The organism is Gemmatimonadota bacterium, from assembly GCA_009841265.1.
GTDB lineage: Bacteria > JAAXHH01 > JAAXHH01 > JAAXHH01 > JAAXHH01 > JAAXHH01.
Map to the genome: position 1 here is coordinate 115,343 of VXMB01000007.1, position 57,671 is coordinate 173,013.

The 57,671-nt window shown below is 61.4% G+C and carries 54 protein-coding genes (2 of these 54 running past the window's edge); 25 read left to right on the forward strand and 29 right to left on the reverse strand.

Annotated elements, in window-relative coordinates:
* From F4X08_02200 to F4X08_02235, 8 genes are all read left to right on the forward strand, one after another.
* Window positions 1–773, forward strand: partial view of an MMPL family transporter gene (locus F4X08_02200; protein MYD24606.1) — the 3' end only. 1,513 nt of this gene lie to the left of the window's left edge; only the last 773 of its 2,286 coding nucleotides appear in the window; the start codon falls outside the window, past its left edge; the stop codon is at window positions 771–773.
* Between the two features lie 80 nt (window positions 774–853).
* The gene (locus F4X08_02205) at window positions 854–1,651 is read left to right on the forward strand and encodes an outer membrane lipoprotein-sorting protein (protein MYD24607.1); all 798 of its coding nucleotides are present in this window, start codon (window positions 854–856) and stop codon (window positions 1,649–1,651) included.
* Window positions 1,651–2,985 (forward strand): hypothetical protein, encoded by a 1,335-nt coding sequence (locus F4X08_02210; GenBank protein ID MYD24608.1) that lies wholly within the window; start codon window positions 1,651–1,653, stop codon window positions 2,983–2,985. The genes F4X08_02205 and F4X08_02210 overlap by 1 nt, the downstream gene beginning before the upstream one ends.
* Before the next feature lie 23 nt (window positions 2,986–3,008).
* A complete protein-coding gene (locus F4X08_02215; GenBank protein MYD24609.1) occupies window positions 3,009–3,902 on the forward strand; it encodes a hypothetical protein in 894 nt (297 codons plus the stop codon).
* Between the two features lie 67 nt (window positions 3,903–3,969).
* The gene (locus F4X08_02220; GenBank protein MYD24610.1) at window positions 3,970–5,514 is read left to right on the forward strand and encodes an acyl-CoA carboxylase subunit beta; all 1,545 of its coding nucleotides are present in this window, start codon (window positions 3,970–3,972) and stop codon (window positions 5,512–5,514) included.
* Window positions 5,515–5,522: 8 nt separating this feature from the next.
* Window positions 5,523–7,046 carry an acetyl-CoA carboxylase biotin carboxylase subunit gene (gene accC, locus F4X08_02225; protein MYD24611.1) on the forward strand — a complete coding sequence of 508 codons (1,524 nt, stop codon included), beginning with the start codon at window positions 5,523–5,525 and terminating at the stop codon, window positions 7,044–7,046.
* A gap of 52 nt (window positions 7,047–7,098) precedes the next feature.
* Window positions 7,099–7,605 (forward strand): hypothetical protein, encoded by a 507-nt coding sequence (locus F4X08_02230; protein ID MYD24612.1) that lies wholly within the window; start codon window positions 7,099–7,101, stop codon window positions 7,603–7,605.
* A 12-nt stretch (window positions 7,606–7,617) separates the two neighbouring features.
* The gene (locus F4X08_02235; GenBank protein MYD24613.1) at window positions 7,618–8,481 is read left to right on the forward strand and encodes a TIM barrel protein; all 864 of its coding nucleotides are present in this window, start codon (window positions 7,618–7,620) and stop codon (window positions 8,479–8,481) included.
* Between the two features lie 22 nt (window positions 8,482–8,503).
* Here the strand turns inward: F4X08_02235 and F4X08_02240 are convergent, their stop codons facing one another.
* Window positions 8,504–10,237, reverse strand: coding sequence for a proline--tRNA ligase (locus F4X08_02240; GenBank protein MYD24614.1), 1,734 nt, complete (start codon window positions 10,235–10,237; stop codon window positions 8,504–8,506).
* A gap of 143 nt (window positions 10,238–10,380) precedes the next feature.
* On the opposite strand from F4X08_02240, the gene F4X08_02245 reads away from it, so the two are divergent.
* The 7 genes from F4X08_02245 (at window position 10,381) to F4X08_02275 (ending at window position 18,710) form a co-directional block, all read left to right on the forward strand.
* Window positions 10,381–12,324 carry a S9 family peptidase gene (locus F4X08_02245; GenBank protein ID MYD24615.1) on the forward strand — a complete coding sequence of 648 codons (1,944 nt, stop codon included), beginning with the start codon at window positions 10,381–10,383 and terminating at the stop codon, window positions 12,322–12,324.
* Window positions 12,324–12,752 (forward strand): YjbQ family protein, encoded by a 429-nt coding sequence (locus F4X08_02250; GenBank protein ID MYD24616.1) that lies wholly within the window; start codon window positions 12,324–12,326, stop codon window positions 12,750–12,752. The genes F4X08_02245 and F4X08_02250 overlap by 1 nt, the downstream gene beginning before the upstream one ends.
* Window positions 12,753–12,762: 10 nt before the next feature.
* On the forward strand, window positions 12,763–14,532 hold the full coding sequence (gene argS / locus F4X08_02255; GenBank protein ID MYD24617.1) for an arginine--tRNA ligase: 1,770 nt from the start codon (window positions 12,763–12,765) through the stop codon (window positions 14,530–14,532).
* 36 nt (window positions 14,533–14,568) lie between these two features.
* Window positions 14,569–15,894: a sulfatase gene (locus F4X08_02260; GenBank protein MYD24618.1), complete on the forward strand. Its 1,326-nt coding sequence runs from the start codon at window positions 14,569–14,571 to the stop codon at window positions 15,892–15,894.
* A 3-nt stretch (window positions 15,895–15,897) separates the two neighbouring features.
* On the forward strand, window positions 15,898–16,995 hold the full coding sequence (locus F4X08_02265; protein ID MYD24619.1) for a hypothetical protein: 1,098 nt from the start codon (window positions 15,898–15,900) through the stop codon (window positions 16,993–16,995).
* A 114-nt stretch (window positions 16,996–17,109) separates the two neighbouring features.
* A complete protein-coding gene (locus F4X08_02270) occupies window positions 17,110–18,111 on the forward strand; it encodes a site-specific DNA-methyltransferase (protein MYD24620.1) in 1,002 nt (333 codons plus the stop codon).
* Window positions 18,108–18,710: a hypothetical protein gene (locus F4X08_02275; protein ID MYD24621.1), complete on the forward strand. Its 603-nt coding sequence runs from the start codon at window positions 18,108–18,110 to the stop codon at window positions 18,708–18,710. The genes F4X08_02270 and F4X08_02275 overlap by 4 nt, the downstream gene beginning before the upstream one ends.
* A 161-nt stretch (window positions 18,711–18,871) precedes the next feature.
* Here the strand turns inward: F4X08_02275 and F4X08_02280 are convergent, their stop codons facing one another.
* The 6 genes from F4X08_02280 to F4X08_02305 form a co-directional block, all read right to left on the reverse strand.
* Entirely contained in the window at window positions 18,872–19,258 is a 387-nt protein-coding gene (locus F4X08_02280) for a MerC domain-containing protein (protein ID MYD24622.1), read from the reverse strand.
* 102 nt (window positions 19,259–19,360) lie between these two features.
* Entirely contained in the window at window positions 19,361–20,809 is a 1,449-nt protein-coding gene (locus F4X08_02285) for a DUF3526 domain-containing protein (protein ID MYD24623.1), read from the reverse strand.
* Window positions 20,810–20,811: 2 nt separating this feature from the next.
* Window positions 20,812–22,221, reverse strand: coding sequence for an ABC transporter permease subunit (locus F4X08_02290; GenBank protein MYD24624.1), 1,410 nt, complete (start codon window positions 22,219–22,221; stop codon window positions 20,812–20,814).
* A 9-nt stretch (window positions 22,222–22,230) separates the two neighbouring features.
* The gene (locus tag F4X08_02295; GenBank protein MYD24625.1) at window positions 22,231–22,935 is read right to left on the reverse strand and encodes an ABC transporter ATP-binding protein; all 705 of its coding nucleotides are present in this window, start codon (window positions 22,933–22,935) and stop codon (window positions 22,231–22,233) included.
* Window positions 22,936–23,613: 678 nt separating this feature from the next.
* Window positions 23,614–24,636 carry a glycosyltransferase family 9 protein gene (locus tag F4X08_02300; protein MYD24626.1) on the reverse strand — a complete coding sequence of 341 codons (1,023 nt, stop codon included), beginning with the start codon at window positions 24,634–24,636 and terminating at the stop codon, window positions 23,614–23,616.
* Window positions 24,633–25,586 carry an ornithine cyclodeaminase family protein gene (locus tag F4X08_02305; protein ID MYD24627.1) on the reverse strand — a complete coding sequence of 318 codons (954 nt, stop codon included), beginning with the start codon at window positions 25,584–25,586 and terminating at the stop codon, window positions 24,633–24,635. Before F4X08_02305 ends, F4X08_02300 begins: the two co-directional genes overlap by 4 nt.
* A 401-nt stretch (window positions 25,587–25,987) precedes the next feature.
* Between F4X08_02305 and glnA the strand changes: the two genes are divergently transcribed.
* Window positions 25,988–27,337 carry a type I glutamate--ammonia ligase gene (gene glnA, locus F4X08_02310; GenBank protein MYD24628.1) on the forward strand — a complete coding sequence of 450 codons (1,350 nt, stop codon included), beginning with the start codon at window positions 25,988–25,990 and terminating at the stop codon, window positions 27,335–27,337.
* Between the two features lie 3 nt (window positions 27,338–27,340).
* Here glnA and F4X08_02315 read toward each other — a convergent pair whose 3' ends face one another.
* Both F4X08_02315 and F4X08_02320 read right to left on the reverse strand, forming a co-directional pair.
* Window positions 27,341–27,748, reverse strand: coding sequence for a hypothetical protein (locus tag F4X08_02315; GenBank protein ID MYD24629.1), 408 nt, complete (start codon window positions 27,746–27,748; stop codon window positions 27,341–27,343).
* Entirely contained in the window at window positions 27,745–28,911 is a 1,167-nt protein-coding gene (locus tag F4X08_02320) for a histidine decarboxylase (protein ID MYD24630.1), read from the reverse strand. The genes F4X08_02315 and F4X08_02320 overlap by 4 nt, the downstream gene beginning before the upstream one ends.
* Window positions 28,912–29,020: 109 nt before the next feature.
* Between F4X08_02320 and F4X08_02325 the strand changes: the two genes are divergently transcribed.
* Complete coding sequence (locus tag F4X08_02325) at window positions 29,021–30,286, forward strand: DUF1624 domain-containing protein (GenBank protein MYD24631.1); 1,266 nt, start codon at window positions 29,021–29,023, stop codon at window positions 30,284–30,286.
* 49 nt (window positions 30,287–30,335) lie between these two features.
* On the opposite strand, the gene F4X08_02330 is transcribed toward F4X08_02325, so the two are convergent.
* The 16 genes from F4X08_02330 to F4X08_02405 form a co-directional block, all read right to left on the reverse strand.
* On the reverse strand, window positions 30,336–30,527 hold the full coding sequence (locus F4X08_02330; GenBank protein ID MYD24632.1) for a hypothetical protein: 192 nt from the start codon (window positions 30,525–30,527) through the stop codon (window positions 30,336–30,338).
* Between the two features lie 103 nt (window positions 30,528–30,630).
* Window positions 30,631–30,942 (reverse strand): hypothetical protein, encoded by a 312-nt coding sequence (locus F4X08_02335; protein ID MYD24633.1) that lies wholly within the window; start codon window positions 30,940–30,942, stop codon window positions 30,631–30,633.
* 336 nt (window positions 30,943–31,278) lie between these two features.
* Window positions 31,279–32,172, reverse strand: coding sequence for a trypsin-like peptidase domain-containing protein (locus tag F4X08_02340; GenBank protein ID MYD24634.1), 894 nt, complete (start codon window positions 32,170–32,172; stop codon window positions 31,279–31,281).
* 236 nt (window positions 32,173–32,408) lie between these two features.
* Window positions 32,409–32,918 carry a hypothetical protein gene (locus tag F4X08_02345; protein MYD24635.1) on the reverse strand — a complete coding sequence of 170 codons (510 nt, stop codon included), beginning with the start codon at window positions 32,916–32,918 and terminating at the stop codon, window positions 32,409–32,411.
* Between the two features lie 330 nt (window positions 32,919–33,248).
* Window positions 33,249–33,626, reverse strand: a complete 378-nt coding sequence (locus F4X08_02350) for an oxidase (GenBank protein MYD24636.1) — start codon at window positions 33,624–33,626, stop codon at window positions 33,249–33,251.
* Between the two features lie 10 nt (window positions 33,627–33,636).
* Window positions 33,637–34,269, reverse strand: coding sequence for a cytochrome c oxidase subunit 3 family protein (locus F4X08_02355; protein MYD24637.1), 633 nt, complete (start codon window positions 34,267–34,269; stop codon window positions 33,637–33,639).
* Window positions 34,270–34,345: 76 nt separating this feature from the next.
* Window positions 34,346–36,019, reverse strand: a complete 1,674-nt coding sequence (locus tag F4X08_02360) for a cytochrome c oxidase subunit I (protein ID MYD24638.1) — start codon at window positions 36,017–36,019, stop codon at window positions 34,346–34,348.
* Entirely contained in the window at window positions 36,016–36,963 is a 948-nt protein-coding gene (coxB, locus tag F4X08_02365) for a cytochrome c oxidase subunit II (GenBank protein ID MYD24639.1), read from the reverse strand. The genes F4X08_02360 and coxB overlap by 4 nt, the downstream gene beginning before the upstream one ends.
* A 39-nt stretch (window positions 36,964–37,002) precedes the next feature.
* The gene (locus tag F4X08_02370; GenBank protein ID MYD24640.1) at window positions 37,003–37,914 is read right to left on the reverse strand and encodes an SCO family protein; all 912 of its coding nucleotides are present in this window, start codon (window positions 37,912–37,914) and stop codon (window positions 37,003–37,005) included.
* A gap of 4 nt (window positions 37,915–37,918) precedes the next feature.
* Window positions 37,919–38,344, reverse strand: a complete 426-nt coding sequence (locus tag F4X08_02375; protein MYD24641.1) for a hypothetical protein — start codon at window positions 38,342–38,344, stop codon at window positions 37,919–37,921.
* 42 nt (window positions 38,345–38,386) lie between these two features.
* A complete protein-coding gene (locus F4X08_02380) occupies window positions 38,387–39,598 on the reverse strand; it encodes a hypothetical protein (GenBank protein ID MYD24642.1) in 1,212 nt (403 codons plus the stop codon).
* The gene (locus F4X08_02385) at window positions 39,595–40,182 is read right to left on the reverse strand and encodes a cytochrome c (protein MYD24643.1); all 588 of its coding nucleotides are present in this window, start codon (window positions 40,180–40,182) and stop codon (window positions 39,595–39,597) included. The genes F4X08_02380 and F4X08_02385 overlap by 4 nt, the downstream gene beginning before the upstream one ends.
* Before the next feature lie 4 nt (window positions 40,183–40,186).
* Window positions 40,187–40,735: a DUF3341 domain-containing protein gene (locus F4X08_02390; GenBank protein ID MYD24644.1), complete on the reverse strand. Its 549-nt coding sequence runs from the start codon at window positions 40,733–40,735 to the stop codon at window positions 40,187–40,189.
* A gap of 2 nt (window positions 40,736–40,737) precedes the next feature.
* Window positions 40,738–42,132, reverse strand: a complete 1,395-nt coding sequence (locus tag F4X08_02395; GenBank protein ID MYD24645.1) for a hydrogenase — start codon at window positions 42,130–42,132, stop codon at window positions 40,738–40,740.
* 13 nt (window positions 42,133–42,145) lie between these two features.
* On the reverse strand, window positions 42,146–45,166 hold the full coding sequence (locus tag F4X08_02400; GenBank protein MYD24646.1) for a 4Fe-4S dicluster domain-containing protein: 3,021 nt from the start codon (window positions 45,164–45,166) through the stop codon (window positions 42,146–42,148).
* Window positions 45,167–45,208: 42 nt separating this feature from the next.
* Entirely contained in the window at window positions 45,209–45,877 is a 669-nt protein-coding gene (locus F4X08_02405) for a cytochrome c3 family protein (GenBank protein ID MYD24647.1), read from the reverse strand.
* A 380-nt stretch (window positions 45,878–46,257) separates the two neighbouring features.
* Between F4X08_02405 and F4X08_02410 the strand changes: the two genes are divergently transcribed.
* Entirely contained in the window at window positions 46,258–46,659 is a 402-nt protein-coding gene (locus tag F4X08_02410; GenBank protein ID MYD24648.1) for a ferredoxin:thioredoxin reductase, read from the forward strand.
* An 84-nt stretch (window positions 46,660–46,743) separates the two neighbouring features.
* Here the strand turns inward: F4X08_02410 and F4X08_02415 are convergent, their stop codons facing one another.
* Complete coding sequence (locus tag F4X08_02415; GenBank protein ID MYD24649.1) at window positions 46,744–47,709, reverse strand: hypothetical protein; 966 nt, start codon at window positions 47,707–47,709, stop codon at window positions 46,744–46,746.
* 277 nt (window positions 47,710–47,986) lie between these two features.
* Here F4X08_02415 and F4X08_02420 point away from each other — a divergent pair, with 277 nt between their 5' ends.
* From F4X08_02420 to F4X08_02430, 3 genes are all read left to right on the forward strand, one after another.
* Window positions 47,987–48,853, forward strand: coding sequence for a class I SAM-dependent methyltransferase (locus tag F4X08_02420; protein MYD24650.1), 867 nt, complete (start codon window positions 47,987–47,989; stop codon window positions 48,851–48,853).
* Between the two features lie 165 nt (window positions 48,854–49,018).
* Entirely contained in the window at window positions 49,019–49,801 is a 783-nt protein-coding gene (locus F4X08_02425; GenBank protein MYD24651.1) for a class I SAM-dependent methyltransferase, read from the forward strand.
* 14 nt (window positions 49,802–49,815) lie between these two features.
* Window positions 49,816–50,739 (forward strand): class I SAM-dependent methyltransferase, encoded by a 924-nt coding sequence (locus tag F4X08_02430; protein MYD24652.1) that lies wholly within the window; start codon window positions 49,816–49,818, stop codon window positions 50,737–50,739.
* Here the strand turns inward: F4X08_02430 and F4X08_02435 are convergent.
* From F4X08_02435 to F4X08_02445, 3 genes are all read right to left on the reverse strand, one after another.
* Window positions 50,726–51,157, reverse strand: coding sequence for a rhodanese-like domain-containing protein (locus F4X08_02435; GenBank protein MYD24653.1), 432 nt, complete (start codon window positions 51,155–51,157; stop codon window positions 50,726–50,728). The two genes, F4X08_02430 and F4X08_02435, sit on opposite strands and share 14 nt — an antisense overlap.
* Window positions 51,158–51,347: 190 nt before the next feature.
* On the reverse strand, window positions 51,348–51,944 hold the full coding sequence (locus F4X08_02440) for an adenylate kinase (GenBank protein ID MYD24654.1): 597 nt from the start codon (window positions 51,942–51,944) through the stop codon (window positions 51,348–51,350).
* Window positions 51,945–52,056: 112 nt separating this feature from the next.
* Window positions 52,057–52,878 (reverse strand): class I SAM-dependent methyltransferase, encoded by an 822-nt coding sequence (locus F4X08_02445; GenBank protein ID MYD24655.1) that lies wholly within the window; start codon window positions 52,876–52,878, stop codon window positions 52,057–52,059.
* Between the two features lie 327 nt (window positions 52,879–53,205).
* Between F4X08_02445 and F4X08_02450 the strand changes: the two genes are divergently transcribed.
* From F4X08_02450 to F4X08_02465, 4 genes are all read left to right on the forward strand, one after another.
* Window positions 53,206–53,526 (forward strand): GYD domain-containing protein, encoded by a 321-nt coding sequence (locus F4X08_02450; GenBank protein ID MYD24656.1) that lies wholly within the window; start codon window positions 53,206–53,208, stop codon window positions 53,524–53,526.
* A 334-nt stretch (window positions 53,527–53,860) separates the two neighbouring features.
* Window positions 53,861–54,352 carry a 4Fe-4S dicluster domain-containing protein gene (locus F4X08_02455; protein ID MYD24657.1) on the forward strand — a complete coding sequence of 164 codons (492 nt, stop codon included), beginning with the start codon at window positions 53,861–53,863 and terminating at the stop codon, window positions 54,350–54,352.
* The gene (locus F4X08_02460) at window positions 54,349–56,196 is read left to right on the forward strand and encodes an aldehyde ferredoxin oxidoreductase family protein (protein MYD24658.1); all 1,848 of its coding nucleotides are present in this window, start codon (window positions 54,349–54,351) and stop codon (window positions 56,194–56,196) included. The genes F4X08_02455 and F4X08_02460 overlap by 4 nt, the downstream gene beginning before the upstream one ends.
* A 111-nt stretch (window positions 56,197–56,307) precedes the next feature.
* Window positions 56,308–57,671, forward strand: partial view of an aldehyde ferredoxin oxidoreductase family protein gene (locus F4X08_02465; GenBank protein MYD24659.1) — the 5' portion only. Its footprint extends 466 nt past the window's final position; only the first 1,364 of its 1,830 coding nucleotides appear in the window; it begins with the start codon at window positions 56,308–56,310; its stop codon lies off the right edge, out of view.

Sequence of the window (57,671 nt, forward strand, 5' to 3'; positions counted from 1 at the left end):
ACGGCGACGATCCGGCCTTCTTCCGGATCCCCGATGCCCAGGATCTCGCATCGCAGTACCTGCTCCTCTACGAATTGTCACTGCCCTTCGGCAGCGATCTGAACGACCGGATCGATGTGTCCAAGTCCGCGACGCGCATGACGGTCGTGATCCGCGGCCGGTCTAGCCAGGATCTGCAGGACCTGGCCGGCCGGGGCGAGACCTGGCTGCGCGAGAACGCGCCTGCGCTCGCGACCGAAGCCACCGGGCTGAGCGTGGTCTTCGCCCACATCTCCCAGCGCAACATCGAGTCGATGCTGCGCGGAACGGTGACCGCCATGGCGCTCATCTCGGTCATCCTCGTCCTGGTCTTCAGGAGTTTTCGCTTCGGCCTCATCAGCCTGTTGCCGAATTTCGTACCCGCGGCCATGAGCTTCGGGCTCTGGGGACACCTGGTCGGCGAAGTGGGCATCGCCTCGTCGGTGGTCATCGTCGTCGCCTTCGGCATCGTCGTAGACGATACGATCCACTTTCTCAGCAGGTATCTCCGGGCGCGCAAAGAGGAGGGCCTTTCGGCGGAAGACGCGGTGCGCGTTACCTTCCGGTCGGTGGGAAAGGCGTTGTGGACCACGACGCTGGTCCTTTCCGCCGGGTTCCTGGCCTTCGCGGGTTCAGGTTTCCAGGTTTCGTGGGCGCTCGGGCTGCTGGTCACCATCACCATAGGCTTCGCGATCATTGCCGATTTCCTGCTGCTTCCTCCCCTGCTTATGGCGCTTGACAGGAGAAAATCATGAAAACTGATCAACCAATGCGACCGGCGCGCGGACTGCGTGCCGCCGGGTTCTGCCTCCTGGCGTTGTTCGTCTTGCCGGGCATGCCGGCCCAGGAGGCATGGGCAGGCGGACCGGGCAGTCCGGCTGACCCGGCCGATCAAGGCGGTCCAGGCGGTCCGTCGGAAGAAAAGGGGCTCCAGATCGCCCGTGACGCCCGGAGCCAGGACGAGGGTTTCGGAAATTTCTCGGCCGGCATGACCATGGTCCTGCGCAACAAGAAGGGGCAGGAGAGCGTCCGCGAAGTGCGCGTGAAGGTGCTCGAGGCGGAAGACGACGGCAACAAGAGTCTCTTCGTGTTCGACCAGCCGCGCGACGCCCGGGGCACCGCGCTGCTCATACACGGCCACAAGGACCGGCAGGACGACCAATGGCTCTACCTGCCGGCCCTGAAGCGCGTCAAGCGCATCAGTTCTTCCAACCGGTCGGGTTCCTTCATGGGAAGCGAGTTCACCTACGAGGACATGACGGTCCAGGAAGTGGAGAAATACACCTACCGGTACCTGCGCGACGAACCTTGCGGAGACGGCCTGGACTGCGTGGTCACCGAGCGCATCCCGGTGGAGAAGGGATCGGTCTACCGCCGCCAGCTCGTCTGGCGCGACAAGTCGGCGCTACGCGTCTGGAAAGTGGAATACTACGACCGCAAGGACGCCCATCTGAAAACGCTTACCGTGGCTGAGTACCGCCAGTATCTCGACCGTTACTGGCGGGCCGGCAGTATGGCCATGGTGAACCATCTGACGGGCAAGAGCACCGACCTGGTGTGGACGGATTACCAGTTCGGGACCGACATCGACGACCGCGACTTCACCCGCACCGGGCTGAGGCGGGTGCGGTGATGCCCTCGCGGGCCCTGGTTCGCCTCCTGTGGTTCGGCGTCTGTCTGATCGGTGTCGCGATACATCCGGTTGCGTCGCGCGGCCAGGCCGGAAGCTACTATACTGACCTGTCGGGCCGGTTTGCAGCGGAAAGCCGGTGGTTCCCCAAGGCCGCCCTTTTCCAGGGCCAGGGTTCCCACGCGAGCGGATTCGTAGCGGAACCCAACCTCTACCTCGAAGACGAAGCGGGCCGCATCCTCAATGTGACGCCCTGGTTCCGCTACGACAGCGCGGACGACCGACGTACCCACTTCGACCTGCGGGAAGCGTACCTCCTGCTTTCAGGCGCCGCCGGCAACGGGGAATGGGAACTGCGCCTGGGCGTGGACCGCGTATTCTGGGGCGTGGTCGAGTCCCGCCACCTGGTGGACATCGTCAACCAGATCGACCTGGTCGAACATCCCGACGAAAAGACCCGGATGGGGCAGCCCATGGCCTACGTGACCTGGTCGTCGGACTGGGGCGTGGTGGAACTGCTGGGCATGTCCTGGCACCGGAAACGCACGTTCCCCGGCAGCGACGGCCGGCTGCGCGCTTCGGTGGTCGTCGACAATAACCTGGCGGAATACGAAAGTTCGTCCGGGAAGTGGCATCCGGATTTCGCCGCCCGCTACAGTCATACCCTGGGCTTGCTGGACTTCGGGGCCAGCATATTCGACGGCACGGCCAGGGAGCCTTCCTTCGGCCTGTGCTTTGATTGCGGCGAACCGGGCGTTCCGTCCAACCTGCCCGGCTCGTCCGGTCCGCCCGGCTCACCCGACTCGTCCGGTCCGCCCGTTCTGCCCGTGCCGATACTCTATCCCATATACCATCAGATCCGCCAGTTCGGCCTGGACGCCCAGTGGACCACCGGGTCCCTGCTGCTCAAGCTGGAAGCGATCAGGCGGTCCGGTGCGCGCAACCTGGCGGGCGAGGAAGAGACCTTCAACGCCTTCGTGCTGGGCGGCGAGTACACGTTTTTTTCCTTGTGGAATACGGACGCCGACCTTACTCTTTTCGCCGAATGGGACCGTGACGGACGCGGCCGACGCGCGACCAATTTCTATGAAAACGACCTCTTCGCCGCCCTTCGGCTCATGCTGAACGATGTCCAGGGTACGGAGGCGACGGTGAGTGTACTGCACGATCTCGACAAGCGTCAGCGCATCTACGGTCTTGAACTGGCGCGCCGGCTGTCGGATGCTGTTTCCCTGGACCTGGGAGCGGTCGCGATCACCAACATCGACCGCGACGATCTGTACTACGATCTCCGGCAGGACGGTTTCGTTCAGCTGGGTATTAACTACCATTTCTGACGCCGACGACGATTACCGGAATCATGTCCAAACTGGTCCAAGGCATCTGGCCGGCGCTCTGCACGCCTTTCGATGAAGGGCTCGAGCTGTCGCCCGGCCGGGTGGCGCCCCTGGTGCGTCACCTGGTGGACGCCGGCAGTAACGGATTCTTCATTACCGGAGGCACGGGCGAGGGCCGGCAGATGTCCGTCGCGGAGCGGCGGCGGATGTGCGAGACCGTTACCCGTTACGTCGCGGGCCAGGTCCCGGTGGTCTTTCACGTGGGCGGCACGACCACGGAGGACGCCGTCGTCCTCGCGTCGGAGGCCGGCGCGCTGGGTGCGGACGCCGTGGCTTCCGTCGCCCCCGCGGACCAACCCAACGACCTGGCGGCCGCCGTACGACACTATGCCGCCATCGGAGGCGCTTCGAAGGTCCCGTTCTACGTCTACTGGCTCGCGCGCGACGTGGACGGGCAGGTCTCGCCCGGGCAGTTCCTGGAGGCCATGGATTCGGTACCCAATTTCGCCGGCCTCAAGTTCACGGACCCGAACTTCTTCGTGTTTCAGCAGCTCGTGGACCTGTCCGGGGGCAGGCTGAACGCCATCACGGGGCCGGACGAGATGTGCGTGGCGGGGTTCGTGATGGGCAGCGACGGGGCCATCGGTTCCACGTACAACATCATGCCCCGGATGTTCCTGCGCATGTACGACGCCTTTCGAAACGGCCGAATTCAGGAAGCCATGGCACTGCAGGTACAGGCCAACCGGGTCATCGCGCTGCTGATTTCGGTGGGCGTCCTGGCCGGGATCAAGAAGATGCTCGAATGGCGCGGAGTTCCCGTGGGGCCGCCGCGCCCGCCCACCGCCCGGCTGTCCGCGGAAGGGGAAGACCGGCTGCGGACCGGCTTGGCGGCCCTGGATTTCGACGTAGTATAGTTCACGCAGGTGGGGCCGTCTCGATCCAATCGTTCCGGTCCCGCCGGGAGAACCGTATCCCATGTCCATGTCCGAGAAGATGAAACACCTGGACGCGCTGCGAAAACAGGCGGCCGAAGGCGGCGGGCAGCGCCGTATCGCCCGGCAGCACGAGGCCGGGAAATGGACCGCCAGGGAGCGGGTAGCCTTTCTCCTGGACGAGGGCAGTTTCGAGGAGATCGGCGCCTTCGTGACCCACGACTGCCGGGATTTCGGCATGGAAGGCACGGAAGTGCTCGGCGACGGCGTGATCACGGGCTACGGCACCATCGACGGCCGCAGCGTCTACGTCGTGTCCGAAGACTTCACCGTATTCGGCGGTTCGCTGGGACAGGCCTACGGCGAGAAGATCTGCAAGGTCATGGACCTCGCCATGAAGAACGGCGCGCCGGTCATCAGCCTGAAGGATTCCGGTGGCGCGCGCATCCAGGAAGGAGTGGTCAGCCTCGCGGGCTACGCCGACATCTTCCTGCGCAACGTACAGGCTTCCGGCGTGATCCCGCAGATTTCGGTGATCATGGGGCCTTGTGCGGGCGGCGCGGTCTACTCTCCGGCCATGACCGACTTCGTTTTCATGGTCGAGGATACCAGCTACATGTTCATCACCGGACCGGACGTGATCCGCGCGGTGACCCACGAAGAGGTGACTTTCGACGAACTGGGCGGCGCGCACGTCCATAACTCCGTGACCGGCGTGGCCCATTTTTCCGCGCCGGACGAACCTTCGTGCCTTTCCATGGTGAAGGAGCTCCTGGCGTTCCTGCCCTCGAACAACATGGAAGATCCACTGCGGACTGCGTCTACGGACGACCCCGACCGGATGGACGAAGAACTTGCCCGCATCGTGCCGGACGACGCTAACAAACCCTACGACATCAAGGACGTGATCCACCGGGTGGTGGACCATGGCGACTTCTTCGAAGTGCATGGCGAGTTCGCCGACAATATCGTCGTGGGGTTCGCCCGTTTCAACGGCCGGACCGCCGGCATCGTCGCCAACCAGCCCGCTTCGCTCGCCGGCGTGCTGGACATTGACGCGTCCGTGAAGGGCGCGCGGTTCGTGCGCTTCTGCGACGCCTTCAACATACCCCTCGTGGTCTTCGAGGACGTGCCCGGGTTTTTGCCCGGCGTAAGCCAGGAGCACGGCGGCATCATCAAGGAAGGCGCCAAGCTGCTCTACGCGTTCTGTGAAAGCACGGTACCCCGGCTGACCGTGGTCACGCGCAAGGCCTACGGCGGCGCCTACTGCGTGATGAACAGCAAGCAGATACGGGCCGACATCAACTACGCCTGGCCGTCCGGGCAGTTCGCGGTCATGGGTCCGGAAGCCTCGGTGAATGTGCTCTACCGCCGGGAACTGGCCGAGGCGGATGACCCCGACGCCCTGCGCGAGGAACTGACCTCCGAATTCCGGGAAAAGTTCGACAATCCCTACGTCGCGGCGAAAATCGGGTATATCGATGAAGTGATCCAGCCCCAGGAGACCCGTCCACGTATCATTTCCGCGCTGGAAATGCTCAAGAACAAGCGAGACGCGAATCCTCCCAAGAAACACGGGAACATCCCGCTGTAAGAGGGTACATGATCCGAAAAATCCTGATCGCCAACCGCGGAGAGATCGCCGTCCGGGTGATCCGCACGTGCCGGGAAATGGGCATCGAATCGACGGCCGTCTTCTCCGAGGCGGACCGCACCGCCCTGCACGTCCAGTTCGCCGACGAGGCCTTCTGCATTGGCGACGCGCCTTCCTCGGACAGTTACCTTCGCGTGGACCGGATCATAGAGACGGCTAAGAAGGCCGGCGCCGACGCGGTACATCCGGGATACGGGTTTCTTTCCGAAAACGGGGAGTTCGCCGATCGCTGCGCGGAGGCCGGCATCACGTTCATCGGCCCTTCCGGCGAGGCCATGCGGACCATGGGAAGCAAGACGGCGGCACGAAAGACCATGCGCGAGGCCGGGGTGCCCGTCGTACCGGGGACCGAAGAAGGGATCGACAGCGACGAGGAAGCCCTCGGCGCGGCGGAATCCATCGGCTACCCGGTTCTCGTGAAGGCGGCCATGGGCGGCGGCGGCAAGGGCATGCGCGTCGTGGAATCCCCGGACGACCTGGCCGGCGCGCTCCGGACCGCGCGGTCCGAGGCCCAGTCCGCCTTCGGCGACGCCACGGTCTACCTGGAGAAATACCTGGTGGAACCCCGCCACGTGGAATTCCAGGTCCTCGCCGACCGGCACGGGCACGCGGTGCATCTTGGCGAGCGGGAGTGTTCGATCCAGCGCCGCCACCAGAAGCTCATCGAAGAATCGCCCTCCTGCATTCTCGACGATACGCTGCGGAACGCCATGGGAGAAGCGGCCGTACGGGCCGCCGAAGCCGTCCAGTACACCAACGCCGGTACCGTGGAGTTCATCGTCGACCAGGACCGTCAGTTCTATTTCCTCGAGATGAACACCCGCCTTCAGGTCGAGCACCCAGTCACCGAACTGAGAACGGGGCAGGACCTGGTCCGGCGACAGATCGAAATCGCCGCCGGCATGCCCCTACCCTTCAGGCAGGAAGACGTGCGCCTGCTCGGCGCGGCACTGGAATGCCGCATCTCCGCAGAAGATCCCAATGCGCAGTTCATGCCTTCGGTCGGCGTGGTTACGCGCCTGAGCGAGCCGGGCGGCCCCGGTGTCCGGCTGGACAGCGGTTTCTGCGTGGGATACGAGGTGCCGATCTATTACGATCCCATGATCGCCAAGCTCATCGTATGGGCAGAGAAGCGGGAAGAAGCGATCGCCCGCATGAAAAGAGCCCTGGGAGAATACGATATCGGCGGTATCAAGACCACCATTCCGTTTCACCTCCGGGCCCTGTCGGACCCCCGGTTCACTTCCGGCGACTATTCCACCTCTTTCGTCGATACTATGGGGCCTGACGAAGACGCCGGGGCCGATGAGCGTCATATCGCCGCCGCCTTCGCCGCCATCATGAAGCACCGGGAAGCGAGACGGGCGGTGCCGGCCGGGGTCGGCGGGGATGGATCCGATGGACCGCCTGGATCCGGAGAGAGTCCGTGGAAGCTGACCGGCCGGCGCGAAGCCATGCGCCGGGGCCGATGACGGCCTTCCCGCCGCGGGCTGACCGGTTCGTGAGGCGGCGAAAGGGTGCACATTGAGCTATCTCGTCACGATACAAGGTACGACATACACCGTCAGCCTGGATGACCGGGAAGGACGGGTCGCGCTGGAAATCGACGGTCGCCCGGTGGAAATCGACATGGCCTCGATTCAGGGGGATCAGTTCTATTCCCTGCTCATCGAAGGGAGGTCCTATACGGCGGTCGCGGCGACCTGGGGCGAGCAACGGGAGGTCAGGGTCAACGGCGTATCGTCCGTGGTCACCGTTGAAGACGAACAACTGGCCCGGTTGCGCGGCCAGGTCAAGACCCGCCGACGCGCCGGGGGCGAACAGATCAAGGCGACCATGCCCGGCCGCGTCGTGTCGATTTCCGTTGCGGTGGGCGATACGGTGGAGACCGGCCACGGTGTGGTCGTCATCGAAGCCATGAAGATGGAGAACGAACTGCGGGCCCATGCGGGCGGCACGGTCAAGGATATCCGGGTCGGCGAAGGGGACACGGTAGACAAGAACGACGTGCTGGTGGTCATCGGGGACTGAAAGGGCGTTTAAATGCGACTGGGTGTCGTGGGATTCGTACCGGGGGACCCCCGGGCCGTCACGGCAGCGGTGTTAAAAAAGGGCCTGGATCTGGGCGTTACCTCGGTCTGCTACCACGGTTCCGGCGAGGTCCTGGACGCGTTGACGACAGAGGACTGTAACCGCGTCAATGCGCTCTATGATGATCTGGGCCTGGAACTGGCCCAGTTCGGCATTGGCTACCGCGAGTGCCTCTTCGACCAGGACGGATCGGTGCGTGACCGGGTCGTATCGACCATAGGCCGCGGCATCGAAGCAGGCCGGGCACTGATGGCCCACAACGTATTGATCCGGACCGGCAGCCTGAACCCGGCGGGGTCCTACGACCCCACGCCCGAGAACCACGAACCGGGACGGCTTGACGTGCTGATCGACACCTTGTCGCGGGTCGCGGACAAGGCGGAGGAGGAGGGGATGACCGTCGTGATCGAGACCCACGTGCTCACGATCATGGGGTCGCCCGAGATCAACCGGCAGGTGATCGAATCCGTCGGGTCCGAACGACTGCGCGTGGTCATGGATTTCGTGAACCACTTTCAGTCCCTGGACCAGGCTTACAACAGCACGAAGCGCCTGAACCACATCTTCGACGTCATGGGGCCGATCTCGACGGTCTCCCACATCAAGGACCTCTGCGTGGAACCCGGCTTCGTCCTCCACATGAACGAGGAAGTGCCCGGCGCCGGGGTGCTCGACCTGGTCACGGCCGTGCGGCGGTGGGAGGAGGTTCAGCCGGAAGGCTACATGCTGGTGGAGCATTTGCCCGAGGACAAGATCCCGACGGCCGTCGCGAACGTCCGGCGCATCGCGGCGGAAGCCGGGGTGGAAATCGTCTGACGATACCGCAAAGGACAAGAGTCTACGTCCCGATTGACGCCTTCACCGCTTGCACCAGCCCGTCCCCCAGCGGCACATCCTTCATCTCGCCCGACCGCCGTATCTTGAGTTCCACAACGCCTTTTACTACCCCGCGCCTGCCCACGGTCAGCCTCACCGGAATGCCCATGAGATCCGCGTCGTTGAACTTCACTCCGGCGCGATCGTCGCGGTCGTCGAAGAGCACTTCGAGTCCCTCCGAGACCAGGGTTTCGAAAACCGATTCCGCCACGTCAGATAGGCGGGGATCGCCGCCGGACAGGTCGATGACGACCACTTGGAATGGTGCCGCGGCCGCGGGCCAGCAGATGCCGTTGTCGTCGTGGTGGCGCTCCACGATCGACGCCATGAGGCGGTCGATGCCGATCCCGTAGCAGCCCATCACGATGGGGCGGGAGACATTCTCCTGGTCCAGGTAGCCCGCGTTCATGGCCTTGCTGTACTTGTCCCCGAGCTTGAAGATGTTTCCGACTTCGATGCCCTGGTCGGCCCGGAGGCCGCCGCCGCAAGCGGGGCAGGCGTCTCCGTCGCCGGCCGCGGCGATGTCCGCGACGATATCGGCTTCGTAGTCCCGTCCGTAATTCACATGGCGCACGTGATAATCGATCCGGTTGGCTCCTGCGACCAGGTTGAAGCAGGCCGGGATCAGATCGTCGACGACGAGGAGCGATCGGTACCGGTCAATGCCGAGCGGGGAACCGAAGCCGGGTTCCGCGCCGACGGCACGTATCTCCTCCGGCATGGCCGGCCGAAGCAGGAGCGCTCCGACCGCATTGGCCAGCTTGGTATCGCTGAGTTCCATGTCTCCCCTGAGCACGGCAAACACGAACCGTTCCACCGGCCCGTCCTGTTCGTCCGCGACGGTGGCGACCATGAACACGGCCTTGGCGGTCTTCGTCGCAGGGATGTCCAGGTACCGGGCAAGATCGTCGATCGTAGCGGTGCCCGGCGTGTGGATGTCCTCGAGGGGCAGCCGTTCCTCGGCGGTCGGGCGGTCTTTCCCGAATAGTGCAACCTGCCTGTTTGCACGGTATCCGCAGGCTTCGCAGGACAGGATCGTGTCTTCGCCGGACGGCGCCGGCTCGATGAACTCGTGGGCGTCCGATCCGCCCATCATCCCCGGGTCGCTGCGCACCGCCACCGCATCGAGCCCGCAGCGCCTGAATATATTGGTATAGGCCTGAAAGACCTTCTCGTACCAGTCGTCCAGATCCCCGGCATCCACGTGAAAAGAGTATCCGTCCTTCATCGTGAACTCGCGCATGCGGATCAGCCCGGCTCGCGGTCGCGGCTCATCTCTGAACTTAGTTTGGATCTGGTACAGCAGGCAGGGCATTTGACGATAGCTTCTGATCACGTCGCGTATCAGGGACGTCACCACCTCTTCGTGAGTCATCGCCAGGCACAGATCGCGGCCGTTCCGGTCCTTCAGCCGGGCCATGTCGCTCCCGATCTTCTGCCACCGGCCGCTCTCCCGCCAGAGATCCGCCGGCTGCACCACGGGCAGCGCTACCTCCTGGCCACCGATGGCGTCCATCTCTTCGCGAACGATCTCTTCGATGCGTCGCTTGACCCGCAGGCCGAGGGGCAGGTAGGCGAAGATGCCGGAAGCCACCTGCCGGACGAGACCCGCGCGAAGGAGAAGCTGGTGGCTGGGCGTTTCCGCTTCGCCCTGTGCCTCGCGCAGCGTTTGATAGAAGAACTTTGAGAGACGCATGAAAAGCACCGTAACCGGTTCCCGGGCCAGCCGGGCGGTGATGATTCGGACATGCCTTCGGACGATGCATAAACGGTTGCTTACGAACCGCCTGCGGGTATATTCAAGAAAGGATTTAAGCGCGGTGATTACAAGCTGTAAACATGGAACCTGGAGATAAGGACAAACCCGTGATGACCGGTCAGGCGGCGGACCGCGTTCCCGCGACGGCGGACCGCATACCCGTCGCGAATGGTTACTGGAAAAGCGCCATTACGGCGAAGACGATGGGTGCCCGGACACCGCTCTACGACGTGCAGTGGAACGGCGACGGAACCGGCCTGGTATGGCTGGAACAGCGTTCGGATACCGGTGTGCTCGTTTGCCGCAACGGCACCGACGCGCCATACGACCTGACGGACGGCCATCCGGTCCGGGGCGGCGTGGGCTACGGGGGCGGTGATTTCACCGTGGCCGATGACTGGGTCGTGTTCGCCGAAAAGGACGGCAGGCTGTACCGCCAGTCCCTCGCACCGGGAACGGCCCGGCCGATCACGCCCGCCTTTGGCGCGGCCGCTTCGCCCACCGTGTCACCGGATGGAAAGTGGGTGCTGTACGTCCACACCTGTGAATCGGTAGACGTCATCGCCCTGGTCGACGGCGAAGGCAGCGGATGGCCGGTGAACCTGGTGCGCGGCGCAGATTTCTACATGCAGCCGGCCTGGCATCCCGACGGCGAGCGGATCGCCTGGATCGAGTGGGACCAGCCGCAGATGCCCTGGGACGGCACGAGGTTGAAGACCGCCCGGATCGATTCCGCCCGCCGCGCGCTGGAAGACGAGCGGTTGATCACAGGAGATACGGATACGCCGGTATTCCAGCCCGCCTTCTCTCCGGACGGGAGTTGGCTTTCCTACGTCGTTACGGAAGGAGAGTGGGAAAACCTGGTCGCGCTGAACCTGGATACGGGCGAGCAGCGCGTCGTGGCCGGGGACGCCACACTGGCCGACCCGGCCTGGGTGCAGGGCGTACGGGTCTACGGCTGGGGGCCGGACGGCGATACCCTCTACTACCGCGCAAACGAAAGGGGCTTCGCGTCGCTGTGGAAGGTCTCCGTGGCGTCCGGCCGGAAGACGAAGGTCGAAACGCCCCGGTACACCTGGATGATGCAGATTGCCATCTCCCCGGCGCGGGATGCCGTGGCCTGTATCGCCTCTTCGTCCACCGTTCCGGAACGCGTGGTCACCCTGGACGAAAGCGAACATAGGGTGCATCGCCATACGGTGCATCGCCGCAGCCAGTCGGAGATGATCCCCGAAGCGGACCTCTCCGTTCCCGAATCGATTACCTGGAAGAACCCGGGCGGGGGCGAGGTGCACGGACTCTACTATCCGCCCGCCAGCAGCCGGTTCTCCGGGTCCGGAAAGCCGCCGGCCATCGTCAGCATCCACGGGGGACCGACCGGCCAGCATCGGACGGACTATTCCGCCGAGATCCCTTTCTTCACCAACCGGGGCTATGCCTGCCTGTACGTCAACTACCGCGGAAGTACGGGTTACGGGCGCAGTTACATGACCGCCCTGCGCGAGCACTGGGGCGAGTACGACACGGAAGACGCCGTCAGCGGCGCGCTTGCCCTCGTGGATCGTGAACTCGCCGATCCGGACCGCATCGTCATCAAGGGCGGCAGCGCGGGAGGTTTTACCGTACTGAACGCCCTGGTCCATCACCCCGGAGTCTTCCGGGCCGGCCTGTGTCTCTACGGCGTGACCAATCTCTTCGGCCTGGCCACGGATACCCACAAGTTCGAGGCGAAGTACCTGGACCTGATGGTGGGGACGCTGCCCGAGCACAGCGACCGGTACCAGGCCTGGTCGCCCCTATTCCACGCGGACAGGATCCGCGATCCGGTCGCCATATTCCAGGGCAGCGAGGACAAGGTGGTCCCCCCGGACCAGGCCGAATCGATCGTCGAGGTCCTCAAGCGGAACAAGGTGCCCCACATCTACCGGTTGTACGAAGGCGAGGGGCACGGCTGGCGCAAAGTGGAAACCATCGTTTCCTTCTACGACGACGTGGAACGGTTCCTGAAGCGGTACGTACTCTGATGCGGTGGATACAGAAGCAGATCACCTTGACCCCCAGGCTCCGGGGCTTCCACCTGGTGACGGATGAGATCACCGGCCAGGTCCCCGCGCTGGCGGATATCGATGTCGGCATCGCCCACGTCTTCATCTGCCACACCTCCGCTTCCCTCACCGTCAACGAGAACGCGGCGCCCGACGTCCGAGGCGACTTCGAGCGCCACATGAACGTCCTGGTCCCCGAGCACCAGCCGTACTACCGTCATGACGAGGAGGGACCGGACGACATGCCGGCGCACATCAAGGCCTCGATGATGGGCAGCAGCGTTTCCATTCCCGTCACCGCCGGCCGGCTGAACCTGGGGGTCTGGCAGGGCATCTATCTCTGCGAACACCGGGACCGCGGCGGCGCGCGGCGGCTGGTGGTCACCATTTACGGCAGTCCAGCCTGAAAGGATCTTCGTGGGAACCCTGGCGGATAAACTGACCGGCCTGTTTGCCGACGCCTTTGAATCGGCCGGCTATGATCGAAGCTATGGCGAAGTGCGGGTATCGGACCGGCCGGACCTGTGCCAGTTCCAGTGCAACGGGGCGCTTGCGGCGGCCAAACAGTACCGGGCCAACCCACGCCAGATCGCACAGAACGTGGTCGATTCCATCTCGTCGCCTGACGTGTTCGAAGACCTTTCTCTCGCCGGACCGGGATTCATCAACATCGTGCTGCAGGATGACTACATCGCCGCTCACGTCCAGGAAGTGTACGAGGACGACAAGCTGAGCTGCGAAATCACCGGGACGCCCGGCCGGATCCTCGTAGACTACGGGGGCCCCAACGTGGCCAAACCGCTCCACGTCGGCCATCTCCGGGCCGCCATCATCGGCGAGAGCATCGTGCGGATCTGCCGCTTCCTGGGCCACGATGTGATCGGCGACGTGCACCTGGGCGACTGGGGTCTGCAGATGGGTCTCATCATCGAGGGCCTCCGGGACCGCCAGCCCGGCCTGCCCTATTTCGACGCTGGTTATTCGGGGCCATATCCCGAAGAGCCCCCCGTGACCATAGGTGACCTGGAGGAGTTGTATCCCCAGGCCAGCGAAAGAGAAAAAAGCGACCCGGAATTCGCCGAGGCCGCGCGTCAGGCCACGGTGGATCTGCAGGCAGGCCGGCCGGGTTACCGCGCGCTGTGGCAACATTTCCGTGACGTGTCCGTCGACGACCTCAAGCAAAGCTACGAACTGTTGAATATCCATTTCGACCTGTGGCTCGGAGAGAGCGATACCCAGGACCGGCTTCTTGGCCTGATTGAGCGATTGAAGGCGGAGGGATACGCCAGGGAAAGCCGGGGCGCCCTGGTTATAGAAGTCGACGACCCGGAAGACAATGAACCGATCCCTCCGCTGATGCTGCAGAAAACCGACGGCGCCGTGCTGTACGGCACGACCGACCTGGCGACCATCGACCAGCGCATCGAGGAGTTCCGGCCCGACTGCATCCTCTACGTAGTCGACAATCGCCAGCGGCAGCATTTCAGACAGGTATTCAAGGCTTCCTACAAGACGGGCGTGGCGCCGGAGACGACGCGGTTGGAACACAACGGCTTCGGGACCATGAACGGTAAGGACGGGAAGCCCTTCAAGACCCGCGAAGGCGGGATCATGAAGCTGAAGGACCTGATCGGGCTGGTGACCGACCACGCCATGGCGCGCATCGAAACCATCGAATCGGTACGCGAATACGACGAGGACGAGAAGGAGCAAATCGCCCGCATCGTGGGCGTGGCCGCCCTGAAATACGCCGACCTGATGAACCACCGTACCAAGGACTACGTCTTCGACCTGGACCGGTTTTCATCCTTCGAGGGCCGCACGGGGCCCTACATCCTCTACGCAGCCGTCCGGATCAAGTCGGTGCTAAGGCGGGCCGGCGAACGCGGCCTCCAGCCGGGTGGGATCATGGCGCCCCGAAGCGAGTCGGAACGCGACCTGGACCTCAAGTTGTCCGAATTGCCCGCGGTGGTCGACCTGGCCTTCGAAACCCGGGCGCCGAACCACCTGTGCGAGTATGCCTTCCAGCTGGCCACGGCCTATAACCGGTTCTACCATACCCACCACATCCTGAACGAGGAAGATGCGGACCGCCGGGCCTCCTGGCTCGCTCTGTCGGGGGTCACGCTGCGCGTGCTGGAGCGGGTGCTGGACCTGCTCGGCATTGAGGTGCCGCGACGCATGTAGCAACAGGTAGAAACCATACTCAGGGATCGTCAGTCTGTGAATATCGTATACCTCCATTCCCACGATACGGGCCGGTACATACAACCCTACGGCCACGCCATTCCCACACCCTCCCTGCAACGACTGGCGGAGGACGGGGTCCTTTTCAGGTCGGCCTACTGCGCGAATCCGACCTGTTCCCCGAGCCGGGCGGCCCTGCTCACCGGACAGTGGGCCCACAGCTGCGGCATGTTCGGCCTGGTCAACCGGGGATGGTCGATCCACCATCCCGAGCGGCTCATCATGCACACGCTGCGCGAGGCGGGATACGATACGGTGATGGCCGGATTCCAGCACGTGGTGAAGAACCTGGATGACGCCGGGTGGTCCCGCATACTGCCGAGGGAGGCCGGTGACGACAAGGCCCCCGCCGAGGAACTCGCCGCCTCCTTCCTGTCCGAACCTCATGACCGCCCGTTCTTTCTGGACGTGGGCTTCGGCGAAACCCATCGCAGAGGCGCGGGCTTCGCGCCACAACCCGATGGGGAACCGCCGGCCGATCCCCGTTTCGTGCGCCCGCCGGCACCGTTCCCCGATACGCCGGAGCTTCGCCGGGACATGGGCCTGTTTATCGATGCCGCACGCACGCTCGATCGGAAGATGGGGCGCGTGTTGGAGGCCATCGACCGGTGCGGGCGGAGGGATGACACCCTGGTCATCTGCACCACCGATCACGGCATCGCCTTCCCCATGATGAAATGCCACCTCACCGACCACGGCATGGGCGTCATGCTCATCCTGCGCGGGCCCGCGGGATACAGCGGCGGCAAAGTCATCGATGGCATGGTTAGCCAGATTGACCTGTTACCTACTATCTGCGCGTTGGTCGGGATCGAGCGGTCGGCTCGGCCGGACTGGCTGCAGGGCGTATCAATGGCCCCGCTCGTCCGAGGTGAAGCCACGGAGATCCGGGAAGAAGTCTTCGCCGAGGTGAACTACCACGCGGCCTACGAGCCCCAGCGGGCCGTGCGGACACAACGCTGGAAATACATCCGGCGATACGGAGACCGCGAACTTCCCGTCATGACCAACTGCGACGCATCGATCACGAAAACGACCCTGATCGAGCAGGGTTGGCGCGGTCGGGCCGTGTCTCGTGAACGGCTGTACGATACCGTGTTCGATCCAAACGAGACTAACAACCTGGTCGGCCGGCCCGAATCCGCGGACGTGTTGCGCGACATGCGCGCCCGATTGGACCGCTGGATGGTTTCCACGGGCGATCCCCTGGTCGATCACGAGGTCGTGCCTCCGGATCCCGGGGGCGTGTTGAACAGTCCGGCCGATCTGTCGGCGGCCGATGACCCCCAGTATCCTGTCTGAGCCATGCAACCAGTCTATCTGAACCACCTGCTCATCTTCCTGGACGCGGAGACTTACCGTTCCATCGGCGCGTCCGGGTTTCTGAACGAGCACTTCGCCTGTTCCGAAGAGCGGACGACTCACGACCAGGCCACGGACATGTCGTGGACCGGCCGCTACTACTACGGCCGCGAGACCTATTTCGAGTTCATGGATCCGGCCCGCACCTCCTGGGCGCCCCGCGACGCCATCGCTTTCGGTATAGAGCAGGAGGGCGGGTCAGAGGATCTCGCCGGCCGCCTGGAAAGGGCAATGAAAAGGGATATCACGCGGTTCAAGCGGAAGAGAAGGTACCGGGACCAGGACATCCCGTGGTTCTGGACGGTCGATATACCTCGAAAGGACGATGCCCGGTTGATTTCCTGGGTGATGGAATACGATCCCGGCTTCCTGAACCGCTGGGCGCCGGACCTTCCTCCGAAAAAGCCTGGCGCGGGGACGGCCGGCATTGCCAGAAGCGGGTTCCTGACCCGTTACCGTTCCGCCATCGGCGACGACCTGCCTGGCCGGGTGTTCCGGGACATCACGTCGGTGACCGTGACGCTTCCGCCCGATGAGGCGGACCTGCTCGAGGCTGAGCTGGGGGTGTACGGATACGCTGCAACGCAGATTGACAGCCCAACGGAACCGGGCGCGGACGATGGCGCGGGGTTGGAACCGGGCGCGGACGTTGTCGCCGGTACGGGGCCGGGGTCGGAGGTCCGCATCGCGGCGGACATGATGGTAGATCAGTCCGGTACGGGGCCTACCGGGATCGCGAAACGAGCATCCTTCCGCGGACCGGACCTCGACATCGTGGTGGAATGGTCAACCCGTGCCGGCGGCCCTGCCGGGGCAGGCGCCGAACATGCCGGGTCCGCGGCAGGCGCCGACCGCACCGGGTCCGCGGCAACCAGTACCTTCGGCGACGGTCTCGGCATCACCGAATTCTCCATGGAGACGCAGCCGGTCTCCGTCACCACGACCCACACCTTTGGCCCCGCGTGCCGCCTTACCCTGGACAGGACGGGAAAAGCCGTCTGGTCGTTCAGGAAGATGGATCAATACGAAATGAAAACGTAGTACCTGATTTGTTTGTGTCGTCTAGAAAAAAGGGGTAATTTCCTACTGAATATCACAGGTAGTTTCTGTCGTTATCGTGTATGCCCCTTGGATTCAGGCCGGATAAACTCAAATATGTCGCTTGCAACCTTCGTACCCGAGCAATTCAGGTCTCTTAAGGATCCTTCGCGCGATTTACCACGGATCGCAAAAGACCCGTCCAGCATGTCCATAATTGCGGCCGCAGTGGAACAGATTCCAACTCACCATAAAATTCTGATCGGAGATGCTCGACGCGTAGTCTTGCCAGATGAATCAGTCCACCTTGTACTTACGTCGCCACCGTATTGGACATTAAAACCATACCGTCGTTCTGAAGGTCAGTTGGGGTGGATCACACACTATGAAGAATTCTTAGAACAACTTGATGAAGTGTGGAACGTATGCCATCGCGCACTTGTACATGGGGGGCGGCTCATTTGCGTTGTAGGTGACGTCTGTCTTTCACGTCGTAAGAACGATGGCCGCCATACCGTAGTTCCTTTGCACGCTGCCATTCAGGACAGGTGTAGGAAAATCGGCTTTGACAATCTTGCTCCGATTATCTGGCACAAGATTGCAAATGTCGCACATGAAGTGGAGCGGGGGACAGGCGGTTTCTTGGGCAAACCTTACGAGCCCAATGCCGTGATTAAAAACGACATCGAGTTCATATTGATGCAGCGTAAGCCTGGTGGTTATCGTAAACCGAGCATCGCTGCGAGGACGTTGAGTCTGCTGTCCGAGGAGGATTTCAAGACACACTTCCGTCAGATCTGGGCAGATATTGGTGGTGCATCGACCCGGGACCATCCCGCCCCTTTTCCAATCGCCTTAGCCGATCGTCTGATCAGGATGTTCAGTTTTGTAGGAGACACAGTATTTGACCCCTTTACCGGGATAGCTTCGACCCAGATCGCTGCCGCCAAATGTGGCCGTAACAGCATAGGCATCGAAGTCGACCCCGTCTACTACAGGAAAGCACTAGATCGGTTTGATGGAAAGACTACCAGCCTGCTAAGAGAAATTGAAGTACAAACTGGTAAGATCGAAACCAGAAGGGGAACGTCTGTAGTTGGAAAGGAGATTAGTGCTTGATTACCGCTCAAGAGGCTGTTGACGATCTGTACCGCATCGCTGTAACGGAAGAGAGTGCAACCTCGACCGCGCGACTTGATTTGTTGGCAGATTTCTGCGTGCAGGAAGTAGATCGACGCGGACTGAAGGATGTCGAGAAAGAAGCCACGATACCCGGTGGAGGCCGTGAGAAAAAATGGGATGTAGCATGGCAATACGAAGGTAAGTATCGATTGGGTATCTCGTTAAAGTCAATCTTGCGTAACCTCCCTGGTACAGTACCCAACCGGATCGATGATATGATAGGAGAAGTCACAAACGCGCAGCTTTATTCACCAGAGATTGTGATCGGTTATGTCATGATTTTCAACATTGCGGAAGACAACTATTCTGCAAAGCACGATTCGACATGGTGCGAGCTATTTAGAAAGCGCGCAAGTTCCCTATCCGGTCGACAACCTCCATCCTGGACTACTGGAACCGTTGAAGACTATTTGTTAATGGAAGTGGACTTCAGTGCGGGTTCAAAAATCATGAGAACATCGCAGCAATTCGATGGATTCTTCAACACTTTAGTTGAACAAGTTTGCTTAAGGAACCCCAAAGCCATTTCCCCTTGAGTTTGAGCATCTAGGGTCCACAAGCTACCGCTTGGACGCTGTGGTCCGTAGTGGTCGTGTAAGTGCGGTTCACTAAAAACATACCGAGTCAACGCCACACCGTCGATTCAGCCCGATAGCGTCGGACGGCCGTGACGATGTAATGACGTATGAGATGCCTGTCAACAGTCGGACGCGGGACAGGTCCTGCACAGGTGCCGGTTCACGAGATGGGTCGTCGCGAGCAGGACGCCTCCGGCTACGTGTAGGACTACTTCGAAGTTCCCTTCGGCCGCCAGGAAACCCGTAACGATCACTGCCACGGCCAAAACGAGGGTGAGAAACGCCCTCCATCTCCTGTGGTGCCTCACGCCCGAAACCACGCTCCCGGCTGCGAGCAATACCGCGCCGATTATGGCGTACTCAGCGGGTTCTCCGGCCAGGAATCCGAGACCCACGAGCGGCAGGAACGTCACCACCAGCGGCAAGGCCAGGCAATGGATCGCACATGCAGACGAGACGAACACGCCGATGTTGTCCACGGTTACTCGATTGATCTGATGGTTCATTTCTTATCTGATTCTCCTGTGGGATAAACCCGGGGCGGCTCAACCGGCGCCACGGAAACCCGAAGGCCGGCTCAACCGGCGCCACGGAAATCCTGGGGCGGCTCAACCAGTGCCCCGGACCTTGCCGAGTCCGGCCCAGGCGCCCGCACCTACCAGCCCGACCAGTATGATCAGTGCCGATAGCGGTACCGTCGCGCGCTGACCCACGTCGCCTAATGACTCGTCTACGAAATTGAAAGCCGGTAACGTGGGAAGCACATCCGCCGACATCTGCTCCCCGGCCAGGATTGCCGGTACGAAGAACGACTGCCACTGACCGGCGTACGCTCTCACCTGAGCCTGAAACCGTGCAAACCGCGAATCACCCGTTCCCGCCGCGTCGATCAGCATCTCCTGGACCAGGAGCGCGGGGGAGAGAAACCGGTAGCGGCGGATCAGGTCATTCTGCTCGTCACGTCCCAACCTGTGTCGCTCAGACACCTCTTCCAGGCGCTGGTTCACTGCGTCTGTCGCGGCCCAGGCGAGCGCGGCCCGGTTGGGTTCATCGGTCGCGTCTCCACCGGTCAGTTCGGGATGGTCCTCGAGGTAACGGGCAAGCAGTTCGCTGCGGCGGTTCACCGCGTCGTTTGAGGCTTCGCGCTGGGCAGTAATCATCTCCACCCGCGACGGGAGCGGATGGAGCAGGCCCGCGGCGATGTTGATGGCGGCTGGCAGCACCACCACCAGGACAAGCCAGGCCCCCACCAGCACCGTGGCGTTCCAGGAGGATGACCGGCCGAGGCTGTTTACCCAGGCGGTGAGTGCGAACCAGAACAGCGCGTACACCGTCAGCGCCGCACACCACAGAAGTATCCTGCCGAGCGGCCCCGTAGATCCGAAACCTCCCGAGATCAGTATTCCGATCAAAGACACCCCGATGGCCGCGGCCAGGACCAGCATGGCGCGGAAGGCGAGCTTCGCGGTCACGAACCGGCGCGCCGATACGGGCTGGGAAAGCGTAAGGGCAAGGGTGCCCTGTTCGCGTTCCCCTGATAGCACGTTGAAACCCATGGCCAGCACAAGCAAGGGCAACAGGTAGATCGCGACGAAGGCCAGGTCGAATCGTCCAACCATGAGGTTGAGCGGGTTCTCCACCTCGCCGTTCTGCAGGAACGTGGTTTCGTTGGTATAGATGCTGACATCGTAGTAGTACGGCAGCAGGTCGCTTTGCCCCACCGCCAGGGCGGTCAGGGGACCGGGATCCAGTGCGACGGACCGGGCGCCCCGGCGGCCACCCATCACGTTGGCGTTGCGGGGGTCGCGGAAGGGGGAGGACGGCTCGGCTCCGTTTTTGATGGCGGCCAATTCGCGTTCCAACCCCTCAGTCCGTTGGACATTCCCCTCCCGTACGACCTGGACCGTGTGTTCCTGGAATCGGACCCAGGCCATGCCGTTGGCCAGCGCGTAGGTAAAGAGAACGATGAAAAGGGGCAGGACGATCCGCAGGGTGCGGTCGGCGGCGAGAAGCCGCCACTCGTTGAGCAGGATGGTCTTTGTGGTCTTGGTCTGCATGATCAGGCCACCTCCGCGCGGCGAACGGCGTATGTGGCGACCACAAACGCACCGGCCAGCCACAGTCCGAGCATCAGGAGCGAAAGGGCCCGGTTCTTCAGGACCCACGACACTGCCGGCGCGTCGTACCGGAAGGGCGGCATCTGCGACCAGAGATCGGCGGAGGCGAGGTAGACCTCACCGGTACGGGAGTTTTCGGTCAACTCGCCGTTCAGGCGCTCCACCAGATCCCTCCGGTATTGCTCCGCGGCGGCGGCGAAGTGGCGGTGCTGTTCGACATCGGTCCCGGCCAGGCCCATGGAAAGCGTCCGAACCGCCAGCAGCGGTGCCGTCACCGCAAGCGCTTCGTGTACGTATCCCTGGCGCTCGAAGGTTTCCCATAATGCACCGTAATTGCGGTCGAAGATCTGGTCGCCGAATACCTCGCTTTCCTGCAGGAAGACGCCTATCGCATTGATCGGGAGGTCTTCGGTCCGCTCCACCCCGTACTGGGCTAGCAGGTTTTGCGTCACGACGGCCCGGTCTGGACGGTCAATGCCCTCCACGCCATCGGCCATCTCCTGTTCAAGGGTGTGGGCGAACTCGATCGCCGAAGGTGTCGGGTACAGCCATTTCGAGAGATCCACCGCGACGCGGGGCGCCACGAGCCCGTTCACCACCCAGATGGCCAGCAAGACGACCAGCGCGGCTCGCGCCGAAGGGGCCCGGGCAGAGACGGCGAGGGACAACCCTATGAACGTGGCGAAATAGGCCAGGTAAATCCCGGCAAGCACAGCGCCGCGTACCAGCGGGGACGTCGCCGGTCCGGGGCTTCCTACGACAATGGCCGCCGCGCCTACGACTGCCGCGGGTACCAGGAGCACCGCCAGGGCGGCCGTCGCGCCAAGGGCCTTGCCCATGGCGAGTTCGAGGCGTCCGACGCCCGTAGCGAGGAGTTGCCGCAGCGTGCCCCGCTCCCGCTCGCTGGCGAGTGCCCCAAAGGTCAACAGGATGATAAGAAGCGGTACCAGGTGCTGAAGGACCTGCGCCGCCGTCAACGCGCCGATGCGCTGCGCGGGGGTCGCGTCCTGTGCTGGGCGCAGCAGGAAGTCGTTCTGCCTGTGGGCCTCCAAAAACACGGACGATCCCGTATAGGAATCCACCCCTTCATCGACGAAGGACAGCGCCAGCCGTGGTTTGAACGCGTATACACCATAGTGGGCCGCGGAGTGGGGGTTCTTCTCGCCCTGCGATTCCCAGTGATCGCGGGCGGTTGCCTGTGCGGCGGCGAGTTCCTTCTGCGCATTGCGCGCCTGGACCCATCCCGTTCCCAGCGAAACCAGGAGCAGGGCGCCTACCAGGGCGGCGCACCAGCGGAAGCGGCCGTCCCGCACTACGTCCATGAATTCCTTTCGGACGATATGCCTGATCATAGTTGGCTCCTAATCGTGCATGTGTTCGAGGTAGATACGTTCGAGATCCGCGTGGCCGATTTCGTCGGTGGTCATCTCCGCGACGAGGCGGCCATGCCGCATGATTCCGACCCGCGTTCCGGTTTCCTTGGCGCGAAAGAGGTCGTGGGTCGCCATGAGCACCGCTACGCCCCGGTCCTTGAGCTGCTCCAGCAGTTCGGAGAACTCGTTCGAAGCCTCGGGATCGAGGCCGGACGTCGGTTCGTCGAGGAGCAGGGCGTCGGCCTCCTTGGCGATGGCGATCGCAATGCCGACTTTCTGCCTCATACCCTTGGAATACGCGGATACGCGGGAATGGACCACATCCGCCTGGAGTCCCGCCTCTCCGAGGATCTCGGTAAGGCGATCCGCGGACAGGGATTCCTTCCCCCCCAGCGCGGCGAAATAGGCCAGGTTTTCCAGGCCGCTCAGGTTGCGATAGAGCATGACCTGCTCGGGAACGTAGGCGAGGTGTGTTTTGGATTTAAGCGGCTCCTCGGCGACGTCCAGGCCCATCACGTGAGCGCTTCCGGACGTCGGCTCCAGAAACCCCAGAAAAAGGTGAATCGTCGTCGTCTTGCCGGCACCGTTCGGGCCCAGGAGGCAGTAGATCTCCGACGGGCCGACACGGAGGTCCAGGCCGACAACAGCTTCTACTTCGTCATAACGCTTGGACAACGACCGGGCTTCCAGCACGGGCGCCATCGCGGCGCCTGCCGAATCGGCCGGGGTTTCAGACTCATCGACAGTCTGTACTACGCTCGTGTTCTCTATCCGGGATTCCGGACCGGATTCCATAGGTTTGCCCTCCGGTTGCATGGAGTATACTTGATCCCTCGCCACGCTGGCGGCGCGACTTCGAATCTCTATTTCCAGGAATACATAGCCACCGATGCTCAGGACAGATTTTGACGGCGCAAAACCTGCGAACAGGCATCAGGAACTGGACGAACTATGTGAAATACGGAAAGGATGGGGTATTCAGGCAGGTGGTGCCCGGGAGTCGTGTCCGCGGGTCGCCGCATCAAGAGGAATCGTATGGGAGTACGCTGCGGAGATACGTTGTATCGGCGCATCAGGGAAGTCGTGCGCGCCGGAGCGATCGATGGAATCGAGGATCGGCAGTCCCTGGACATGACAGGGAACACAGGTGCCGTTTACGCATTCTTCGTCGTGGTCGTGGTCATGGGGCGTCGCCGAGAGCACGAAGAGGGCGACAGCAAAAACCGCGGTCCAACACTTTAGCTTCAACCAATCCGGTCGCATGTCGGCGAACATAGTACGCCCTTGAAGTCGTGTCAAGTGCCTTCAACATTTCATCGGTTCTGGAGTAACCTCAACGTATTTACACGAAACAACACCGATCTCTTGAATCTATTTATGTTCCGCGCCGCCGGCGGCTGTGCAGAAACCCGACAGGAATTGAAAGGGCGCCATCGCATCGATGTCGTCCAGGCTTCTCGGGCGGAACGGTGCCTTCCATTTTATACCGTCCACGTCTCCATCGAACACATCGGTCCCCCACAGTACGCGTAAGTCCTTCCCCCGGGGACCCCAGACGGCCGGGTCAGTCGGTCCGAACAGCGCGATGACCGGCGTGCCCGCAGCCGCAGCCAGGTGGGTCATGCCCGTATCGTTGCCGATCATCGCCCGACACCGGGCATACAGGGCGGCTACTTCTACGAGGGATCGGTCCTCGATGACCAGGACATCGCGGGATTCGATCCAGGGCAGCAGGCGACGTCGGACCATGTGATCCGCCGGCCCGAAGGTGAGCATCGGCCTGAATCCCGATCCGGTCAACTGGTCGATCAGTGCCCCGTAGTTTTCCACCGGCCAGCATTTCTCCGCGCCGCCGCTGCCGGGATGGATGGCGACCAGCCTTTGTTCCGTATCAAGCTCTCGCACGTCGTCCGGGGTGGCGCTTGACGGAACGTCGACCCGGGGCAGATCGATAGAAGTGCCGATTCCCAGGGGTTTCAGTGCATCCAGCAGCACGCGGGTCATGTGGAATCTTCGTCCGTCGGGAGGCCGGGACTGTCCTGTGAACACCGGGCCGGACGCAATCCTTCGGAGGTTCTCCACGAACACACCGTCGGGATCGGGCAGATAGGAAAGCATCGCATCGTATAGCCGAAGGTCCCGCGAAACAGAGTCCGAGGGTAGGCCGGAGACCGAGGGTGGCCCGCCCGGCGCGAACAGAGGGGTGAATTTCCGGTCGTCCACCGATAGCACATCGTCCACGAACCCGCTGTGCTTCAACAGCGACAGCCGGACCGGATCGCCCATCATGTCGATGGACAGGCCGCCATAGCGCTTCTTCAACGCGGAGAGTACGGGGAGCGTAAGGATCAGGTCACCGACCGCGCCCGATCGGATGATCAGCAGGCGCTTCATGCTTCCAGGTCGAAGGTGGCGCCGACCCCCGAATCCGCCGCCCGTTCATAAGCCAGCCGCGCGGTGACCGCGTCTTCCATGGCGTAACCCACGGATTTGAACACGGTAATCTCCCCGTCACTGGTTCGTCCTTCCTTCTTGCCGGTCACCAGTTCGGTCAGTTCGGCGCGGATGTGGCCCCTGGAGATGTCGCCCGCCCGCAGGGGAACGATGATGTCGCCCGCTTCCTCGAAAGCGCCTTCGTACGTATCGACGAAAACGCGGGCCCGTTGGATCAACCCGGAGTCCAGTTCCTGCGAGTCGGCGGTAAAGACGCCCACGGCGTTCACGTGGCTGCCGGGACGAATCAGGCCGCCGTCGAAGAGGGGCGACTTGCTGGACGTGCAGACCGCCAGCACGTCCGCTTCGGCCGCGCAATCGGCGGCGGTTTCCGCCAGGCGGCAGGACATCCCCCGGGATGCGAGGTCATCCGCGAGGCCGCGTCCCCGCTCGGGCGTCCGGTTGTACACGACGATCCGTTCTATGGGGCGGACCGCCGTGATCGCGTCCACGTGGAACCGGCCCTGGACGCCCGTCCCGATGATGCCCAGTACCCTTGAATCCTTGCGCGCCAGGTACTTCGTGGCCACTGCGGACGCGGCCGCCGTACGTATTCCGGTGAGAAAAGTGGCGTCCATCAGGGCGATGAGCCGGCCGGTCTCCGCGTCGCACAGCACGTAGAATCCCGTGATCATCGGAAGGCCCCTGGCAGGATTGTCGTGGAACGCGGAAACGACCTTGGCGCCCAGCGTGTTCGAGCCGGCGAGGTAGGCCGGCATGAAGAGCGCGACGGAGGGCCGGTCCGCTACGTGGACGGGCAGGCGGACGGGAACGTCGTCTTTCTCCCCCGCGGACCGAAACCCCTCTTCCACGGCTTCGATGACATCCGGCATGGTGAGGACGGAAGCCATATCCGATCTCGACAGAAGACGTACCTGGCTCACACGAGACTCCAATCGGAAGACGGAATACCGGGGTGTTGAACGACCGAGAAACTGATTGCCCGGACAGGCTGCCCGGATTAGATTGTATAATCGTCCTTGAAGCTGCAATCAATGACAATCTGATCGAATCTGTGCAGTCAAGGCTCGCCGCCGAACGCCTCGATCCGGGTCGCCGGGAGCCCAAAGCAACCGTCCGGGGCAAGGCGCCGGACACGCACCAGGAGCAGGTATGCGCGAACGCCAGAAAGAACTCCGGAGACAGCGGTTTCGCAAGGAACAGAGGCGCAAGGCCGCGATCCGCGACATGAAGAGAAAGCGCAAGGTTAAGCCGTCCAAGTAGCCATGGTGGAACCCCCTGCAGGTAAGGCATGAACGACACATCGGATGCGGCGAAGGATTACGTCCTCCACACGGCCCAGGAACACAACGTCAAGATCATCCAGTTGTGGTTTACGGATATTCTGGGTTTTCTGAAGAGTTTTTCCATCACCGTGGAGGAACTGGAAGACGCCCTGGAGGACGGCGAAGTCTTCGACGGCTCGTCCATCGAGGGATTCATCCGGCACAGCGAGGAGGACATGATCGCCATGCCGGATCCCAGCACGTTCCAGATCCTGCCGTGGCGCCCTGACGCCCGGAAGAGCGCCGTGGGCAGCATGTTCTGCGATATCCTCGAACCCGACGGCGCCAAGCCCTACGAGGGCGACCCCCGCCAGATCCTGAGAAGGAGCCTCCATCGCGCGGCCGAGCACGGGTTCACCTTCTACGTCCAGCCCGAACTGGAATACTACTACCTGAAGTCCAGCGAAGGCCCGCCCCAGCCCCTCGACCAGGGCGGTTACTTCGACTTGACGCCCCTGGACTGGGCGACGGACCTGCGGCGCGACACCGTGATGGCCCTCGAAGAGATCGGTATCGGCGTCGAGTTCAGCCACCACGAGGGCGGTCCCAGCCAGAGCGAGATCTCCCTGCGGTATACCGACGCCATGACCATGGCGGACTATACGATGGCCTACCGCCTCGTGGTGAAGGAAGTGGCCCTCCGGCACAACGTGTACGCCACCTTCATGCCCAAGCCCCACGCCGGTCACAACGGAAGCGGGATGCACATACACCTTTCGCTTTTCCGCGGCGACCAAAACGCCTTTTTCGACGAAGGCATGGAGTACCACCTGTCGGATACGGGCCGGTCCTTCGTCGCCGGGCTGATGCGCCACGCTCCCGAGACCATGCTGGTCACGAATCAGTGGGTGAACTCGTACAAGAGGCTCATCGCCGGCTACGAGGCGCCGCTCTTCGTTTCGTGGGCGTTGCACAACCGGGCGGACATGATCCGGTTGCCTACCTACAACCCCTCGAAACACGAAGCCATGCGCGTGGAATACCGCGCCCCCGATCCATCATGCAACCCCTACCTGGCCTTTGCCGTCATCCTCTCCGCGGGCCTGGCGGGCATCGAAAACGGGTACGAACTCGGCCCGCCGGCGGAGGTCGACCTGTCCAGCATGTCCCAGGAGGAACGCCGGAAGCTGGGCATACAGTCCCTGCCCAAAGACCTGAACGAGGCGATCAAACTGGCGGAAGGAAGCGAGTTGCTGGTGAATTGTCTCGGCGAAGAGGTCTTCGACAAGCTGATCGAGAACAAGCAGGAAGAGTGGGAACGCTACCGGTCGCAGGTCACCGACTACGAACTGAAAACCTACATGTCCCTGCTGTAGCTTTTATTCAAGTCCTGCCCCACCCACAAGTTCCTCGGCGAGTACCCGACGGGCGGCTTCCGGATCATCCGCGACCAACGCCACCAGGCTTCGTTCACCGGCCCGTTCGACGATCCGCAGGCTGCGGATGCCGATCCTGGCGTCCGCCAGGCGCCTGGCCACTTCCGCCAACGCGCCGGGCCGGTTTTCCAGGTCCAGCACAAGGGCGTCCTCGGTAACCGCGCGGTACCCCTCATCCCTCAGTATCCTGAGCGCGGCGTCATAGCGGTCCACGCGCAATACGATGATGCCGCTCTCCCCCACCACGCGGGCCTCAATGAATTCGATGTTGATCCGGGCACGGGCGAGCGATTCGGAGACGGCCGCCAGGGTGCCGGGAGGTTCTTTTACCGGGATGATGATTTCATTCATGCGGTTTTCTCGGTCTCTCGCTGCATATCGTCGATGAACTCCTCAAGCGTTTCCCAGGAAACGCCGGGCAATGCTATGAGGTGCACTATGTCGCCGGAACCGGCAAGCACCCATTTGTCCATTATGACCTTCGGCGGCCGGGGAAAGACGACCGTGACCGAGTATGGATTACGCCAGGCCTTCACGCCGATCTCGTTCAGCGCCTTCTCCGCATAGGCCGCTTTTTGCAGGGACTCGCCGACCAGGTCTCGAAACCCGTCGTCGCCTTGCAGGCGCAGGGCATACCAGAGCATCAGGGGTGTAATCGCGTTTCTGGATCCGCTTATGGTGGTATCGAGCGCGCCCACGTATTCGACGGAACGGGAAATACGTTCCATGTGGGTCTTCCTTACCATGGCCACGCCGCACGGCAGGGGAGATCCGATCATCTTGTGCCCCGAAATGGAAATGCTGTCGGCGCCATCGCCGAAGTGCCAGGGAGGCGGATCGTCCACGAACGGCAGGATCATGCCCGAAAAGGCCGCGTCGACATGGATGTACGCGTTCGGCGTGCATTGTCTTTCAAGGACTTCCCGAATGCGGTCCAGCCGGTCGATGGCGCCGGTCATCGTCGTTCCGGCATTGGCGAACACGATAGGCGGCACGTCGCGGTGGATCCGGATGCTCTCCTCCAGGTCCCGGTAGTCCATTTCACCGGTATGGCCGCTTCGTATCATAATATTGCGCGTATGTTGCAGCCTTAGTATCTTGCTGACGCTGTAATGCGTATCCTCGGAGAAATAGACGATGCCGTCCGGATAGATTTCCCGGGCGAGATAGAGGCCGTACATGTTCCCCTCCGTCCCGCCGTTGGTAACGTAGCCCCAGCAATCTTCGTTGCCGATCCCCGTCAGGCGGGCAAAGGTCATGATCACCTCGCGTTCGAAGTCGTGGGTGTTCATGCGGAAGTTGCTGCCCGAAAACGGATCGCCCAGGTTGTTGACGGCAAACTCCATGAAACGGAAGAGCGGGGCGAAATCGAACCGGTGATTGCACGGATAGCCGATGGAGACCTTCCTGAGGGAGGTCAGTCGCTCGTAGAGCGCATCCAGCCTTGCCGTGCTTCGCTCGTCGAGAACGGCCGACTCGGCAACCGGGTCAGGGTATGCAGGTCGCGTGGTCATAACGTGTAATCTACACAAAAACAGATCAGGGAGTCAGGAAATCTCGAATAGCCGAACGGTACAAGATACGGGGGAGGCCGGCACACCGCTGATCACAGACGCCAACCGCATGGCGGCCATCGACTGGATGCGCGGCCTCGTCATGGTCCTGATGGCCGTCGACCACGCCAGCCTGGCGTTCAACGGCGGCCGGCTCGGCGACGATTCGTGGTACGCCGATGAGACGGGGTCTACGCTCCCCGCCGCCCAGTTCTTCACACGCTGGATTACCCACCTGTGCGCGCCGACCTTCGTCTTCCTGGCCGGGACGGCGCTGGCCCTGAGCTTCGAGCGGCGCCGTATTGCCGGGGCCCGTGACCGCGACCTGGACCGGCACCTGTTCAAACGGGCGCTCGTCATCCTTGCTTTCGAACTGCTGTGGTGGTCTCCTTTCAGCCTCCAGGTCCTGTTTGCCATCGCCATGGGGCTGATCTGCATGATCCCCTTGCGGCGCCTGTCCACCCGCACGCTGCTGATCGCCGCGCTTTCAATCCTGTTCCTGCACGAAGCCGTGTTCTGGGGCATCATGCACCTGGGTGGCATTACGGCCGACATGATTCGCGAGGTGACGAAGATGCCGATGCCGGACGGGGAATTCGATCAGGAAGCGATGAACGAGGCGGCCGCCCAGGTCCGCAACCTGGGCTGGATGAGCGTTTTCAACCCATTTTTTCATCCGGGGCTGCTTGTCAAGATCGGCCCCATACCCCTGTGGGTGCAGTATCCCTTCGTGCCCTGGCTGGGGATGATGATCCTGGGCTGGCTGCTGGGACGCTTTCTGGTGCAACAATCGATTGCCCCTGCGCCGTCGCCCAATGTTTCAAGTGGCTCGACCGTCGATGCGCGCGCAGGCGCGCCACGGTCCTCGATGCCGGTCGAACGCCTGCTGGTCATCGCGGGGCTTCTGGCGCTGGGCCTGTTTGTGCTGTTCCGCGCCTGGAACGGCTATGGCAACATGCTGCTCCTTCGCGAGGACTTTTCCCTGGTGCAGTGGCTTTATGTCAGCAAATACCCGCCAAGCCTGACCTTCGCCCTGCTGGAATTGGGTCTGATGGCCCTGGTACTGTCCGGATTCTTCCGGTACCAGCGCAATCTGAAGAGTCCGATCCGAAACCGGAATCCCCTGCTGGTGTTCGGCCAGACCGCCTTCTTCTTCTACCTGATTCATATGCACATCCTGATCTTCAGCGGGCTGGCCCTGGGTATGTTCATGCAGCAAGGACTGGGCGCCGCCTACCTGGCCGCCCTGGGGGTGCTGATCCTGCTCTATCCGGTGTGCCTGTGGTTCCGCCGTTTCAAAGCCCGCCGCCCCAAAGGCTGGGTGAGGTATATCTAGCCAGGGCTCGCAAGCTGTTCCCGACGCACATAACACGTGCCCATCCGCTTCAGTCTGGCGTAAGTCGGAGCAGTATCTTCTCGATGGAATCCTGAATACTGTTGATGGATTCCTTGATTTCCGCGAGCGTGCTTTCAACAGAAGCTTTGAATGAATTGATTCTGCCGATCCATATGCCTATGCTGACAAGACTGCCCATCCCGGCCAAAAGTACTGCGTATGTGATTGGGTTTTCCCACATGACGTACTCCTATTGTGCGAACTGCGAGTAAGCTTGATGTCTTCGATCTTCTGTGTGCTCCCCAAGACACGATGACGTCGGCGCGGCATTCCTTCTGACTCGATCAACCGCGGCCGCTCATCTCTCGCAGCGTTTCCTTGATCTCCCCGATGTCGTTTCGGATCTCCCCGATGTCGTTTCGGATCTCCCCGATGTCGTTTCGGATCTCCCCGATGTCGGATTCAACACATTCAAAGCGCTGATTGACGTCCGTTCGGAACTCCTTCATCTCCGTACGGATGCCTTTGATGTCGGATTCAACACGTTCAAAGCGCTGTTTGGTTTCCTTTCTTGATGAAAGTACAACTTCTTTAAGAACATCTATAGAGCGCAATATCTGTTCTTCCGTGTTCGTATCCGAGATACCTTTCAACATGACCCCCTCCTTATGCAACTGAATGAACCGACTGGTTATACAGCATACACGAATGATACGGGATCGGGTACCGGCCATGATGGAGATTCCGCGCGGCACAATACACGTCCCATGTCCTAAAGGGAATAGTCAGAATTGAAAGGGGGATATCGTGGTTTTTTTGAGAGAGAGGGGGAGGTATTGGATTACCGTCGTTGAAAAACGAATCCGAGCGTGTTGGTTGTTTAGTACCGTACAAAAACCAAATAAAGAACCCCTCTGTCGCCTGGTACCTTTGATGAAAGGTCGTCGGACGTCAGCGGGGTTAAGGGGAATACAAAAAAAAATGCGACTACATTAAGGCAATACAGTCTGCCCGTTCCAGTTTAAAGGGAACGGTTGATATGTATCGTGAGGATAGTCTCGTGTAGGTAGTCGCCGCATAAAGACGTTCTTTCTACTGATTGTTATTCTTGGTGATGTCCCGCTACTTCCCAATTCTACAAGACGCCATACGTCATCTACACGGATACCAAATCCAATGTTTCCCGTTGGAATACGTTGTGGCCGACCAGTGCGTTGATCGAACACGAGTCGTTCCGTACCAGCGTTGTTTACAGCGATGATAAACCCCTCATGATCGAAGATGAAGCTACCACTTGTGCCACCAGACAGATCTAGGTTGTGCTGAACAACGCGGCTATTGTCAGCGGTGGGACGCTCTGTTCCGTATGGCCTAAAAGCACTGATGGTACCGTCCTTGAATGTGGCTATGGGAAACGATGTAAATGGATCGGCGACCTCCCCCGGGAATCCTATTGTGCCTATTGGTTGTCCAACCCGTAGATTACGTGCTTGGTTACGTGGTAGAAAAGAAGGAACTCGTCCAAAATCGGCTTCAACGATAAATACTGCCACATCAGGAGAATCCACTGTGCCATCATATTCAGGATGTTCAATGAATGTGTTCAAAGCGTACGAATCCGATCCGCCGATTTCGGTGCCTGTTTTCACCGCAAATGGTTTTGGGTTTAAGTGCCTCACGCTGCGAAGACCTTCGATAAGTCCCCTTACAACATGGGCGTTGGTCCAAATAACATTATTAAAGTGAGCATTAAAACCGGACCCTACAACGAAATTGAATCCAAGCACTTGATAGCCGATGGCATAAGTCGCATCGTTTAACTGCCCTTCCTCAATCACATCCGCCCAATTCAATGGTTCGCCCGCTGGCCCCCGCGGACCTTGCAATCCCCGCGGGCCTTGGGCACCGGTCTGTCCAGGTTCGCCTGCCGGCCCCTGTGGTCCTGTGGATCCTGTCCCTCCCTGTGGTCCTGCGGGCCCTCTCGATCCTGCAGGCCCTGTCGGCCCTGGTTTTCCTTCGCAAGCGAGCAGTGCAAAGCAGATAATCACTGCGCCAAAACGGGATATCATAGATTCTATCCTTCCGAAAGTTCAAAGTGGTGAATGCACCCTATTAGTCCGTTTTATTTGACGGGTATCACCTGAATCTTGACTTCAGGAATGGTTGAATCGATTTCAAATACGCCGGTCTGCTCCATGCTTTTTATTGCAATTTCAATTCTAGCTGGACCAACAGTCCTGGAACTCATTTTGCTTAACGACACCGTGACGGCTTCGGGTTTGAGATTGTTCCAAGCACCAGTGGCAGCGTCCACGACTACCCCAATCAAACCTGTAAACAAGACGTCCAACACGAGATAACTACCGCTCAAATGCTTCGTAATCTGAATCTGAGCAGATTCATAACCATCTTTTGAAAACTTCAGAATGTAGTCATTCTTACGTTCTAATTCTAAAGTGGTGGGAGACGTATACGAGAAACCACCGACATCTATTGAAACGGCATTGGGTGATGTTTGAACGGGGATCGTCTGCCTAGTCCCCTGCATAATTGCTCCACAACCAGTATTCAATACTGAGACCAGCGCGATACAGGCAATTCCGAATCGAAGAGTACCACTTATCAAATCCATACCAATCTCCCTTAGAACCGAACTGATAATGAGAAAAAGTGAAAGATTATGAAGTCCAATCCTCAATCATTGGATCGTTTATAAAACACCGATCGACAGTGTTTAAATCAGTGGTACAAATAAATCCACAATAGTAAATAAAACCAATGATAAGAAAATAGTACAAACAGTTATATTAGTAGTGAATAAAAATACGTCAAGGAGTAAAAACGCGATTCAAACAAGCCTTAGAAACCTAGGCTGGAATGGTGGAATAAAGCGTGGACGCGAAGGTACATTTCGCGTATCAAGCGGGATGTTTGAAGGACTGTCTGAGGTAATCCCGCAGTCTTACCAGCCCGCGGGATTGTCCTGCCAGGTGCGGCCGATGTAGTCGAAGAAGGTGATGATGAGAAGGATCAGCAGCCAGAAGATGGCGGCGGCGGCGGCGAGCTTGGTCTGGCCGGGGCTGAACTTCAGGTGCATGAAGTACAGGATCACCAGGATCGCCTTGACACTGGCGATGAACATGGCCACAGGCGTGTTGAGAAAGCCCATTTCCAGGGTGGCCGCCCACACCGTCAAGGCGGTGAGGACCAGCAGCGCCGTGAAGATGGTCAGGTAGTTGGCCGAGGTGGCGATGTGGGGGCCGTGGTGGTCCCCGTGGCCGCCGCCTTCGGCTTGATGTCCGCCTTCGGCTTGATGGTCGTGTTCTGCGCGTTCAGTCATGGTATGATTCCTATACAGCCAGTCCGCCGATGAGGTACAGCAGCGGGAAGAGGAAGATCCAGACCAGGTCGACAAAGTGCCAGTACAGGCCGAAATTTTCGATCGGCGCGTAGTACTCGGGGGTGAACTTGTCCTGCCAGACGCGGATCAGCAGCCAGACGATGAGCACGAGCCCAATGAGGACGTGCAGGCCGTGCGTTCCGGTCATACAGAAGTAGAAGCCGTAGAACAGCTGTATGGTCTGCCCGTCGCCCAGGCCGGTCCACAGGAAATTGTATCCAGGGATCAGGCCGTCGTGCAGCTTATGGGAATACTCGATGTACTTGTTCACCATGAACACGAGGCCGAGTACAAGCGTCAGCACCAGGAAGATCAGGATGTGGTTCTTCTTGCCGAGCTGGGCCGCCCGGACGGCGAAGGCCATGGTGACGCTGCTTGTGATCAGGGCGACGGTGTTCAGGCCGCCCAGGAAGACGTCGAGATTCTGGCTTCCTATGACGAAGGATTCGTAATACTCGCTCCGGTAGATCGAATATCCCAGGAAGAACCCGCCGAAGAACATGACCTCCGTCAGCAGGAACAGCCACATCCCCAGGCTCGCGGCATCGTTCTGCTGGTCCATGTCGTCGAACTGATGACGCATGTATTCCGGATGCGCGGCGTGTTCATCGTGGCCGTGGGCGGCCGCTTCCGTACTGACTGACACGATCTTGCTCCTTCTACGCGTGTTCGCGTTCTTTCTCGTGCTCTTCCTCGTGCACCGGGTTGTCGATCACCTCGCCGTAGTCGTACGGCTCCTCCTCCACGATCGGCGTGGTGGGGAAGTTGTGTTCCGGCGGCGGCGACGACAGGATCCATTCCAGCCCCGTAGCCCGCCACGGATTTGGACCGGCGATTTTGCCGTTTTTCAGCGACCAGAGCAGGTAGATCGCCGGGACGATGAAGGCCGCCGCCAGGATGGTGGCGCCGGCGGACGACATGATGTTGAGCAGTTGCCATTCTTCCGGATAGACGTGATACCGCCGTGGCATGCCGAGGTACCCGACGATGAATTGCGGGAAGAAGGTCAGGTTGAACCCGGCGAAGATGAGGAAGGCGGCCAGGCGCGACCAGCCCTCCGGGTACATCCGGCCGGAGATCTTGGGCCACCAGAAGTGCAGCGCGGCCATGAAGGCCGTCACCGCGCCGCCCACCATGACATAGTGGAAGTGGGCCACCACGAAATACGTGTCGTGCATGTGGATGTCCAGCCCCATGATGGCCAGGAACACGCCGGTGAGGCCCCCCACGGAGAAGAGTCCGATGAAGCCCAGTGCGTAGAGCATGGGGGCGTCATAGGAGACCGATCCCCTGTAAATGGTCGCCATCCAGTTGAATACCTTGATCGCCGAAGGCACCGCCACGAGCATGGTGATAAAGGAGAAGACCATGCCGGCGTAGATCGACTGCCCGCTCACGAAGAGGTGGTGGCCCCAGACGAAGAAGCCGAGGACCGCGATCGAAACGCTGGACATGGCGATGAATTCGTAGCCGAAGATCCGCTTGCGGCTGAAGGCGGCGATGACCTCGGAGATGACCCCCATGCCGGGCAGGATCATGATGTACACGGCCGGATGGGAGTAGAACCAGAACAGGTGCTGAAACAGGACCGGGTCGCCGCCCAGGGCGGGATCGAATATGCCGATGTGCAGCCCGCGCTCGACCATCATGAGGGCCAGCGTGATGGCGATGACCGGCGTGCCGAGCACCATGATGAGGCTCGTGGCGTACATGCCCCAGACGAAGAGGGGCATCTTGAACCAGGTAATGCCCGGCGCCCGCATCTTGTGGATGGTCACCATGAAGTTCAGCCCGGTCAGGATGGATGAAAAACCGGCGATGAAGGCGGCCATGCCCGCCAGGATCACGTTGCTGTTGGAATAGGTGCTGCTGAAGGGGGTGTAGAAGGTCCAGCCCGTGTCCACCCCGCCGAGCAGGGTGGTCAGCACGCCGAACGTACCGCCGAAGATGAAGAGGTACCAGCTCATCAGGTTCAGCTTCGGGAAAGCCACGTCCTTGGCCCCGATCATGAGGGGCATGATGAAGTTCCCGAACACGGCCGGTATGGACGGGATCAGGAAGAAGAAGATCATGACGATGCCGTGCATGGAGAAGGCCACGTTGTACTGGTCCGCTTCCATGAGATCCGCTTCGGGCGTTGCCAGTTCCAGGCGGATCAGGCTGGCGAAGGTGCCCCCGATCAGGAAGAAGAAGGTGATCGAGAACAGGTACAGCAGCCCCACGCGCTTGTGGTCCATCGTCAAAAGCCAGGACTTGATCGTGTAGGCCGCGTTCAGGAAGTGGTCGCGGGGCATCCGGTGTTCGGCAGCCCCCTGCTGGGCTATCGTGCTCATTGGGCGCCCTCCGTACTCGGCAGCGATTTGATATAGGAAATCAGATTGAAGATGTTGGTCTCCGTAATCTGACCCTGGTAGGTCGGCATGATCGACGGATAGCCTGCCACCATCCGGATCCTGGGATTGACGATGGATTCCCGGATATAGGCTTCGTCGATCAGGATGCGTTCACCGCTGGCAAGGACTTCCTCCGTGCCGAATTTTCCGTTCAGGGACGGCCCACGGGCCGCGGCCTGGTCGCTGTGGCACGTATCGCAGTTGAGCTGCGAGAAGAGCCGCGCCCCGGCCTCCTCGGGCGTCTCGTCGGACACGCCGCCGCCCAGCCAGTCCTGGTAGTCCTCCGGTTCCATGGCGTATACGCTTCCGATCATCATCGAGTGTTCGGTGCCGCAGTATTCGGCGCAGAACAGGTGGTACTTGCCGGGCTTCGTCGCCTCGAAGGTCAACGAAGTGTACCGTCCTGGAATCACGTCGTTCTTCACCCGGAACGCCGGAATGAAGAAGCTGTGTATGACGTCCTCGGAAGCCATGGTCAGCTTCACCGGCGTGTTGATCGGCACGTGCATTTCGTTGATTTCCCGCTGGCCCGTGGGATGCTGGACGTGCCACATCCACTGCTTGCCGACCACGTAGTACTCCATGGCGCCGTCCGGGATCTGGTATACCCGGAAGAAAAGCCAGACGCCCCAGGCGAACATGATCAGCATGAGGACGAGCGGTATTGCGGACCACGTGATTTCGAGGCCCAGGTGGCCGTGGGTCTGCGTTTCCGCCTGCTGGTCCTCGGTGCGGCGCCGGTACTTCATGGCGAAAAGAAAGATCAGCACGCAGATCAGGGCCATGAAGAATATGCTGACGGCCACTACGAAAAAATACAGCAGATCGACTTCGAAGGCAAAGGTTGATGCGATCTCGGGATGCAGTTGGAATTGGTTGTTCATACGCTCACTTTACGGTTAAGTCCGGCCTTCATCGTCCGGTTACGCATCATCTCCGCGTTCGATCCGTTCCCGCCGCCGCCGGCGGTCCCGCTTGAACATGACGACCATGAAGGAACCCATGGCCAGCAGCGTGACCAGCCCCGCGAGGCGCATCGCGTTCATGATGGCAACGCCGTACCGGCCCTGCTCGGGATCGTAGTTGAAACAGTACAGCATGATCTGGTCGAACACGTTGCCCAGTTTTTCCTCGGAAGATTCGATGATGGCCAGCCGGATGTCCTCCGACGGGTACTCGATCCCGAAGAAGTAGTGCGATACCGTGCCCTTCGGACTGATGATCATGATGGCGCTGCCGTGGACGAACTGCCCTTCCGTTTCGTCGTAGACGTAGTTGAAGCCGACGGATTCCGTCAGCGCGTCGATCGCCGCCGCTTCGCCCGTGAGGAAATGCCAGCCTTCCCCGGTGCCGGGCCGCCCGTAGCGTTGCGTGTAAACGGCCTTCTTCTGCGACGCAAGAGTGGGGGACTCCCGGGGGTCGAAACTGACGGTCACGACCTCGAATTCCTCCCCGATACTGTAATTCAGGGGGGCCAGGCTGCGGTTGAGCCCGTTGAGCACTTCCGTGCACAGCATGGGGCAATCGTAGTAGACCAGCGTCAGGATGACCGGCTTGTCGCCGAAGTAGCTGCCCAGGCTTACCGGCGTGCCCGTTTCATCGTTGAACTCGAGGTCCAGGGGCAGGGAGACGCCGATTCTCTGTTCGATACCCACGTGCTTCAGGATCTCGGGCGTGGCGCTCGCGTCCAGGCCGGGTCCCGAGCCGATATCCTTCATGACGGCCGGGCCGCTATCGCCTTCCTGTCCATGCATGTCGCAGGGAGCCACGATCAGGACCGCGATCGCAATAAGCCCCGCGGCAACTGCGGCGTATCTGTATGGTTTGCTCGCCATCATCCTACGGTCCTTCCCCGGTATCGCACGCCGAGGGCAGCTTGTACCGGTCGTCGGTCGCGATCAGGTGCATGGCCCGCTCGATGGGAATCTGGACGATTTCCGCTGTGCGGATCACCCACCCGTAGTTATTCAGCTTCTTCGCTTCCGCCTCCTGGAGGGCAATCAGGTCTTCCTCGGGGATGACCTGGAGCCGGGGTTCGGGCGGTAACGCGTCCGCTTCGATCAGAGGCGCCGGCGCGTCGAATGTCATCGCGTTGTAGTCTTCGATCACCACGAACATCAGCCACATCAGTACCATGGAGATGATGGCCAGCGCCGTCAGGCCGATGCCGAACTTGATGACCAGGGGCACGTTGGTCTCGAATACTTCATGTCCCCGTTCTACCGAGACCTGGTCAACGATGTTATGGTTTTCGCCGTGATTCATGCCGTCCTCTTATAATACACGTTCCTCTTATAATACACGTTCCTAGGCCTTTGCCTTCGAGACCGGCGCCTTCGAGACCGAAGCCACGAGTTCCTCGAACCGGGGATCCTTCTGCGGGATCAACGGGAACCGCTTCAGCCGGTTCAGGACAAAGAAAAACCAGATGCCGAACAGTCCGACCGGAACCATCACGTCCATCACGCTGACACTGAACCCGTCGAGCCGGAAATTCGGCGCCACGTGCCAGAAGATGTCGACCAGGTGCATGACCAGGATGAACCAGGCCACGCGTACCAGCCTCCGCGGGTCCCGCTTCCGTGGTATGGACAGGAGCAGGAAGAAGGCGATGACGAACCGGCAGAGGACCAGGACGACTGAGAGGACTTCCCAGCCGCCGTGCACGCGGTGCACGTACCAGGGGTTCTCTTCCGGCAGGTTCGCCGCCCAGATGATCAGAAACTGGGACAGCATCATGTAGAACCAGAGCAGCGTAAAGGCCAGCAGGAGCTTGCCCCAGTCGTGGAACCGGTCCGCGTCGGCGAGTTTTGATATGGGCTCGTGTTTCCGGAGCCAGGTCATCATGATGATGACAAACGAAAGGGTCGCGCCTCCGGCGTTCACGATCATCATGACCCCGTAGAGCGTCGAGAACCAGTGCGGATCGGTGGACATGATCCAGTCGAAGGACGCGAAGGTCATGGACAGGGCGAACACCACGACGCCGGGTCCGCAGATATTACGCATCTTGTCGTTCAGCCTGGGATCTCCCGACGTATCCTGGGCGATGGACCACTTGATCAGCAGGGACGAAGCCGCTATCCAGATGGCGAAATAAAACACGGTCCGAACGATGAAGAAGGGCACGTTGAGATAGGATTCCTTGTGCTGCAGGATCGGGTCGACAGCCACCACTTCCGCGTGCGTCCAGTGGTACAGGTCGTGCATGCCCAGCACGATGGGTATGAAGAGGACGAGCAGTACGGGCAGCGTGCTCATGCCGGCTTCGAGCAGGCGCTGGATGACGAATCCCCAGCGGCCGCCGATGAGGTGGTGCAGCATGGTGAAGGCCATGCATACCAGGGCAATGCCCGCGCAGATCATGTAGCCCACCAGGTAGGCCTGGTAGAAACCGGACATCGCGCCCGTGGCGAAGGCGTAAAGCAATCCGCCCAGCACCAGGATGACGCCGACGGTCAAAGCCCGGGTCTGAATGCTGCTGAACTGCGCCAGAAGATTGCTGGAGATCGCTGTCATTCTTCCACTTCCACGATTTGTTGAATTCTTTGCTGATCGGATTCCGGCAGTTCGGCCAGGTTGGCGCCCTGGCTCATCTGCAGCGCGCGGATATAAGCGGCGATGGCCCAACGGTCGGCCGGATCGATGCGTTCCTCGTAACTGTACATGGTGCCGAAGCCGTTGGTCACCACGTCGACGTAATGCCCCACCTCCACGTCGAGGAGCCGCTGGCTGTGAAAGGACTCCGGCTGCTTCATGCCGCGCTGCACGATCATGCCGAGTCCGTCGCCCGTCTTGCTGTGGCACGGCGCGCAGTAGATGTCGTACCGTTCCTGTCCCCGCTTCAGCATTTCAATGGTAACCGTGCTGGGGAACGTCGTCGCCAGCGCACCGTCGATCTTGCCCGTATAGAAATGCTCGTCCAGTCTCAGGTTTCCCCGGGCGATGGTCCCTTCCACCGCGGGACGCACCGACCGCCGGTCGCCGAAGAAGTCGCTCTCCTCGAAGGGCTCGGCGCGCGGCTGGTCGTGCATGTCCTGCCGGCAGGCCGATGCGGCGGCCAGGCACAGGACGCACAGGAAACCGGCGTATATGAAGGCCATGGGGCTACGCTTCAACTTCATTCACCTCGTGGGGGTTTAACTCTTCCAGAAACTGCCGGGTCGCGTCCTTTTCGAAGTACGGGTCTTCCGCCTCGATGCACAGGAAGAACCGGTCCTGCGTGGCGTACCGGAACCGCTCGATATCGAAAAGCGGATGGTTCGGCCGGGGCAGCTTGTTCATGACCATCATGCCGATCAGCGCGGCGAAGGAAGCGAACAGGACCGTGCACTCGAACATGACCGGGATGAAGGCCGGCCAGCTGTTCAGGGGACGGCCGCCCACGTTGATCGGGTAGTGGATCACGGAGGCGAACCACTGCATGAAGAAACCCACGGCGCATCCGGTCAGCCCGCCGATCAGGATCACCAGCGCCACCTTGTTCTTGTGGAGGTGCTGGATGTCGAGCAACTCGTCGAGGGGGTAGGGCGTGTAGGTCTCGATATGATGGTACCCGGCGTCCACGGTCTTCTGCGTGGCTTCCACGATGGCTTCCTCGTTTTCAAACTCGGCCACGAGGCCGCGCAGTTCGGGCTGGGCGGGTCCGTGATTCATCTTTAGGCGTCCTTCTTGTTCCGGTGCTTCGGTATGATCATCTTCATCTCGGACATGGGGATCATGGGCAGGAACCGGATGAACAGGCACATCATGAACAGGAAGAAACCGATGGTCCCGATGTACAGGCTCCAGTCCCAGATCGTGCCCGCGTAGTAGTCCCACGACGAAGGCATGTAGTCGTTGGCCAGGCTGGTCACGACGATGACGAACCGTTCCAGCCACATGCCGACGCCGACGATCAGGGAGACGATGAACAGCACGAGGGGGCTTCGGCGGGCGCGCTTCCACCAGAGAATCTGGATGCTGACGGCGTTGCAGAAGATCAGCGCCCAGTAAACCGGCGCGTACTGGCCGGTCATGCGGTTCCACATCATGAACCCTTCGTACGGGCTCGCGCTGTACCACGATATGAAGGCCTCCATGGCATATCCGTATACGACGATGAAGCCCGTCGCCAGGGTCACCTTGCCCATGTTCTCCAGGTGGCGCGTCGTGATCAGTCCCTGCAGGCCGAACCAGTGCCGCACGGGGATGGTCAGCGTCAGCACCATGGCGAATCCAGCGTAGATGGCGCCGGCCACGAAGTAGGGCGGGAACACTGTGGTGTGCCAGCCAGGGATCAGCGAGACGGCGAAGTCGAGCGAAACGATGGAGTGCACGGACAGGACCAGGGGCGTGGACAGGCCGGCCAGGATCAGGTAGGCCTTCTCGTAACGGGCCCAGTGGGAGGACGCGCCGCGCCAGCCCATGGCAAATATGCCGTAGATCCGCGCGACTACAGGATGCTTCGCCCGGTCCCGCAGGGTGCCGAGATCCGGGATCATCCCCATGTACCAGAAGATCAGGGAAACGGTGAAGTAGGTGGATACGGCGAAGACGTCCCAGACCAGCGGCGAGCGCCACTGCGGCCAAAGCGACATGGTGTTGGGCAGCGGAAGCAGCCAGTAGGCCAGCCAGGGACGGCCCACGTGGAGCAGCGGGAACATGCCGGCGCACATCACGGCGAAGATCGTCATGGCTTCCGCGAACCGGTTGATCGAGTTGCGCCAGTCCTGCCGCATGAGGTGCAGGATGGCGGAGATGAGCGTCCCGGCGTGTCCGATCCCGATCCACCAGACGAAGTTGATGATGGCGAATCCCCAGCCGACCGGCACGTTCAGCCCCCAGATGCCGGTTCCGATCAGCACCAGCCAGGTGATGGAGATGCCCAGCATGCCGACGATGGGCAGCAGGACCGCCACGGCCAGGTACCAGCCCCAGGGCGAACCCGATCTAAGGACGATATTGGATATCTTCTGGGTGACGGTGGTGTTGTCGTACTCGGGAGCTACGAAACCGTCGCCCGTGTACTTATCGACCTTTTCTATGTCGACTGCCTGTTCCTGTTGCGACAAGGAGCTATTCCTCTCACGCCTCCAGGACCGGGTTCGGATTGCGTATCCGACCCAGGTACGTCGTGCGCGGCTTGGTGAGCAGGTCCGTCAGCATCCCGTAGTTCAACGGGCTGGCTTTCAATCTGGAAACCTTGCTATCCTCGTCCTTCGTGTTCCCGAAGGTGATCGCCTGGGACGGACAGGCCTGCTGGCAGGCCGTCAGGATCTCGCCGTCGGCGATGTCGCGGTCTTCCTTCTTCGCCTCGATCCGGGCGACGTTGATGCGCTGGACGCAATAGGTGCACTTCTCCATGACCCCGCGGCTGCGTACCGTCACGTCCGGGTTCCGTCCCAGCTGCAGGCTCGGCGTTTCGAAGTCGGCGTACAGGTAGAAATTGAACCGCCGGACCTTGTAGGGACAGTTGTTGGAACAGTAGCGCGTGCCGACACAGCGGTTGTAGACCATGTCGTTCAGGCCTTCCTTGCTGTGCACCGTCGCGCCGACGGGGCAGACCAGTTCGCAGGGCGCGTTTTCGCACTGCATGCACGGCACGGGCTGATGGAAAGTCTCCGGCGCGTCGAGGTCTCCCCGGTAATAGCGGTCGATCCGGATCCAGTGCATCTCGCGGGCATTGGCCACTTCTTCCTTGCCCACGACGGAGATGTTGTTCTCCGACTGGCAGGCGATGGTGCACGTATTGCAGCCGTTGCACTTGTTCAGGTCGATGACCATGCCCCAGGCGTTGGGCCCGTCGTAGGCGTGATCGTCGGGATAGAGATTGCGTTCCGGATCGGGCTCCTCCCACATCTCCTGGATCACGTGGGGATCGTCTTTGAAGGTCTCGATGTCGCTGGCGCGGATCAGGTTGCGGTCGCGGGACATGCTGCCCATGCCTTCGAGTTCCATGGCGTGGTGGTCCTGCGTGCTGTAGATGTCGAAGGTATCTCCGGTCGGCGCAACCTGCAGTCCTCCGCCGAAATCAGGGCGGGTGGAGGGTCGGATCGAATAGGCGTCGAACCCCGCGTTCGTGCCCAACTGACCCGCGCGGCGGCGGCCGTAGCCCAGGTGCACCGTGACCGTCTCGTCCGGGTGTCCGGGCAGGATCCACACGGGGGCGTTCACCGCGCGGTCCCGATAGATCAGTTCGACCACGTCGGTGTTTTCGACCCCCAGCCGATTCGCCATGGCGGGACCCATCAGCGCGGCGTTATCCCAGGTCAGCTTGGTCAGCGGCTTGGGCAGTTCCTGCAGCCAGCCGTTGTTGGCGTAGTATCCGTCCCATACGGTCGGGTCCGCCCGAAAAATGAGCTCCGTACCGGCTTCGGGTTCCGATGCCTCGCCCACGGCCGCGGCGATGTCGCCGACGGATACAGCTTTAGTCGCCAGGGCGGATCCGGCGATGAACCCGTCGTGCACGGAGGTCTGCCAGAAGACCTCGAAGTCCTGCGACCCGTGATAACCCTGGGCCTGCCAGTGCTCGCGGACGGTATCGTAGCTCTTCTTCATGGCGTTGCCTGTCAGCGCCGCCACGATTTCGTGGGCGCTCCTGCCGCGGTACAGCGGGGCGATGAGCGGTTGGACGACGGTCAACGTGCCATCGTAGGACCGCGCGTCGCTCCAGGCTTCCAGGTCATGGGCCATCGGGAGGTGCCAGTGGCAAAGTTCCGCCGTCTCGTCGTGATACAGGCCGGCGTGCACGCGCATGGCCACGTTGTCCATGGCCGCCGTGAACGCGAGGTCCGCCGGCGTGCTGTAGACGGGGTTGGCCCCGATCATGACCAGCAGGTCGACCTCGCCGTTCCGCATGTCGTCGACCAGTGCGGCGATCGATTCGGTCTGGTTGACGGGAGACGCTTCGATGGACTCGGAATGGGAAACGGTATTGCCCGTGTTGCCCAGCGCGCCGTTCATCGCGTGGACGAGGGCATGCACGGCGGGCGGTTGGTGATCGCCCGTGACCACGAGACAGGCGCCGGCGTGCGCGCGGAGATCGTCCACCACGGCGGATACCCAGCGCTGTGTGTCCTCGTCGCCTTCCGCGCCGGCGGATACGGATACGCCGAGCCCCGCGGCAATCGACCGGGCGAGCCCTTCGATCTCTCCCGCGCGGCGGTTGAGCAGATGGTCGGCCTGCGCGCCGGTCAGCGAAGGTGTACTCTCGATGACGTACAGCCGGTTCATGTTGTCCGGATCGTTCCCGTCCCGGCGGGAGGCGAAGTCCCGCGCATAGCGCACGGCACCGGGGCCGGTGGTCAGGAAGTCTCCGTCGAGGGACAGGATCACGTCCGCCTTTTCGACGTCGAAGCGGGTGGAGACGATTTCGCCGAAGGCCAGTCGCGAACCTTCCCTGGCGTTGTCCAGGGTAACCGGATCGTACTGGTGCCAACGGGCGCCGGGGTACTTGGCCAGCAGGGCTTCCAGTTGCCCGTGCAGGCTCGGCGAGGTGACGGTGCCTGTAAGTACGCGTATGCCGCCGCCCTGTTTCTCCACCTGGTTGGACAGGGCTTCGTTCAGTTCGTTCAGGTAGGCGTCGTAAGTGGTGATGCGGCCCCGCCTGATCACCGACTGGGACCGGTCCGGGTCGTACATCGTCAGGACGGAAGCCTGGGCGAATACGTCTGTCGATCCCAGGCTGGCGGGATGTTCCGGGTTGCCTTCCACCTTGGTGGGCCGGCCCATGTGGCTTTCCACCAGGATGCCGTTCGCCACCCCGTCGTGGACGTAGGCCGAGGCGTAGTACAGAGGCTTGCCCGGGACGATCTCTTCCGGGGGCAGCACGTAGGGGATGATCTTCTCGGAAGGCTGGCGGGTACATGCGGAGGCGGTGGCGCCGGCCAGGGCGATCGAGGCGCCCATCAGCTTCAGGAACTTCCGCCGGCTGACCGGATTCGCCTTGACCTCTTCCACGTGTTGCGGGAATTCCTTCTCCATGAACGACTGGAACTCGTCCGTTTCGGCCAGCTGATCCAGGCTGCGCCAGTATTCAGGCGCGCCGTTCTTTCCTGAGTTCATCGCTCCTGCTTCCGTGATGTGCCGTTCCGATGTCTGGTTCATGGTACGATACCGTGGCTGTCGTCGCTATCGATGGCCGATGGACTATCGATGACAGATGGAACAGTCTTCCAGCTGATCCTTGTTGACCCGGTAGCCCCGGATCAGTTGCGCGCCGAGGGCGCTCTGGTCCATGGGCGCCGAGTAGTCGGGCTGCGATTCGAACTTGTACACGTCCGCCCGTTCCCGGATGAATTCCTCGGGGCCGCGGTGGCACTCGAGGCACCACATCATCTGCAGCGATTCCTCCTGCCACATCAGGGCCATCTCGTTGACGGCGCCGTGGCAGGACTCGCAGCCGATGCCCTTGTTTATATGAATACTATGATTGAAATACACGTAGTCCGGCAGGTCGTGCACCCGGGTCCATTCGAGAGACACCCCGGTCGCGTAACTGTCTCGCACCGGCTCGAGCATCGGCGCGTCCGTCCACACCTGGGAGTGGCAGCTCATGCAGGTCTTGGTCGGCGGCAGGCCGGCGAAGGCGCTCGTTTCCACCGACGCGTGGCAGTACCGGCAGTCGATGCCGAGCTGATTGACGTGGTGCCTGTGGCTGAAAGGAACGGGCTGGGGTCTAACCTGGTGCTGCCGGGTAACGTAAGAGGTCGAGCCGAGGTAGAATATGACGCCGAATGTGGTTGCCAGGAGAAGCGCCCCGCCGACGATGCTCGCCTTGAGCCACGTATTCGCGGCGGGGGAAAAAATCTGTGGCATATGAACTCGTTCTATCTTTCTCGGATGCGTTTTTCACCAAATGACCGGATTCTCAACAACAGTCATGCACGATATACCGAGTCGCCATCAAAGTCAATATAAATCGGCAGTTCAATTCGTTTTTTTGACCGTCGGCCCGAGGACCTGAAATCCAGTCATATCGTCATCTTCATGGTGACCCGCAATCGGTCGTGCTTAGGCGGTGCGCGGCACGTAATCCGTCCGTCTGCCATCTCCTGATCCGAGCCCAGCTGCCTTCCCCGGACCCGGTCACTGTCCGGTTGACACGGAGGACGATCCCGGGTAGATTGATATCAGGAACTCGGGATGGTAAACCAGACAGGTTTGGCCGGTAGCGGTACGTTATCAAGGAGTGGCCCATGAACGAGCAGCAACCGTCGGAGAAGAGCATGCAGCGCATGCAAAAGTACTGTGACAAGTACTGGGAAAAGACGGGTACCTCGCCTCATCCGAACGCGGAAGTGACCGATTCGGTGGTCAAGGGTCTCGCCGCCCACGTGGACGAACTGGGCCGGCCCCTTTGCCCGTGCAATTTCTATCCCGACAAGAAGGCCGAACTGGAACGCAGCCGCGAGTGGGTCTGCGCCTGCGATGAGATGAAGATCTGGAAGTACTGCCACTGCCTGCTGTTCGTGACCCCCGAGGGCCTTCCGATCACCGAATACCTTCCCGAAGACCACGAAGGCCGGCAGATGTACGGCCTGGTCAAGGATCCGACGCCGGACAAGGGCAGGGAGGCGCGGCACCGCGCGCCGGCGTGAGTCTAGGTAAAGCTCGCCACCCTCGACAAAGCTCACCACTCTAGGTAAGACCCGCCACGTGGTTTGTTGCCCACGAGGCCTGTGCTACAACTTCACGACGTTCTGCGGACGGCCCTCCAGAAAGGCGATGACGTTGTTCACCGCCCCCTCGTTGAGCAGTTCGACGCCCTCCGGGGTCATGTCCGCGCAGTGAGGGGTCAGGACGACCTGTTCCATCTCGAGCGGCGGATGGTCCGCGGGTAACGGCTCTTCCTCGAAGACGTCCAGGGCCGCCCCGCCCAGGTTCCCCGACCTTAGCACTCCCACCAGCGCATCGGTATCCACCAGGCCGCCCCGGCCGCAGTTGATCAGCAGCGCGCCCGGTTTCATGCCCACCAGCGAATCCCGGTTGATCATATGCCGGCTGTCGTCCGTCAGCATGACGTGCAGCGACACCACGTCCGACTTCTCCAATAGTTCGTCGAGTTCCACGTAGGTCACCCCGATCTGCCGGGCCCTTTCATCAGACGGGTTGTAGGTCCAGGCGATCACCTCCATGCCCACGCTTCCCGCCAGTCTCGCCATCTCCGATCCGATGGGGCCGGTCCCGATCACGCCGAGGGTCTTCCCCTTGAGATAGTAGGCGTCCAGCCGGGGCCACTGACCGGCTTTCATGGCGCCCGTGAAGTACGCCGCCCTTTTCGCGAGGGCGAACATCAGCCCGAAGGCGTGCTCTGCGACGACCGGCGCTGTCCGACCGGGCTGGTTGGAAATGACGATGCCGCACTCCCGCGCCGCTTCCAGATCGAAACTGTCGACGCCGATCGAACAGGTCGCGATCATGCGGAGATCGGGCAGCGCGCGCAGGACGTCTCCAGGCCACTTCACGAGCCCGCGGGAGTTGATCATTACCCCGGCGCTCCTGGCCCGTTCGATTTTCTCTTCCGCCGTTTCCGGCCGATCGGTGTAAAGGACGACCTCTCCATAGGCTTCGAGCCGTTCCAGGTGGGGCGAGCCCTGCATCTGGGGCGGGTCGTCCCCGGGTATGACGATACGTAATCGGTCAGACATAGTTCCCTCAATAAATCGTGGATGGTTACCGTACGACGTCAGCGCGCGGCCTTTAGGTGCCAGGCTGACTGCGGTGTTGGAATGTACCGGGTGGAGATCAATCCGGAAAGCATGGAAATAACGCTAAGATCAGACAGGCTACAAGCATTAAGACTCCCATTTAATAAAACATATTGATATTTTATAATTTGTAGTTTTATGTTCTCGTGCGGGATATTCATGCGAGTTACCGGATGCGTTCCCGGGTCCGGATGCGTTTTCGGGTCGACTCCGTTCACTGTTGAATCGATACCTGGTGTTCCTGGTCACTAAATTTCGGTATCGCGTTGAAGTTGCCTGGGAGTACTGCCTTTTGTCGGAGTATGACCGGACGGACGCCGGATTCTACGATCGCTTTTCGACAGGAATCGACGGCGACGTGGCGTTCTACGTGGAAGAGGCACGGAAAGCCGGCGGTCCCGTGCTGGAGATCGGCTGCGGCACCGGCCGGATCATGATCCCTATCGCCGAGTCCGGCGTATCCGTCGTCGGTCTCGACCAGGCACCGGCGATGCTGGATATCGCGCGGGCTAAAGTCGCCCGTCTGCCTGATAAAACGAGGCAACGCGTACGACTCGTCGATCATGACATGCGGGCCTTCGACCTGGATCGGCGCTTTAACCTGGTCGTTATACCCTATCGCACCTTCAATTACATGTTGACCGAAGAAGATCAGCGAACCGCGCTGAAGCGTATCAACGATCATCTGACCGACTATGGCCGGCTTGTATTCGACGTGATGGCCACCAGTCCGGATGTGATCGCCGCCAGCCTGGAAACGCCGGGCGGTTCGCTGGATCATATCTGGACGTTTACGCATCCGGATTCCGGTAACCGGGTCATGGCGTGGGATACGAGGCAATTCGATCCGGTTGAACAGAGCGTGACAGTCTACCAGTATTTCCACGAACTGGACCATGGAGGCAAAGAGGTTTCCAATACGGTCATTCCGATTTTTTACCGCTACCTGTATCGGTATGAGATGCAGCACCTCCTCGAACTCTGCGGTTTCGAAGTCGAAGCGCTATATGGGGACTTCCGTCGCAGTCCGTTACATCGCGGAACGGAACAGGTGTGGATGGCCAGGAAAACTGGAAATGCCTGACGGTCTTCAGTGTCAGGGCAGACTTCAGTCCGCAGGATCGTATTGTCCTGCATCCCTACATATGTATAATAGTCGAGGATCAGGCTACGTGTCTTGAAAGTAATCGGAATCGGATCGCGGATTGCTGTCCGGTATCAGGCTGTTTTTGAACGAGGAGTGCATGGTATGTCGGAATACGACAGGACGGACGCCGGAATATACGACAGCTTTTCGACGGGACTCGAAGGCGACGAGGCATTCTACGTGGAGGAAGCCGCCAGGGCGGAAGGCCCCGTGCTGGAGATCGGTTGCGGTACGGGCCGGATCACGATCCCGATCGCCGAGTCGGGCGTGTCCATTGTGGGGCTGGACCGGGCTCCCGCGATGCTGGAGGTGGCGCGCCGTAAGATGGACGCGCTGCCGGACGAAACGAAACAACGCATGCAAATCGTCGAAGGAGATATGAGGACGTTCAGCCTGGAGCGGCGTTTTCCGCTGGCCATCATTCCGTACCGCGCGTTCCTTCACATGATGAGCGGCGAGGACCAGCGCCGGGCCTTGACCCGGATCCGCGCGCATCTGACGGACCGGGGCCGGCTGGTGTTTAACGTGTTCGACCCCAGCATCGAGTTGATCGCGGCCTACATGAAACCGCCCAGGGGCACCCTCAATCACCTGGGATCGTTCACCCATCCCGAGACGGGACGCCGCGTCCTTGTTTCGGATACGCGACGGTACGATCCGTTGGAGCAGACGCTGGAGGAACACCGGTTCTTCGAAGAAGTGGACGAGAAGGGCCGGGTGATTTCGAAGACCACCACCCCATTGTATCTACGCTATGTCCATCGGTTCGAGATGCAGTATCTTCTCGAACTTTGCGGCTACGAAATCGAAGCGCTCTACGGGGACTTCCAGCGTGGTCCATTCAAGCATGGCAATGAACAGGTCTGGGTGGCCCGAAGGATCTGAAAGGACTAAAGATCATGTGCCGGCATCCCATGCACGAGGCGAATCGCCGGGGCTGGGACGCCGCTGCCGCCCAGTGGCAGGCGGGAATTGACGCCAAAGTGGACTGGCGCGGGATTCCGGGCGATATCCGCATCGCCCTGGACGACGTCGAGCTGAAATACCTCGGCGACGTGTCCGGCCGGTTCATCTGCGTGCTTGGCAGCGGGGACAACCTGGTAGCCTTCGCCCTGGCCGACGCCGGAGCCCGGGTCACCTCCGTGGATATCTCGCAGGCCCAACTGGACATCGCTGCAGGAAGAGCGGAAGAACTCGGTCTATCGATCGCCTTTCACCGGGCGGACGTGACCGAGCTGGGAGGCCTTGGCGGTCCGGGCGGCCCAGGCGGTCCAGGCGATGCGAGCGGCTCGAGCGATACAAGCGGCCCAGACAGTCCAGGCGACCCGGACGAGCCGACCGAGCCGGGCGACCCGGACGACCATCCTGGCGGTGGTTTCGACATTGTCTACACAGGAGGCCACGTCGCCGTGTGGGTGTCCGACCTGAAGCGCTACTACGGAGAAGCCATTCGGATACTTAAACCAGGCGGACTGTTCATGGTCAACGAGTACCATCCCTTCCGCCGGATCTGGAAACATTCGGCCGGTCCGCTGAAGCAGGAATACCACTACTTCGACCACGGTCCTCTTGCCTACGACCGGTCCGAGGATCTTTCAGGTGATCCGGGACCGCTCCCGAGTTACGAATTCCACTGGACGGTATCGGACATGGTTCGCGCCATGCTGGATGGCGGATGCGAACTCACGGCCATGGAGGAATACGGGGACGGGCGTCAGGACTGGGAGGGCGAAGCGCCGCTGGAGAATCTGCCGGCGAACCTTCTCCTGGTGGGGCGGAAGAAACCGCTAGGCAGGGAATTTGCACGGCTCACCAGGACCTGAGCACCTTCTTCAACAGCTTGCCCCACACCCGGTCATAGGGATGGACAACGTGTACGCGTTCGTCACCTCGATAGACGGGTCGTCCCTCGTTGGCCCAGGCGAAGATTGATCCTTCCAGGTTGTAGACCTTTTCGTATCCCCTCTTCTGCAGGAAGCCGGCCATCTCCGACGACCGGTAGCCCACGGAACAGTAGAGCACGACGGGCCGATCCGGAGGAACGCCTTCAAGCACCTCAAGTGCCTCCTTCTCAGAAGCGGCAGGTACGGCTTCTTTCAAGTGGCTGACCTCGTATTCCTCCTTCTCCCGCACGTCCAGAAGCAGCGGACGCCCCATCTGCGCCTGCCCTGGCTCCTCCAGCCAGGTCTGCAGGCTGTCGGTGGAAAGCTGCGAGACCCCTGGGAACTTCGCACGGATCATCTTCAGTGTGGTCGACCAGAACACGGTATTATCCTCGGTTTCTACCTGCACGGCGACGGCGGGTACGGAGAGGGCCGCAGTGGGAATGAACGCCGTGTAGACTACGCAGACTGCGCAGACCAGGCAGGCCGTCACTCGTACGATGCTGAAGACAGCCGCATTCGACCCTGATTGCCCGACACGACGCAATTTAACGCTCCTCTTTCACGGCACGCAGGAACGCTTCGATTTCCACGTTGGATCCGAGTCTGACAAAAGCGATGTGCCGCCATTCTGGATCCTCCATGCAGGCCCGCATGCGCCGGCGCTTCCTGCCTTGCTGGGTAACGATCCACCAGATCAGCGAGTCCTCCCGGTTCCACACCTTCAGCTGGGGCCAGAACCGCTCGTAATTGGTGCCCCAGAGCAACTCTTTCGACCGCCAGCGTTTCCACGATCGGACCAGCACGCGCCAGAGCAACCGGTGCACGGGCAGGTCCAGCCAGACGACCGTCTCCACGCGCGGCCAGAACACCCGCTGGGAGAAAGCCATGTAGGAACCGGAGGCGACCCATCCTTTACCGGCCGTCGCGTCGGCGAGACGCCGGTCCAGTTCCCCGGGATCCGTATCCGCCAGGCCGACCCATCCGGCCTGCCAGTTGAGCGCGTCCAGTTCGACCAGGGGGACGTCAAGCGCGGCCGCCAGCTGGTTCGCCAGGGTGGATTTCCCGGAGCAACTGTTCCCGGTGACGTGAATCCTGCGGCCAACGGGTTTGCCTCGGTAGGTTGCGACGGCGTTTACGTCCATGGACGAACCGAAGAATGCGGATAGAAAAACGCCACTTGTTGCGGAAAGACCCCCCGCGTCATGCCGGCCTCCGGCGTCATGCCGGCCTCCGGCGTCATGCCGGCCTCCGGCGTCATGCCGGCTTTTGCCATGCCGCCGAAAGCCAGAACGGCAGGGCCGCACGGGGATTCACCTTCCAGTCCACCAGCCGCTTGTCTTTACCGGGACGATAAGACGCCCCCTCCCAGGTATTCGAATCCTCCGCGGGGCGTTCCAGGATACGACGAAGAACCAGGCCGGCATCGGCACCCGGGTTCAGCAGGTCGGCCATTGTCCAGTTGAATTCGAACGTGTCTTCTTTTTCGTCCCGAATAGGCCCTGTTTGCCAGTAAGGTTTGTCGACTTCGATGGACAGGGTCCGATCCGTCCAGGGACGCTGGAAAGGATGCACATCGTAGAAGACGTAGAAGCCTCCCGGTTTCAGTATGCGAAAGACCTCCCCGTAAACCGCGCGGAGATCCGCGATCCAGACGAAGAACCCGTTGGTCGAGCAGACCAGGTCGAACGAACTGTCCACGATCGCGTGGAGATCCGTCGCGTCCGCCCGCACGAAGTCGATCGACAGACCCAACTGATCCGCCCGCGCTGATGCGGTTTCCAACTGGCGCTCGGAAATATCGATGGAAGTGACGTGGGCCTTCATGCCCGCGAGGGCGAAGACGGCATGATTGTCCCCGCTGCCGACGACGGCGACGTCCTTCCCCTCCACGCTGCCGGCAAGGGATCCGATCAACGCGTACGCGCCACCGGCGAATCCAAGTTCGGGTTCCTCCGGACAGCGGCGCCACAGACCGTCCCGGTCCCGCATCTCGGCCCAGGATCCGGCGTTGTTGTCCCAGGATCGGCGGTTGGCATCGTGCATCTCCGCGGTCCGACGAGGTGCTGTTTCGGTCATGGCGGCCTGTTCTTGACGTCGTATATCCCGGTGTCGACACCCGGGCAAAGCGGGAACCGTCGTCGATCGGTTATCTGTCGATCTGGTATCCTTAATATAGGTAAGAATACATCGAAGTCGCAAGCGTGCCGCATACGGTGCTTGTCCAGGCGGGTCACCAGTGAAAACCGGGGTTCCCACCGGCCCGCGGGTACGAAAATAGCCTTGACAGCCGCCGCGCGATCGTGCCTTGTTAACAGGTACATAACGTTTGAGTAATCATCCGGAGCCCGTGCCACAGGGAGGCGCGGCACGGACCATACAACAACTTCCGTGGGAGGAAGTGACATGGCGAAGTACATGTACCGTACCAAGTACACGCAAGCGGGCCTGCAGGGACTGCTCAGGGAGGGTGGCACAGGCCGGCGCGCGGCCCTTTCGCATACGATCGAAGGGATGGGCGGCAGCCTGGAAGGATTCTATTACGCCATGGGAGACGACGATCTCATACTGATCGCCGAAATCCCCGATGAAGCGACCGCTACCGCGATTGCCCTCAACGTGGCCGCGGCGGGCGCGCTCGAGGTATCCACGACGGTACTGATCTCACCCGAGACGATCGACGAAGCGGTAGGCAAGAGCGTGACCTACCGGTTGCCCGGAGCTTAAGCAAGCCGGCCAAACCCGGTCGATGCATAGGCAAGCCGACCAGGCCGGTCAGCCTTGGCCAGGCCCGATCATCCGTACCCAGGCCCGATCCGTCGTGACCCTTTCCCGCAGAACCGCAGATTTAACTGTTGCCATTCTGTTTTAAGTTGTTATACTGATTAATAACCCCAGCAGTATTAGGTAATCACCTTACGTAATACATCGTTGTCCTTTGCGATGACGGCCCTTGAAACCGGACGTAAGCGGCCTGTCATATACGCTATTTTTACCGTTGTTCAAGTCTACAGAAAGAAACGCCTCCAAACCCAGCTCATCGTTACAGAAGGGAGTCGGCATGGCTAAATCTCTACGCATAATCCCTGAAAAATGCACCGGGTGCATGCAGTGCGAACTGGCATGTTCCTGGGTGCAGACCGGCATGTTTCAACCATCCCGGTCGCTGATCCGCGTGAACATTTTCGATGAGCAGGCCAGTTACGCGCCGTACACGTGTTTCCAGTGCGACGAAGCCTGGTGCATGACGGCCTGCCCCGTAAACGCCATCAGCATCGACGCGGATACCGGAGCCAAGGTCGTGGGCGATGCCAACTGCGTAGGTTGCGGGTTGTGCACCATCGCCTGTCCCTTCGGCACGGTGTTCTACAATCCCGACACACAGAAGGCCTTCAAGTGCGATCTGTGCGACGGCAATCCGGCCTGCGCGGTCGCCTGTCCGACGGGCGCCATCGAGTACACCGAGAGCGAGTCGGCCGACTGGCTGGGTGGCTGGGCCGAGAAGGTAAACGAGTCCTACCTGACATCCATCGAGGGAGGGAACGCGGCATGAGCAACGGCGGATGGACAGGCACGATCCTGCGCGTCGATCTGACCACCGGTCGGATCTCCAAAGAGTCCCTTAACATGGACTGGGCCAAGTCCTTCGTGGGCGGGCGCGGCCTCGCGGCCAGGTACCTCTACGAAGAGATGGACCCGGCGGCGGACGCGCTGGGTCCGGACAACAAGATGATTTTCGCGACCGGTCCCATGACCGGCACGAACGCCTCGACGAGTTCACGCTACATGGTGGTCACCAAGGGGGCGCTGACGAACGCCATCACCACGTCCAACTCGGGCGGCCACTGGGGACCGGAACTGAAGTTCGCCGGCTACGACATGCTGATCGTGGAAGGCCGGGCGCCGGTTCCGTCCTACATCTCCATCTGCGACGACGACGTCCGGATCTGCTCCGCCGAGCACCTGTGGGGCAAGACGGTTTGGGAGACGGATGATATCGTCAGGGAGGAGTCGGGGCAACACGACACGGTCGTTACCTGTATTGGTCCGGCGGGCGAGAACCTTGTACGATTCGCCGCCATAGTCAATGACCGGCACCGGGCCGCCGGACGATCCGGCGTCGGCGCGGTCATGGGTTCGAAGAACCTCAAAGCCATTGCCGTACGGGGTACCGGGGGCGTGCCCATCGCCGACCCGCAGAAGTTCATGTCGGCCATGTGGGAGATGAAGAGCAAGCTGGTCGAGCATCCGGTAACGGGTGAGGGTCTGGCCGCATACGGCACTGCGGTGCTGGTCAACATCATCAACGAGAGCGGCGCACTGCCGACAAACAACCACCAGGTCTCGCAGCTCGAAGGCGCGGACAACATCAGCGGGGAGACCCTGGCCGATACGCGGCTGGTGGCCAACAAGGCCTGCTTCGGCTGCACGATCGCCTGCGGCAGGGTGTCGCAGTTACCGGGCGAGGCGCAGGACAAGTTCACCGTGACCACCCGGCCCCACAACTGGAAGATCGCGGTGGAGGGACCGGAGTACGAGAACGCCTGGGCCATGGGCGCCGACTGCGGCATCAATGACCTGGACGCCCTCATCAAGGCGAACGCCATGTGCAACGAACTGGGCATGGACCCGATTTCCTTCGGGGCGACGCTCGCCGCGGCCATGGAGCTGTACGAAACCGGCGCCGTGAGCGATGAGCAGACCGGCATGCCGCTGAACTTCGGAAGCGGTGACGCGCTCGTCGCCATGACGGAAAAGGCGGCCTACCGCGAAGGCTTCGGCGATGAACTGGCCGAGGGCTCCAAGCGCATGACCGCCAAGTTCAACCGGCCCGAGTTCTTCATGGGCGTGCGCGGCCAGGAATTCCCTGCCTACGACGCCCGGGCGATCCAGGGCATGGGCCTGGGTTACGCGACCTCGAACCGGGGCGCCTGCCACCTGAAGAGCTACACGGTCGCCCCCGAGATCCTGGGGATCCCGGAAAAGATGGACCCGGCCGTTACGGAAGGCAAGGCGGAGATCACCAAGATCTTCCAGGATGCCACCTGCACCGTGGACGCGTCGGGCCTCTGCCTGTTCCTCACCTTCGGCGTGGGCCTGGATGAGATACAGCCCCAGCTCGAGGCGGTGACCGGCATCTCCTACACGGTGCCCGATCTGCTGGAAGTCGGGGAGCGCGTCTGGAACATCGAGCGCATGTGGAACCAGCGGGCGGGCTTCACGGGCAAGGACGATACGCTGCCGAAGCGACTGCTCGAAGAACCGATCCCCGATGGACCGACCAAGGGCGAAGTGAACCGCCTCGGCGAGATGCTGCCGGAATACTACGAAATCCGCGGCTGGAACGCGGAAGGCGAACCCACTCAGGAGAAACTGGCGTCGCTGGGACTGGCGTAGCGCCCGATCCGGCTTTTTGAGCCAGGGTGATCCACTGGGCGCGCTCCCGGGTCACGTGCCTGGGTCGCGGCCCCGCATCACCCGGCCTGAGCCGAGGAATGGAGTTTCTTCATGACACACGGGTGGGCCGGCCATATCCTGCGGGTGGACCTGTCGCGGGGCAAGGCGACCAAAGAGCCCCTGAGACTGGACTGGGCCGAGGAATACATCGGCGGCCGCGGACTGGCCGCCCGGTACCTCTACGAGGAGATGGATCCCTCGGTCGACGCCCTCGGTCCCGACAACAAGCTGATCATGGCCACAGGGCCGCTTACGGGCACCAACGCCTCCTGCGGTTCCCGCTACATGGTGGTCACCAAGGGACCGCTCACCGGCGCCATCACGACGTCCAATTCGGGCGGACACTGGGGCCCGGAGCTCAAGTTCGCCGGCTACGACCTGGTGATCGTGGAAGGCCGGGCGGATCGTCCGTGCTACCTCCTCGTCGACGATGACCGCGTCGAGATCCGCGACGCCGCCGGCGTGTGGGGCAAAGTGGTCTCGGAGACCGAGGACGCCATCCGAGACGAGACCGGCATGCCCGAACTGCGGGTGGCCGGCATCGGACCGGCGGGCGAGAACCTGGTGCGGTTCGCGTGCATCGTCAACGACAAGCACCGGGCGGCCGGCCGTTCCGGCGTCGGCGCCGTCATGGGTTCCAAGAACCTGAAGGCGATCGCCGTACGTGGCAACCAGGGCGTGCGGATCGCCCGTCCCCGGGATTACATGTCCGCCATCTGGTCCTACCATGAACACCTGGCGGAGAGTCCCGGCCGGCAGGGTCTCACGGAACTGGGCACGGCCCCCACGGTCGACCTGGTCAACACCTTCGGCGGCCTGCCGACACGCAATTTCACGGCCGGCCAATTCGAGGGCACCGAGGCGATCAACGGGGAAAGCATCAAGGATAACTGGTTGATCGCCAACAAGGCCTGCTTCGCCTGCAATATCGCCTGCGGCCGAGTGACCCAGGTGTCCCCCAACGCCGACAAGTACATGGTCAACATGCATCCCCGCAACTGGAAGGTCGCCGGGGAAGGACCGGAGTACGAGAACCTCTGGTCGCTGGGGGCCGACTGCGGCGTGGACGACATGGACGCCATCGTCATGGCCAACTACCTGTGCAACGACCTGGGCATGGACCCCATCTCCATGGGCGCCACGCTGGCCACGGCCATGGAGATGTACGAGCGGGGCCTGCTGAGCGATGAGCAGACGGGCATGGCGTTACGGTTCGGCGACGGAAAAGCCCTGATCGCCATGACGGAAGCCACGGGATTCCGGGAAGGCTTCGGCGACGAACTGGCCGAAGGCTCGAAGCGGATGACCGAGAAATTCGAGCATCCTGAGTACTTCATGGGCGTCAAGGGACAGGAGTTTCCGGCCTACGATCCCCGGGGATTCCAGGGCATGGGCGTGGCCTATGCCACCTGCAA

What these genes read in the sequence shown, in the direction of transcription:
- F4X08_02425 (MYD24651.1), top strand. Translation starts at nt 49,019, where the DNA reads ATGTCGGAATACGACAGGACGGACGCCGGAATATACGACAGCTTTTCG.
- F4X08_02380 (MYD24642.1), bottom strand. Translation starts at nt 39,598, where the DNA reads ATGACAGCGATCTCCAGCAATCTTCTGGCGCAGTTCAGCAGCATTCAG.
- F4X08_02400 (MYD24646.1), bottom strand. Translation starts at nt 45,166, where the DNA reads ATGAACCAGACATCGGAACGGCACATCACGGAAGCAGGAGCGATGAAC.
- F4X08_02240 (MYD24614.1), bottom strand. Translation starts at nt 10,237, where the DNA reads ATGCGTCTCTCAAAGTTCTTCTATCAAACGCTGCGCGAGGCACAGGGC.
- F4X08_02385 (MYD24643.1), bottom strand. Translation starts at nt 40,182, where the DNA reads ATGGCCTTCATATACGCCGGTTTCCTGTGCGTCCTGTGCCTGGCCGCC.
- F4X08_02320 (MYD24630.1), bottom strand. Translation starts at nt 28,911, where the DNA reads ATGACCACGCGACCTGCATACCCTGACCCGGTTGCCGAGTCGGCCGTT.
- F4X08_02405 (MYD24647.1), bottom strand. Translation starts at nt 45,877, where the DNA reads ATGCCACAGATTTTTTCCCCCGCCGCGAATACGTGGCTCAAGGCGAGC.
- F4X08_02350 (MYD24636.1), bottom strand. Translation starts at nt 33,626, where the DNA reads ATGACTGAACGCGCAGAACACGACCATCAAGCCGAAGGCGGACATCAA.
- F4X08_02440 (MYD24654.1), bottom strand. Translation starts at nt 51,944, where the DNA reads ATGGACGTAAACGCCGTCGCAACCTACCGAGGCAAACCCGTTGGCCGC.
- F4X08_02305 (MYD24627.1), bottom strand. Translation starts at nt 25,586, where the DNA reads ATGGCTTCCGTCCTCACCATGCCGGATGTCATCGAAGCCGTGGAAGAG.
- F4X08_02205 (MYD24607.1), top strand. Translation starts at nt 854, where the DNA reads ATGCCGGCCCAGGAGGCATGGGCAGGCGGACCGGGCAGTCCGGCTGAC.
- F4X08_02360 (MYD24638.1), bottom strand. Translation starts at nt 36,019, where the DNA reads ATGAGCACGATAGCCCAGCAGGGGGCTGCCGAACACCGGATGCCCCGC.
- F4X08_02315 (MYD24629.1), bottom strand. Translation starts at nt 27,748, where the DNA reads ATGAATGAAATCATCATCCCGGTAAAAGAACCTCCCGGCACCCTGGCG.
- F4X08_02270 (MYD24620.1), top strand. Translation starts at nt 17,110, where the DNA reads ATGTCGCTTGCAACCTTCGTACCCGAGCAATTCAGGTCTCTTAAGGAT.
- F4X08_02325 (MYD24631.1), top strand. Translation starts at nt 29,021, where the DNA reads ATGGCGGCCATCGACTGGATGCGCGGCCTCGTCATGGTCCTGATGGCC.
- F4X08_02280 (MYD24622.1), bottom strand. Translation starts at nt 19,258, where the DNA reads ATGAACCATCAGATCAATCGAGTAACCGTGGACAACATCGGCGTGTTC.
- F4X08_02450 (MYD24656.1), top strand. Translation starts at nt 53,206, where the DNA reads ATGGCGAAGTACATGTACCGTACCAAGTACACGCAAGCGGGCCTGCAG.
- F4X08_02435 (MYD24653.1), bottom strand. Translation starts at nt 51,157, where the DNA reads ATGATCCGTGCGAAGTTCCCAGGGGTCTCGCAGCTTTCCACCGACAGC.
- accC (MYD24611.1), top strand. Translation starts at nt 5,523, where the DNA reads ATGATCCGAAAAATCCTGATCGCCAACCGCGGAGAGATCGCCGTCCGG.
- F4X08_02335 (MYD24633.1), bottom strand. Translation starts at nt 30,942, where the DNA reads ATGTTGAAAGGTATCTCGGATACGAACACGGAAGAACAGATATTGCGC.
- F4X08_02285 (MYD24623.1), bottom strand. Translation starts at nt 20,809, where the DNA reads ATGCAGACCAAGACCACAAAGACCATCCTGCTCAACGAGTGGCGGCTT.
- F4X08_02250 (MYD24616.1), top strand. Translation starts at nt 12,324, where the DNA reads ATGCGGTGGATACAGAAGCAGATCACCTTGACCCCCAGGCTCCGGGGC.
- F4X08_02460 (MYD24658.1), top strand. Translation starts at nt 54,349, where the DNA reads ATGAGCAACGGCGGATGGACAGGCACGATCCTGCGCGTCGATCTGACC.
- F4X08_02355 (MYD24637.1), bottom strand. Translation starts at nt 34,269, where the DNA reads ATGCGTCATCAGTTCGACGACATGGACCAGCAGAACGATGCCGCGAGC.
- F4X08_02390 (MYD24644.1), bottom strand. Translation starts at nt 40,735, where the DNA reads ATGAATCACGGACCCGCCCAGCCCGAACTGCGCGGCCTCGTGGCCGAG.
- F4X08_02300 (MYD24626.1), bottom strand. Translation starts at nt 24,636, where the DNA reads ATGAAGCGCCTGCTGATCATCCGATCGGGCGCGGTCGGTGACCTGATC.
- F4X08_02210 (MYD24608.1), top strand. Translation starts at nt 1,651, where the DNA reads ATGCCCTCGCGGGCCCTGGTTCGCCTCCTGTGGTTCGGCGTCTGTCTG.
- F4X08_02215 (MYD24609.1), top strand. Translation starts at nt 3,009, where the DNA reads ATGTCCAAACTGGTCCAAGGCATCTGGCCGGCGCTCTGCACGCCTTTC.
- F4X08_02345 (MYD24635.1), bottom strand. Translation starts at nt 32,918, where the DNA reads ATGGATTTGATAAGTGGTACTCTTCGATTCGGAATTGCCTGTATCGCG.
- F4X08_02415 (MYD24649.1), bottom strand. Translation starts at nt 47,709, where the DNA reads ATGTCTGACCGATTACGTATCGTCATACCCGGGGACGACCCGCCCCAG.
- F4X08_02455 (MYD24657.1), top strand. Translation starts at nt 53,861, where the DNA reads ATGGCTAAATCTCTACGCATAATCCCTGAAAAATGCACCGGGTGCATG.
- F4X08_02330 (MYD24632.1), bottom strand. Translation starts at nt 30,527, where the DNA reads ATGTGGGAAAACCCAATCACATACGCAGTACTTTTGGCCGGGATGGGC.
- coxB (MYD24639.1), bottom strand. Translation starts at nt 36,963, where the DNA reads ATGAACAACCAATTCCAACTGCATCCCGAGATCGCATCAACCTTTGCC.
- F4X08_02265 (MYD24619.1), top strand. Translation starts at nt 15,898, where the DNA reads ATGCAACCAGTCTATCTGAACCACCTGCTCATCTTCCTGGACGCGGAG.
- F4X08_02375 (MYD24641.1), bottom strand. Translation starts at nt 38,344, where the DNA reads ATGAATCACGGCGAAAACCATAACATCGTTGACCAGGTCTCGGTAGAA.
- F4X08_02410 (MYD24648.1), top strand. Translation starts at nt 46,258, where the DNA reads ATGAACGAGCAGCAACCGTCGGAGAAGAGCATGCAGCGCATGCAAAAG.
- F4X08_02445 (MYD24655.1), bottom strand. Translation starts at nt 52,878, where the DNA reads ATGACCGAAACAGCACCTCGTCGGACCGCGGAGATGCACGATGCCAAC.
- F4X08_02430 (MYD24652.1), top strand. Translation starts at nt 49,816, where the DNA reads ATGTGCCGGCATCCCATGCACGAGGCGAATCGCCGGGGCTGGGACGCC.
- F4X08_02370 (MYD24640.1), bottom strand. Translation starts at nt 37,914, where the DNA reads ATGGCGAGCAAACCATACAGATACGCCGCAGTTGCCGCGGGGCTTATT.
- F4X08_02220 (MYD24610.1), top strand. Translation starts at nt 3,970, where the DNA reads ATGTCCGAGAAGATGAAACACCTGGACGCGCTGCGAAAACAGGCGGCC.
- F4X08_02290 (MYD24624.1), bottom strand. Translation starts at nt 22,221, where the DNA reads ATGATCAGGCATATCGTCCGAAAGGAATTCATGGACGTAGTGCGGGAC.
- F4X08_02235 (MYD24613.1), top strand. Translation starts at nt 7,618, where the DNA reads ATGCGACTGGGTGTCGTGGGATTCGTACCGGGGGACCCCCGGGCCGTC.
- F4X08_02245 (MYD24615.1), top strand. Translation starts at nt 10,381, where the DNA reads ATGGAACCTGGAGATAAGGACAAACCCGTGATGACCGGTCAGGCGGCG.
- glnA (MYD24628.1), top strand. Translation starts at nt 25,988, where the DNA reads ATGAACGACACATCGGATGCGGCGAAGGATTACGTCCTCCACACGGCC.